Below are 57,671 nucleotides of genomic sequence, written 5' to 3'. Positions count from 1 at the left end.
GACTGATCAATAAGCAGAAAATTATGATGCCGGACAATAAACACATCCATTATCAAATTTTGGAAGCGGGATTCAGTCATAGAGCTACGGTCTTGATCATCTATGCTTTCAGTGCGGTTTTCGGCCTGCTTGCGTTGTTGTTCTCGCTGACATCGTTTGGAATCTCCTTGATTATTACCTTTGTCATTCTTTTCTTACTCCATCTGTTTGCGGAGATGACAGGAGTCGTATATCGAGGGAAACGCCCTGTGATCGGCCTGTTTTCTAAGACACAAAGAGAGAAAGATCGAGATAAATCATAAAAAGAGCTCACTGACTTTACGGGTCAGTGAGCTTTTTTTTAATAGGAGTCCACATCCCCCGGGGTGATGAACCATTGGTCGGCATCGTCCATCGAACTTAGAGAAGGATCGATTGCCTTTCCTACGAGCGGCATAGGACTATCTTTATGAATGAATCCGTCTTGTTTTAAAGTGCTGGCGGCAAGCGTGTGTGTCAACGCCCAGGATTGAATCACATCTGTATCTTTTAATTCGGTCCGGACCGCAGCTAAAAGGACAGGCCATAACTTTTCATCTTCAGCGAGCCAATCCACCAGCATACCATTTTCAAAGGAACCGGAAATTTGATGCGTAACCACATAACCGATCAATCGGCGGTCCTCATAGATTCCAATCATTTTGTACTGGTGCTCGGGATGGTCAAAGTAACGGTAATTTAAATATGTGGCATCCCTGACGACCAACCCTTGTTCCGCGTGCTTTGACCTCTCAGCTAACTGATCAAATTCTATCTCGCAACGCTTCACTTCTCTCACTTCATACCCACCTGTGTGAAATTTCGATTTTTTAAACGATTGAAAGATCCGGTCCAAAGGTTTAAAGATGGCAAGAGGTGAGAACTTGGAAGCCAGCAAATGGATCGGCTTCTGAATCAACATCCAGCGTGGCATGTCTGTCAGATGACTTGCCCCTGTGTATCGTAAAAATAACTCTTTTGCTTTGGGGGCAGGGAATCCATATAAATAGTCGATTCCGTCTTGTTTCGCTTCTACTAAAAGCGCATCATTAAGCTTCTTATAAATCCCTTTCCCGCGTGCATCCGGATCCACCATTGTATCCACACGAAGGCCAACCTTTTTCTTTTCACCGTTCAAGTAGGCATCTGTCACCCACAAGCTGATATGACCGAGGATTTGATTGTCTTCCTCGAATACAAGAATAAAGGGGCGCTCCTGTTTAGGGTTCTCTATGAATTTCCATTTCCAAACAGCCAATGGACGTGTATGGTTGAATGTTTTCTTGAAAAGGGTTTGGATTTGGTCTTCGTCTCCCTTATGATAGCGTCGAACTGTCATCATGTGTCGTCCTTTCTTTGTTAAAGCATACTTCATAAGAGTATATCAAAAAAATGATCACCCGCGCATGACCACTTCATTACAAGTTTTTGACTTTTCATTTAAGATTGGACGCAGGAATAGCGCACTTGAAATGAATCAGATATAATGAATGTTGGAGAGTATTGGCTTTCTTTGTCGACCATGTCATTAAAAATTCCGTTCTATCAATCAATGGTCCACGATGACAATACCCGCCCAATGCCTCCAGATATTCCTACATGAAGGGGAAATGAATGCCTTCTCCTGTTTGAGTTATGGTTGATTGTTTTGCTTGAAATGACGTTTAAAGGAACAAGCAGGACGGGAAGAGGGAAAGGGATGAAAATTGTCGTGGTCTATCATAAATGGAACAAAACGTCATAAAGCATCAAATTTAACGAATGATATAAAGAAAAGTACGAACGGAAAGATGTATAAATAAAACTTTTATGAAAATAGATGTCTACGAAGTTGTAGGTGGAAGAGAAAGGGAGTTATGTTGTATGAAAAAGTCACTTTGTGTGGTTGGATTAGGCTATATCGGTCTTCCGACTTCCGTCATGTTTGCCATCCACGGTCATAAAGTCCATGGAGTGGATGTCAATCAAAGAGCTGTGGAAATGATCAATGCGAAACAGCTTCATATAGAAGAGAACGGACTGCAGGAGCGCTTGGAGGAAGCGGTGGATGCCGGGAATTTCAAAGCATCTATGGAACCAACGGAAGCGGATGTTTTCGTCATTGCTGTTCCATCCCCGATCAAGGAAGATAAAACAGCCAACCTTGATTATGTCCGAAAAGCAACTGAAGCCATTGTTCCTTTCGTGAAAGAAGGGAACTTAGTTATTCTTGAATCCACGGTGCCTCCACGTACAGTTGAAGACGTAATGCTGCCTGTACTTGAGAAAACCGGTCTTGAAATTGGAAAGCAATTGTTCGTTTCACATTCACCGGAGCGTGTCATTCCAGGGAAGGTCTTTCAGGAGCTCGTAGATAACGACCGGATCGTCGGCGGTATTAATGAAGAGTCTTCTCAAATGACCAAAGAGTTGTACGAGTCCTTTGTAAAAGGAAACATCCATTTGACGGATGCTACAACCGCTGAAATGGCGAAGGTGATTGAAAACACGTACCGCGATGTGAATATTGCTTTTGCTAATGAACTTGCGATGATCAGTGACCGCATCGGAGTGAACTCATGGGAAGCGATCAAGCTTGCCAATTATCACCCGCGTGTCAACATTCATACCCCAGGGCCTGGTGTAGGGGGACACTGCATCGCAGTCGATCCGTGGTTCCTTGCAGAGCTTCAACCAGATCTTTCACAGATTATACAACTGTCCCGTAACACGAACGATAACATGCCTGTATACACAGCAGATCAAGTGGAGAAATTGATGAAAGATCAATTCATACAGGATCCGAAGGTGGCCCTTTTCGGACTGTCTTTCAAAGCGAACATTGACGACCACCGCGAGAGTCCTTCCTTGAAGGTGATTCTGGAGCTGGTGGAGCGGGGAATCAGCTTTACAACGTATGATCCTCACATTAAAGAGAACATCGCATCCAATCAGACGCAGGATATGGAAGAAGCGTTGGACGGAGCCGACATTCTTGTAGTGTTGACGGATCATGATGAATTCAAAGCTCTTACCCCTGCCTCGATCAAGGAGAAAATGAGTAATCGCGTTGTGCTCGATACAAAAAATTGCCTGAATCTTGACCACTGGAAAGAAGCCGGGTTTGTGACCAAGCGCCTCGGCGATTCCAAGAATGTGTAAAAAGGTGACGATATGAAGGAACAGTTTTTAGGTGTGGATGTCAGTAGTCATTCATACGAACAGTTAAAGAAAAATGTCATAGACGACATCAATCATAAAAGACAGTCATTTATCGTAGCCATCAATCCGGAGAAGATTTTGAAAGCTCAGGAGGATGAGAGTTTAAAGAACCTCTTAAACAAAGCGACATATCAAATTCCTGATGGTGTTGGTGTGCTTGTTGCCTCCCGCTTGAAAAAAGGGAACATTAAAGAACGCGTGACGGGGATTGATATGCTGTTGACGCTTTGTGAACAGGCAAAAGAGCATGATAAATCAGTCTTCCTTTACGGGGCGAAGCCTGGGATCGCAGAAGAGGCGAAAGACGAACTGGTTCGCAAATACCCAGGGTTGAAAATCGCCGGCGTTTTGGACGGCTATGAGAAAGATGAACAAAAAGTCATACAGACGATCAATGAATCACAGGCGGATATTCTTTTCGTAGCCCTCGGCAGTCCAAAGCAGGAATATTGGATTGTGGATCATATGAATGAGTTGAATGTAAGCATCTTTCAGGGTGTGGGTGGATCATTTGATGTCATTTCAGGAAGAATCAAGAGAGCACCGGATTTCTTCCTACGCTTCGGTTTGGAGTGGTTGTACAGGCTCATTGCTGAACCGTGGAGGATTAAAAGGCAGATTAAACTTCCTGCCTTCCTATTGAAAGTATGGCGAGATAAATAGAGAAGAGCAGCTGCTAAAAGCAGCTGTTTTTTTGTGTCCATAAATATAAGGTTCAGTACTCTGCCTTCGCTTGAATGGTTTCCCCTTGCCATTCAAAAAGCTCGTTTTTGTTTGAAGTTTAAAAGCGAAAGGTGTGTAGAAAGTCGCGCATAGGAGATTGAGAGGAATGAAAATGAGGAAGTGGATGTAGTCTTAAAATCTAGTATTACATATTTTGTAGTTTGTGATATTATGGTGTAGGATTTTGAATTATTTTCAATAGGAGTGGGTTTTTTGCATCAATTAAATAATCCTAGACGAATCCGATTCGAGCTGGAAGGTTTACGGGCAGTAGCTGCTATTCTAGTTGCGATTTATCATATTTGGTTTAATCGGGTCTCTGGTGGTGTGGATGTATTTTTTGTTGTGTCAGGCTTTTTGATTACCACCTCATTATTATCGATGTATCGAAAAAATGGCCGCATTTTCTATTTCTCCTACATCATAAAGCTGTTGAAGCGTTTGCTGCCTACAGCCTGGTTGATAGGAATAGCTACCTTCGCATTTAGTTTTTTAGTTTTACCTGTTTTTACAAGGTATCAAGTGTTGAGCGAATTTATTGCTTCTTCCTTTTACTTTCAGAATTGGCGGCTTGCTACGGATGCTGTCGATTACTTAGCTCAAAATAATGGTGCTTCACCTTTTCAACACTTTTGGGCATTAAGTATTCAATTTCAGTTCTATATCATATGGTTGGTGTTGTTTTTCATAACCCTCACCTTTTATCGTTTGTTTAGAAAAGCTGAGTTTAATCACATTCTCCTTTTAACTATAGGGGTTATTATTGTTGCTTCGTTTAGTTATTCTGTTTACTTAACGAATGTGAACCAACCGGTTGCTTACTACCATACCTTCACTCGTGTGTGGGAATTCGGAATTGGTGGTATTCTGGCCTTGACGATCCATAAAATTACGGTTTCTAAACCTTTGGCATGGGTATTTGGCTGGAGTGGTCTCTTTGGCTTGTTAAGCGGTGGAATCATTTTTCAGGTATCCAGTATCTTTCCCGGATATGCAGCGCTATGGCCTGTGTTTTCTGCAGTATTAATCATTGTGGCCGGGAATCAAGTGGAGCGTCTTAGTGCCTACAGGGTTCTAAGTTGGAAGCCACTGGTTAAGTTCGGGGGCATTTCGTATGCGTTTTACTTATGGCATTGGCCTCTGCTTATTTTCTATTATGCCTATTTCGACCTGGAAAGTGTTTCTTTCTTTGACGGTCTAGGTATTATTGGGTTAGCCTCAATTTTCGCTTATCTGACCATCCATTTCGTTGAAAAGCCGATTCGAAGTATGCAGGTTTCGGTTAGAAAAACAGCTTCCGTCATTACGGTTGTAGCTGCAATTATCATTATTCCCACCGTCTATTATGGACAGACCTCCTTTAGTAAGGAGGGGCCGGAAGTAAATATCGGAACCGAAATGGAGGAACATCCGGGGGCGAAGGTTATGGCTATGGACGGGCTATCTCCAAAGGACCTTGATTTTGATGAGCCGTTTAAGCCTGGTTTGGACGTTGCTTACCAGGACCGTGCTGATATCTACCCCGATGGTTGTCTTGTGAGCGAAGGGGATACAGAAGTGAAGGTGTGTGAGTACGGCAGCATGGAAAACTTCACGCATACGATTGCCCTGGTGGGTGGTTCTCACTCTGCCCATTGGCTTCCGATGTTGCAAGAGATTGCTGAAGATTACCCGATTAAGATCACGACTTATTTAAAGGGAAACTGTAGGTTCACGACAGAGAGTAGAGACGGTTTTTCTGAATGTGATGACTGGTTTGAATCTGTAATGGATGAATTAAGTACCTCAGACCCCGATCTGATTTTTTCAGTAGGGGATGTAGGAAGTCCTAAGGAGGATTTTGATCTAGTATCTGAAGGGTTTGTAGAAGCCTGGGAATACTTCAATGAAGAGAATATCCCCTTACTATTAGTGAGAGATACTCCGTGGTATAAAGAGAGCACACTTGATTGTATTAATGAAAATACAGAAAACCCGGGAGAATGTAAGGTTGCGCGTGATGAAGTCATAAGAGACCCGAGTCCATTGAGTATGGAAAATCCGCCGCCGAATGTAACAACCGTTGACGTGACAGACTCTTTCTGTGATGACGATTATTGTTATTACATTGTTGGAAATGTCGTTACTCATTTCGATAGTAACCACATGACAGCCACATTCTCAAGGACTTTAGCTCCTATTATGGAGGAGGAAATATTAGAACCTTTGAATATAACGGATAAATACTGAAAGGTATTACTTAGAGCTCCTGCTATCGTGCAGGTGCTCTTTTTTTCTTCCGAAACAAATAAAATCCCCATTTCTAGTTCAAATCTTCCAGAGGGGATATGATACTTTTGTATGGAATAAAGGAAAAAGTGCAAAAGTTCGAAAAGGAACGGTTGTTAGTTACATTTGTGTTATATATAATTACATATTGTAATTTGATTGACTAATTTCGACATATTCATTCCATTTCATTTATAAATTGATAAAAATTTCCGGGTGTGTTCAACAATCTTCTTGAATCGTCCGATATTACATATAGGAAGAGATTCTTCTAATCTTTGAGATCGTTTGATAAGAATCTATGATGTTTCCATTGGGTGCTCGTTCCATTTTAAACATTTCTTATACCTGCACATACCTACCCTATAATTCTACTACCCGATTTAAAGTAAACCAAAACTTACATAAACAACCCGAGAAGAACATCGATCGCATTTTTAAAAAGATGAGGTGATACCCAAAAGAAAAATCTATGGAAATTAATTTCCAGATTAATCGTTTTCAAGGAAAACTATGAAAATATAACCCTATTAGGAGGCTATTATGAAAAGACTGTATATGTTGCTGTTTTTTGCGCTTTTTACTCTTTTTGTTCTTTACCCAGCGGCGGAAGCGAGTGCAGAGAAGACTGTTGTTATCGACCCGGGTCACGGTGGAAGATTCTCAGGTACCACGGGTTATTCTGGAGGATCTACGGGATATTATGAAAAGCACTTCAACTTGGAAGTCGGAAAAAAGCTATATGATGCTTTAGAAGCGAAAGGTTACAACGTACATATAACACGCACAAGTGACAGCCATTTCGCCTATGGTTTACATGATGACCTGCAGGCAAGAGTGGATTTCGCGGATCAATCGGCAAAGGATGATCATGATAATGCGATATTTCTCTCTCTTCATTCAAATGCCCTACCATCAAACCCTTACATGAGAGGGTATGAAACCTATTATTTTGATATGAACAATATAAGCTCGACCTACCCACCATCTCCAGAACAAATTGAATATGCACCAGAAAGTAAACGTCTGGCACAAACGATGCACCGTTATATTCTGGACGGTACACCACTTGGAGAAGGAAGAGGGATGGTTCCGAGTAACTTATATGTAACAAGAAATGCCGTTATGCCGGCAGCATTGTTAGAGTTTGGTTACATGTCGAACCCGACAGAAGAAAAGCTCATCAAAACGGAAAGCTTTCAGGAAAAAGCGGTCCAATCCGTGACCGAAGCGGTTGATAGCTATTTCAGTGTATATGAGGTCTTCAACTACGAAGGTGAAAAAGTAAAATTGACAAGTAAAAAAGAAGAAGCGATCAGCCATGCAGAAAACATGGAGTACGCCTATGTTTTTGACAAATACCAGCAGAAAGTCATCTATGAAAATACCAGTAAACGATATGGTGTTTATCACGAGAAGGATCAATCCAGTGACCGCTTGTTTGTGACTCGGGATAAAGCCTTAGAGTTTGCGAAGAAGTCAAGCAATGTAAGAGTTGTAGATAATGAACAAGGGGAAGTCATCTGGTCCGATTACTTAGCCAAAGCTTATGAAGTTGTCCACTCTTCCCATGGTGTACTGAAAGGGTTCCACAGCTTGGAGAAAGCGCTTGACTATGCTGGGGATTGGAAAAATACAGCGGTCATTGAGAAAGAAAAAGATGAAGTGATTTGGAGTAACTATTTAAGTGAAGAATTCGAAGTCGTTCATACAGATAAGGGTGTATTGAACACTTTCTACCGTGAGGAAAAAGCGATTGCCTATGCGGAAGAATGGAAGAATACGAAGGTCAGAAACCGAACAACAGAAGAAGTGGTATGGGACAACAGCTCTTCTGACTATCAGTATATGTTCAATTCATCAGAACTTGCCGGTAAAGATCGGATCAAGACGGCTGTTGAAGTATCGAAGAGCCTTTACCCTAATGGTTTCAATAAAGATGGAGAGCGTACCGTTGTTCTAGCGACCGCTTATGAATTCGCAGATGCTCTCTCTGCAGGGCCGCTGGCAGCAGACTTGGGCAATGCACCGATTCTATTAAATCGGGACGACCGCCTCGACCCAGCTGTAGTAGAAGAACTGAAAAGACTGAACGCTAATAAAGTCGTCATTCTTGGTGGAACCAACGCCATTTCAGAAAAAGTTCAAAATGAATTAAGCAGTCTTTATACCGTCGAGCGTATTTCCGGTAAAAACCGCATTCAGTCCAATTTAGAAATCAACAACCGTTTGTCTGATGTGGAGGGAGTATTTGTTGCCTCAAGTACAAGCTTCCCTGACGCGCTTGAAGCATCTTCTATCGCAGCAGCTAACGGATGGGCGATTGTATTGACAGATGAAAAGGAAATCACTGAAGAAAGTCTTCAGTTCCTTCATGGCAAGGAAGTAGCCATCCTTGGAGGAACGGCGGTCATTTCAGAAGAGGTGGAAGAAACATTGATTGAACGCAACGGTGGGGATCGCGTGGTCCGCCTGTCCGGTATAAACCGTTACGAAACAGTAGCTGCAACCCTAGACTATTTCAAAGATGATATGCGTTCTGGCACAATGCTTGTAGCCACTGGCCGTAATTATCCGGATGCATTAACGGCATCCGCCATTTCAGCCCGCACGAAAGCACCACTTATCTTAGTAGGAAATGACTTGAATCCAGAGCTTCAAAAAACATTGAGCTGGTATGGAACTGAAAATGTTGTTCAAAATCTCCGAGTTATAGGAGGAGTCGTTGGCAACACTCAACGTGATGAAATTGCTGGTTACCTCAAATAAGAATGCATCCTGGATACAGCAAAGGAGAGGTGTCGATGAAGAAACTGTTAACCATCATGCTGTCCGTCGCTTTTATTTTAAGCGCTTGTGCAGCAGATGCAGATCCGGAAAGCTTGGAAAGTGAACAGGCAGATCAGAGCACATCTGAAGAGCCTGCCGAGGCTGAGAAGACAGAGAAGACAGAGGACCCTGAAAGCGTAGAAGATGAAAGTAAGGAACAGGAAGAGAGCACGGATTCTACAGAGCCAGAGGAAGAAGAAAACTCAGATTCCGGCGAAGAAGCAGCGACCGAAGATTCAGACGTAGAAGCAGAAGAATCAGAGGAAGAAACGGTTGAAGCTTCAGGAAATGAAGGTGCATCTGAAGAAGAAACAAAAGAAGAACAAACATCCAACGTGGGTTTGAAAGCCTATATGCCTAAAGAGCCGATGACGAAGACATTTATGCAGAACGATGAATATGAAGCCGTTTATGAGATTGTAGATATCCAGGGTGATTATGTTCAGCAAGTCATCACATTCGGGGATATGGTCACACTTCAAGTGCTCCAGTGGACGGAAGGTACGGTATCGGTTGTGTATGAGGAGTTCAACCCAGAAGATACAGCAAGCATGCTGGGTGGGTTCAAGCCGGTAGAAACGGTCGATGTTCTTATCGATGTCACACAATCAAGCCAATCCGACAGTTCATTCAAGCTCATTGATGACAAACAGACAACGTCAACACCAGTCCGTGACTTTGAGAACGTATTAGTCGTACAGAAGATAGAAAAAGCGGACTCTTCTGGAGCCGAAGTCCGATCTACGTTCCACTACGCCCCGGATTACGGTCTGATTAAAGAAAAGATTGAGGACAAAGGAGAGAATGGTTATACCATGAACTCCAAATTGATTGATATCAAGTAAAATTGCAAAGGACGGTATGGATGTTAAGAAAATTTATTACTTCAACTTCAGTGTTGTTAGCCACGAGTCTTTTGCTTCCTGCTGCAATCAGTGCCGAACAATCGGAGACGTGGATTGTAGAGGAGAGCAATAAATCTATTCAGTTGAATGAAACGACGGAAGTAAATGTCGTAAGGGATGAACGGAACACAACGATTGAAATTGAACAAAATGGTCAACCAGTAATAGAAGAAACGGAACAAATGGCCGAAATTACAGACGTGCATTATGTCGGTGAAGAATCTCTCGTTGTTATCTATAGAGCCGGAGGATCGGCCAGCAGCTTGTATTTTGATGTCTATCAAGTCAAGCAGGATGGAATAGAAAAAGTCTATGAATCTCAAAGCTATGATCGAGCAACGATTGATTTTCAGGACGATCAACTAGAAATCTCCTATCCAGAATATGATCAGGATGATATCAGTACAGAACCCTCGTCCGTGTTAAATGATGTCTTTACCATTGGAACGGGTGAGGTCACAAAGCAAGAAGGGCAGGAGAAGTTGTCTGCGCAAAGTCTTGTCACTACTCAAAGCAGTACAGAAGTCAATGAAAAGTATGAGAACCCGAGTTATGCAGAGATCAATCGCATGCTCACGGAAGAAGCGAAGAACTTCGATATCCCTCCTGAAATCGTCAAAGCGATTGCCTTCCAGGAAAGCGGATGGCAGCAATATTGGGATACAGGACGTACACCTGTCGACCATTACGAAAGCCAGTGTACCGAAGAGAAAACACGAGGCATGGCCTGGGATGGAACCAACCTGAAACTTGGTTATGATTGCATCGGTATCGGGATCATGCAAGTGTCTGATTATCGTTTCATCACGGATGACCAAGAGCGTCAGGAAGAAATTACGAAATTAGCCACAGACATTCGTTACAATATCCGTGAAGGGTTGAAAATTCTTGAAACGAAGTGGAATTATGCCGATCATGATTTAATTCCAACCGTAAACAGTGGCGATCGAGAGGCCATTGAGAACTGGTACTTTGCCATCCTCGCTTATAATGGTTTATCACAAAGGAACGACCCGATAGCGAACGGTTATATCGCTTATCAAGAGAAGATTTTCAGTCGTATCAGGAGCTATGGATTGCTAAATCTGACTCCATTCCCGACACACAAACTGAACCCGGATTCAGATGGTCTCCTTTCCTTTGGCGTAGATAATGTAGACACAGATGGACCTGTTCACACGTCCAAGCACTATTTCCGTCCAGGAGAGAAGGTCTATGTAACTGCCGGAAGTTTAAACCTGCGTCAATCTCCGAATGGTCTTGTCCTTACCGGATTGTCCCAAGGTGATGCATTAACCATCACAGACGTTCCCGTAGGAGCAGACAGCAATACCCAACACTGGATGTGGTACCCGGTTGAAACAGCGGGTGGCGTGAAAGGGTATGTCGCATCGAGCTACTTGTCCAAAAAGCAGGAACCGAACGCGTACCGCCTTTCAGGAATCAATCGATATGAAACAAGTGCAGCCCTTTCAAACTTTGGGTGGCACTGGAACAACCCTGATGTAGCCGTCATCGGACGTGGGGATCTCCCGATTGATTCATTGACAGGAAGCGTGCTTGCTTCTTATCACGATGCACCACTTCTTTTGACTCAGACAGACGAACTGCCTGAGACGGTGAAGAAAGAATTGAAGCGGATGGATCCTTCGAAAGTTTATCTTCTTGGAAGTGAGGCGGCCGTCTCTTCTACTGTCCAAACACAGTTGGAGAATGAGTACGGTGCAGGGAATGTCGTGCGTCTTTCAGGCCAAACTCGATTCGAAACAGCGTATGAAGTCGCTGATGAGTTGAGCAGAAATATCAATGTGGATGAAATTTTCATCACGACATCTGAAGAGACATCTCCAGATGCTTTGTCCATCGCATCCTATGCAGGGCAGGAGCATACCCCGATCCTTTTGACACTTCCATATCGACTGGAGGACAACATTGTGAAGTTCATCCAGGAAAATGGAGTGGAGAAAGCAACGATTATCGGCGGTACAGGAGCTGTTCATCAGAAAGTGGAAGAACAGTTGAAATCCTTAGTGAGCCAAGTCGAACGTGTCTCCGGCGACGATCGTTACAGCACGAGTGTTCAAATTGCTGAACGTTACTTCAACAATCGCAGGATTGAAGATGTGTTCTTCGCAAGAGGTCAAGTAATCGTAGACGCCCTGGCCGCTTCTCCAATGGCAGCTTCCTATGAGTCCCCGATTATTCTGACAAGAACGGACAATGTACCATCAAGTGTCCGCAAGTATATGCAAGGACTGCCTATCAGTCCAAAACAATATTACCTAGGCGGAGATGCAGCTATTTCAGATGAAACAGCTTATGAGCTCCTAAAAATCCGCTAACGAACCAAGAACGGCCTTCCTCATGAAGGCCGTTCTTTTTCTACCTCCTTACATTTTCAGTTTTAATAGAAGGCTGGTAAGTGATAGAGGTGATTTCCATTATGAAAGTAAATGTAAAAATTCTTGTAGGGTTAGTTTCGAGGCTTTTGTTGGGTGTATGGGGGCTGCGGTGAATGAGTCGCTTTCCGCGGGAGCGCGTTGAGCCTCCTCAGGCTGTCGCCTTGCGGGGTCTCATCAAGCACTCTTTTCCCGCAGGAGTCTCCCCATTCCCCTCCGCCCCTTTTCCATATCAGTGTCTCGAAATCATTTACGGAAACCGCTTATTTCCAACTTGGCTGAAGCGAGTAATTCCAGCACGTCGGGGTTTGTATTTGTCATCCTAATGCTTGATTCAAAGTACTTCCTGCTTACAGCACGAGTGTAGTGAAAGGAAAACCTTCTAGGGGGAGGGGTTCGTTTCTCACATGTATCGAATGGGGTTGGGAAGCTGCGAGACTCCCGTGGGAGAAAGGAGGTAGGCGAGATCCCGCAGGGCTTAGCCCGAGGAAGCTCGCCACTCCCCTACAGGAAAGCGAGTAGCTTCCCAGCGCCACCTGACGCTCAACTAAGCAACGAACCCCGAAAAGTATAGAAACTGAGTCTTTCTCAATTGAGACCTTTAAGTAATTAAAGGTGAAAATAGTTAATAGAAGGTTAAAAAAAGATCGGGCTGGGAATAGGGAGTGGGTGCAAGGTTGTGGTGTTTTTGTATGATAATGGAAAAGATATGACCGAACGATTACGATTCTATTAAGGTTATGGTAAAATCGAAAAGTATGGACTATAGTTATACATAGCATTCTACTCCAGTTGCCATGCATTAAGAGAGGGTTAGAAATTGAAATCTAAATTAGGCTTAGCAAGCATACTATTTATCGGCGCGACCTTGATTCTGAAAGTGTCCGGACTGCTCCGCGACATGGTCATCGCCTATTACTTCGGTGACAGTTACATCGCCGATGCGTATTTGGCTGCCTTCATCATTCCCAATATGCTGATTTTGTTCATGCAGAACGGGATGAAGAATGCACTCGTGCCAAGTTACATCGATGCCAAGGACGAAAAGCGAGGCAAATCCCATTTGGGACAAGTGTTTAAGGGGACAGCTGGATTAGCATTGGTCTTTTCCATTCTCGGAATGCTCCTTGCTCCGCTGATGATCCGTCTGTTCTACCCTGATTTCAGCGAGCCGGCGACAGAAATCGCGACTTGGGTAACGGTGATTTTCTTCTCCTGTATTGCATTTGTCGGGATGAACTCCGTTCTAGAAGCTTTTTTCGATGCGGAAAACAGGTTTGCCTTGTCGATTGTCTCTCAGATTATCGTTATTTTAAGTTCCATTCTCGGAGCTTTCTTATTTGCCAATCAAATTGGAGCTTATTCGCTGGCCTTCGGGTACCTGGCCGGAACGATTTTTTCTTTGATCTTCAAGTCCTTCATTGTCATCCCGCAGAGGGCGCTGTCACTGAAACAAAAGATGGATTGGCCTGAGGTTAGGAAGTTTTACTGGGTTTTCCTTCCCGTCGGATTGACGGTCGCGGTTGGACAGGTGAACCTGATGGTGGGTTCGATCTTCGCCAGTTACCAGGGCGAAGGGGCGGTCACGTACATCAACTATGCGAAGAACCTTGTGCACATGCCTCAAGGGATCTTTGGCGTGACGATTGCGACGATCATCTTCCCTATGTTGTCCAAAGCGATTACGACGAACGATACAGGGCAGTTTAAAAAGGGGATTGAGAAAGGTCTCACGACGATGTACCTCGTTCTCCTGCCTGCCATTATCGGCATGATGCTTTTGATGCCGAATTTGATTGAGCTTTTCTATGAACGGGGAGCCTTTAACAATTCAGCGACAGCGGCTACTTCTCAGGTGGCATACTTTTACTTTGGTTCGGTGTTGTTCTTCAGCTTGAATAACATCATCAACAAAGGTTTTTATACGATGAAAAAAGGTCACCTGATTCTGATGATCAGCCTCGGTTCGATTCTTTTGAACATCGTGTTCAACTTTATTTTCGCTGAGTGGCTCGGGTACTTAGGTATTCCGCTTGCTGCTTCTCTGATGGCTCTTTTCTATACAGGGGCCTGCCTGATCGTGTTTGTAAAACTTGTGGGTGGACTCGACTTTAAGTACATCACCATCGATTATGCCAAAATTACAGCAGCAGCACTCGTTATGAGCGGTGCGGTTCTCGGACTGCAGCAAGGGATTGGCAACCTGCCGAACCTTGTTCAGATCATCCTCGTAGCTATTGTTGGTGCAGCCGCTTTTGCAGGAACGGCTTTCCTATTAAAAGCCGATGCCTTTCTGTTCTTATTAAATCAAGTCCGAAGACGCAAAAAGAAAGGAGGAGCTTCATGAATAAAAAAGAGCTTCTCATGAACGCCGTGCGCCCCGTCAATGCACCGGTCACGAACGTGATTCTCGGCCGGCATTACAGCGGGGACATGGAAGCAGTCAAGAATGAAAAAGTGAACAATGTGCTCGTCCTCGCTCCTCACATGGATGATGAAACCATCGGGCTTGGAGGGACGCTTAGACAACATGCGGAACAAGGCGCGAACATCCACTGCCTGTTCATCACTGATGGAGGGAGCAGTGTGTCCGACCATAGTTCCGAAGAGTTGATGGCGCTAAGACGCGATGAAATCGACAAAGTCAAAGAAATCCTTGGTCTAACGAGTGTCACCTATATGAACCAGCCGGACGGACAAGTGAAAAGTACAAGAGAAAGCATCGAAATGTTGAAGGGAAAAATCAACACGATCCAGCCAGAGTTGATCTATTGTACCCCATATATAGATGCGCACGTCGACCACACGGCAACAGCGAAACTGCTGAGCGATACGCTTCAAGAGATGGAAGACTTCCGTGGGAAGGTCCGCATGTACGAAATCAACTGTGCGTTCCCACCCAGTGCGATCAATGTACTTGTCGATACGTCGGCCCAACATGCGAAAAAAGTCGAAGCAACAGAGGTCTTTGATTCTCAAGCGATTGCTTTCGACGGTTTTCTCCGGTTGAATGAATATAAAGGGAAGCTGGCTGAACCGAAAGTTCGAACAGCGGAAGGTTTTGTCGAATGGGACCGCAATGGTTTCATAAACCATTGTGAAACATTGGAGAAAATGGAATACAATTTCCCGCGCAGCTTCAAGCAGGTCAACAGGACCGATACATTACTATGGGCGATTTTCAAAAATTACGCCATGAAGAAAGATTTGTACAGAAAATCATAAATTCCTTCAACATAGAAAAGAGGTGCACAGCATGCCAATTGATGTTAAAAAACTTTATTTCGTTCCATTGACGCTCTTGCTCCTTCTCGGAGGCGCGTATGTGGATGTGACGATTCTCGATCTAGTGATTATGCTGGCTTTTGCCGCCTACGCAATCTTTAAGCCGAAGAATTCATTGATCATTTTATTCATGTATTTCCCGATTCGTCCTTTCTTATTGGAATTCAACCCGACATTGAAAGGAATCGGCGACATCATTATTTTCGCTCTATTATTCCGGATTTTAATTATGTACCGGAAAGACTGGAAGAAGCTGTTCGACTTTTACTGGTTTGAATATGCCTTTTTCGCATTTTGCGGAGTTGGAGCCGTCTCTGCTTTGATCACAGGCGTATCCCCAATCGCAATCATTTTCCAAATTCGTGGAATTCTTTTATTCTATCTTGTTTTCTATATTGTAAGAAGACTGCACATCACAAGGGAAGATATTCGTAAGTTCATCTTCACGACCTTGATTGTCGCAGTTATGATCAGTATTCACGGAATCATTGAGAAGCTTTCCTTGAGAAGCTGGCTGCTGCCCGAGAGCTGGGAGAATATGCCGCTTTCTTCGAAAAATAGAATCCGTATCTACGGCATGATCGGAAACCCGAATGTTCTTTCTTATTACTTGAGTTTTGCCGTCGTACTTATTCTCTATTTCCGTAAGATCTTCACAGGCAAATGGCGCACCTTCCTTTATGTGTGTATTGCGCTCATGTTCGGTGTTTGGTCTCTCACCTATTCACGAGGCACGTGGATTGCTTTCGGTGTCGCTTTGCTCATCTATTTGCTGGCAACAAGGACATGGTACTTCCTGAAACCAATGATTCTCGCACTTGTAGCAGGGATCCTGCTGGTTGCCGTTCCCGTAAGTGTCGGCACAGCGATGGTCGAAGATACGAACTTTGGCCAGGAAAGCAAAGAACGTCAGTCACAGTATGATGATAGTGAAGGTAGTTTCCGTGATCGGATGGGATCGACGTTTGATAAAGAAACACGTGAACAAAGCAGCCAGTCCGGAAGGTTATGGATTGTAAGCAAAGGATTTGAAATCTTCCTTGATCACCCGATTATCGGAACCGGATTCGCCACGTTCGGTGATGGGGCGACGTTAAGCTTTGGCTCCCCGATCTATGATGACTACGGAATCGACAGAGAGTTTTATTCCGACAACCAATATATCCAGGTCATCACTCAAACGGGAATCGTAGGTGTCATTCTGTTCGCGATCTTCCTATTGAACATGCTGTATCTGATTTGGAAACGCAAAAATGATACGCTGCTTTCTCCATTCCTACTTGCCGTCCTCATCGGAGCGTATGCAGCCGGAATGGTGTACAACATCTGGGAAGGCGATTCCTTTACGATCTTCTACTTCGCTATGCTGGGTTATCTTTTGAACATGAGATCCGAGCATGAACACGACATGTAAGGGGGAGGAAGATGAGTAAACGCGTGCTGGTCATCAGTAACATGTATCCAAGCCGGAGAACACCGACCTACGGCATTTTCGTGAAGAACCAGGTCGAGGCTCTAAGACAGAAAGGCCTTCACATCGATACCGCTGTGAATAAAGACAACCGTTCAGGCAAGCTGAACCTTTTAAGAAAATACGGTTTATGGTTTGTGAAGATCCTGTTCGCTCTCCTTACGAAAGGAAAGCAATATGACGTCGTTCATGCGCATTATATTTTTCCTAGTGGTCTTCCAGCTCTCTTGTTCAAAAAGTTGTTCGGAACCAAGCTGATCGTCACTTCCCACGGTGGCGACTTGGACCAAATGGCGAAAAAGGGCGGGCTGATCCGGAAAGCGACAGAAAAAATCCTTCATGAAGCAGACGCTGTGATTGTGGTCGGAGAAGCATTGAAATCTGAAGTCACGGGTGAATTCGGTATTCCGGAAGAAAAAGTGTCGGTCATCAATATGGGAGTCGACCGTAGTGTCTTCCAACCGCGAAATGCCGATGAAGCGAAAAAAGAGTTGCAGCTCTCCACAGAAAAGAAGCACATTCTTTTCGTTGGCAACCATATTAAAGCCAAAGGTCTTCAGGAACTCTTACAAGCATTCCAGGACTTGAATGTAGAGAATGCCGAGCTTCATTTCATTGGCAGTGTGAAAGACGAAAGCTTCCTACATGAGTTGAAGCAGTCCATTCAGCCCGAGTATAAGGAAGCTGTGCATTTCCACGGGACGAAAGATCAAGAACAGCTGGCTAAATGGGTAGCAGCGGCTGACGTTTTCGTCCTTCCTTCTCATATTGAAGGCTTCGGACTCGTCGCTCTTGAGGCGATGTCCTGCCATACACCCGTCGTGGGATCAGACGTTGGTGGTTTGTCCTATCTGCTTAGTGACGGAAGAGGCGTCCTTGTTCAACCAAAGGACACCGATTCATTAAGAGATGGAATTCAGCGTGTTCTCACGGAACCGGGTTTACGAGAGGCATTGATTGAAAAAGGGGAAGCGGCAGCGAAAGAGAATGATAGCAATGTTCTTCTTGAGCGCATTGTTACCCTTTATGAAAAGTAAATGTAAGATAGCTCGTGTAATGACATCAGACAATAATAGTCAAGGGAACACCTTTACAGTTGTACTGACAATTGTGAAGGTGTTTTCTTATGAGAAAAATCTTCTACATTTAGCATCCTTCCATTTATGACAATGAGGATATCTTTATTTATGGATGGGGAAAGGGGGCGGAGCGAAGGGGCCAGTAATTAAAAAAGAGTCCGAAGCGAGGAATATTCGCTGAGGACTCTTTTTGTTATTTTTGATGCTGATAGCAATATACTTTTCCATTGAACTTTTTATTAGATAAGCAAAACGTTTTTACTTTTTCTGACACTTCCTGATTACAGACAACGCATGAGGCTCCGGGTTTTGTTTGTTCTTTTAAAACATCGACATGGTGCTTAAGAGCATCAGAATCAGCAATATGCTGGTTTTTTATGTCTGTATAGATACGGCTGACTTCCTCGACTGACAGGAGAGGTTGATGATGTAAAAGCTTTTGTACGTGGACTTTACGATTAATGAATTCACTTAATTCGATATCATAAACGATGAGCTGGTTACTTTTAATATCACGTAAATCAGTACCAATCTTAAACGTGCACCTTTTCGTGAAGGATACGACTGATATCATACAATGCTCATAATCTTTTCCAATGATTCTGGTAAGCGCTTGTAGATGTCCATAGTTCTGGATGAAGGGATTCAACATTTTGAATTTACCATTCACAGACCATGTCTTTCTATCTTTACCTCCATAAACGGTACCTTGATAGTTTTTTGTTTCAATGACGAAAATGCCATACTCCGTAATAAGTACATGATCAATTTGAGAGTAGCCAGATTTTGATTTCGGATTTTTAATAAGTAAATCATTTAGATGTTTGTACTCTTTAGGCATTTGGTCCAATTGAATACTGATCTTGTATTCTCCAATCTCCCCTTTTCTCATACTCTTAGCATCCCTATCTTTAGAAGATCCGGTACTGGAAGTGTGAGGTTTAGAAGAGGTCTTTTTCTTATCGACTTTTTTTCTCGAAAATAGTTTAGAAAACATGGACTCATCCTTTTTTGCTTTACCTCATATATCGTCATTAATTATGTTCTGTTTAAATAGAGAAGATGAAGGGATGTCCCATTGTGAGTGGATTTTTCACTAAGATTAAAAACATACCCAGGCACCTGGATGTCGTTTCTACATCGGCAAAAGTCATATCATGCCATTTATATAAAATTCAGACTTCGATCATCCGAAGTGTATTCTCCTATGTTACGATAAATAGAGATAACGTTTTCATAGGTGGAGATGATGGTGAAAGTTTCCCTGCGTACAAAAATCATGGTGCTGATTTTATCATTGCTCGTTCTGGTCATCGGGCTATTGGCTGGCGTTTTTGCTTATATGGAAAAGAAGGATGTGGAAGACCAAATGGGGCAGCTCGCCCTTCAAGTCGCGAGTACGGTCTCATTTATGCCTTCCATCAAGGAAGCGTTTGACACAGAGAACCCGTCTGAAGTCATTCAGCCGATTGCTTTGAGTGTGCAGGAAGAGTCCGGGGCTGAATTTGTCGTGATCGGAAATAAGGACAGCATCCGGTATGCCCATCCCGATGAGTGGAAAATAGGCCGGCGGATGGTCGGTGGTGACAATGAGCAGGCCCTGAAGAACGGCGAATATTACATATCGAAAGCAGAGGGGACACTTGGTCCTTCGTTAAGAGGAAAAGCGCCGATCATTGGGGAGAACGGGGATATTATCGGCATCGTTTCGGTAGGTTTCTTGTTAGAGGACGTCCGCTCAATCGTATGGAATAAGCTTGAGAACGTTTTTGGTGTTGCCGTTCTTGTATTAGTGGTCGGGGCTGTCGGAAGCCTTTTATTGGCGCGGAGTATAAGGAAAGATACACTTGGGCTGGAACCTTATGAAATTACCTCCTTTTATCAAACGCGTGAAGCCATTCTTTCTTCTATTAAAGAAGGGATCATATCTATTGATGCCGAAGGCCGGGTGACGATGATCAACCAGTCCGCTATTGAGTTGTTAAACTTATCCGGCGGAGCTGAGGGGCAGTTCATTACGGATGTCTTTCCTAACACAGAAATGCTTAAGGTGTTAGAGACAGGAAAAGCCATCAGAGATGAAGAGATGATTCTGCTGGATAAGGTCGTAATCGTTAATCGAACGCCGATTATCCATGAAGGAGAGGTCGCCGGGGTCGTTTCCAGTTTTCGTGATAAGACAGAAGTGAGGAACATGGTCCAGACGTTATCCGAAGTAAAAAGTCATTCGGAAAGTCTGCGCTCCCAGACCCATGAGCACGCCAACAAAATGTATGTGCTGCTCGGGCTTTTGCAGTTAGGGAAACAGGAAGAAGCAATGGGAATGATTGAAGAAGATTTCCAGATGTCCCAAAAGCATCAAGTTTTGATTTTCGACCGGATTCAAGATGAAACGGTCCAGGCCATTTTGACAGGGAAAATGAGTACGGCTTCTGAGCAGAAAGTGGACTTCATCATTCAGGAAGATTCAGAACTGCAAAGGGTTCCCGGACATATCACAAGGACGGAATTAATCACGATGTTAGGCAACATGATTGATAATGCTTTCGAAGCGGTGAGTGGCCAAAAGGAAAAAAGAGTCGAGTTTTTTGTGACGGATGTGGGACATGACATCGTTTTCGAAGTATCAGATAACGGACCGGGCATTCCTGAAGACGTGTACAAATCTTTATTCGTGCGAGGTTTCTCTACGAAAGAAGGAGATCACCGGGGATACGGTCTTCACAATGTGAGGGAGATTGTCGAGGGTCTCTCTGGAACGATGGAAGTGGACAATAGCGACGAAGATGGGGCTGTGTTCTCGATCTTTTTACCGAAATACACAGGAGGTGGACCGGATGAAAATCATGGTCAGTGAAGATGATTTCAGGGTGGCAGAACTGCATGCACAATTTCTACGAGTGGTGGATGGGGTCGAAGTTGTCGGGAAGGCTTTGAATGGCGAAGAAACTTTAAGGATGCTTGAGGAACAACAGCCGGACCTTCTTCTGTTGGATGTCTATATGCCAGATCAACTCGGTGTCGATCTTCTGCATGACATTCGTTCGATTGCGCCACAAACGGATGTCATCATGATTACGGCGGCGAGAGAAAAAGAAGTCGTGGAAAAGGCGCTGAAGTATGGCGTGTTCGACTATATCATCAAACCGATTACGATGGAGCGTTTCCAGGAAACGATTGAAAACTATCAGGAACGAAAAAAACAGATGGCCCAGATTGAAACCTTTGACCAAGCAGCTGTCGATCAGTTGATCAAACCCTCCAATGAAGCGGCTCCCACTGCTTCTCTATCGGTACCTAAAGGAATCGATCCACTGACGCTTGAGAAGGTAGAACAGATGCTTTCGGGTGCAGGGGAGCATGGATTGACGGCAGAACAGGCAAGCGGGCAGATGGGAGCTTCAAAAACGACTGCTCGCAGGTACTTGGAGTACTTGATCAGCATAGGAAAAGGCAAGGCAGAGATGAACTACGGAAAAGTCGGCCGCCCTCAGAGAAAATACTATAAAGGATAGACCACTGAGAAGACTCGTCGGTATGACGAGTCTTTTTTTGGTTTGAACAGAGGAAAGAAACAGAAGAATGAAAGTCAGAGGATTGTTAGAAACTGTAAGACCTGGTCACCCAAGAATTGGGTGACCAGGTCTTACAGTTTCTTACTTTTTCATCCATAGTAACTCTCGTGAATTTTATTTGGTTAATTGATTTTATGCTTTTAATTTTGATTATTTTGAAAACGGTTACATTTCAGGTTTTATCTTATAAACTATCATCAAATAGCAAGAAGAGAGGGGATTCATACTTATGAAAAAGCATTTATGGATGATAGGTAGTTTATTGATTGTTTTGTTCTTAGCTGCTTGTGGCGGCGACTCTTCAGAAACGAGCGGGGATGGCGGCGATGGAGAATGGACGCCAGATAAAAATATTGAGATTGTCGCTCCAGCTGGTGCCGGCGGTGGCTGGGATACGACCGCTCGCTCAGTCGGAAAAATCCTTGAGGAAGAAGAGATCACGGAACAGAACGTCGGTGTCGTCAACAAAGAAGGGGGCGGTGGAGCTGTCGGTTGGTCCTACATCAACAGTACGAACAACCCGCACAACATTTTCGTTTCTTCACCACCATTGATTTTCGTACCATTGAACGGACAGTCGGATCTGTCTCACGAAGACTTTACTCCACTTTCCAACATGATTGCGGACTATGCAGCCTTCGCTGTCGCAGATGATGCGAAGTGGCAGGATTTGAACGAATTATTTGAAGATATGAAAAAAGATCCTTCCAGCGTTACGGTCGTTGGAACGTCTTCTCCTGGTTCCATGGATCACATGCAGTTCGTGACCATCGCTAAAGAAGCGGGTGTCGATATTCAGAAAATCAAATACGTTTCTGCCCAGGATGGCGGAGGGATGACCCAGATCCTGAACGGAAGTGCAGATGTCTATTCTACGGGAATCGCTGAAACTGTCGAACAAGTGAAAGCAGGTAAGGTCCGTGTCCTCGGAATTACAGCAGAAGAACGCTTGGAAGGTGAGGTCCTGGGAGACTTCCCGACAGCGAAAGAGCAGGGCATTGATGCGACATTCGTGAACTGGAGAGGATTCTTCGGACCTGGAGATATGACCGAAGGACAAGTCGCTTATTATGAGGAAAAACTGAAAGAAGTCAGTGATTCAGAAGCCTTTGCTGAGATTCGGACCAATTATGGCTGGGATGAAATGTATATGGATAGTGAAGAGTACAGTCAGTTCCTTGATGAACAAAGGGACCAACTGGGAAGCTTGATGGAAGAGCTTGGGTTGAATCAATAATAGATAGAGAGGGTCTGTATGCAGGCCCTTTTCTATTAGATCGAAGGTGATGATTTTGCTGAAAACGTTGAACCAAAAAGTGAGTATCTTTTTGATTTTGTTCGCTGCTGGTTATCTCTATTTGACCTATAACTTAAAGGAATATCCATACGTCCCGGTCGATTCAGATTTTGTTCCAAAGATCCTTGGCTATTTATTAATCATTTTAGCCGTCTTTTTATTTTTCGATAAATCTTCGGAAACCGAAGAAGAAAAGGAAAAACGTCAGGTACCGAAAAAAGAAATGCTGGTTCTACTCGCGGTCGGTGGGATGATTTTTCTTTACATCTTCTTACTGGAACTCCTCGGTTTTGTTTTGAGTTCCATGCTGTTTATTTTTGCCTGTTCCTGGTTCCTGGGGTATAGAAAACTCGTCACAACCATCCTCGTTGCGGTTCTATTTCCACTGATTATGTACCTTTCGTTCAATTACTTATTACAAATCCGTCTCCCACAAGGAGTTTTACCATTTTAAAAGGAGGTGAGTCACCATGGGTGCAATGGAAGGATTAATGCAGGGAGTTCAGGTCGCGTTCAGCTGGCAGGGGATTTTGTTCGTTCTGATCGGTGTCGTTGCAGGTACGCTCATTGGAATGATGCCGGGTCTTGGTCCGATTAGTGCAATTGCGATCATGATCCCGATCACATATGGGATGGATCCCTCTGTCGCTTTAGTGATGATGGCGGGTGTCTATTACGGAGCGGTATTCGGTGGATCGACGTCTTCGATTCTCTTAAACGCACCAGGGATATCCGGAACAGTTGCCACTTCCTTTGACGGCTATCCGATGGCTCAGCGGGGAGAAGCCGGTAAAGCATTGGCGATAGCGGCTATATCATCCTTTGTCGGAGGAACGGTTTCCGTCGTCTTGCTCATGTTATTCGCTCCCGCCTTATCTGCCGTCGCCGTTTCATTCGGTCCACCTCAATACTTTGCTCTCATGTTCCTGGGTTTGACGGCCATTGCGAGTCTATCGGATGGCTCAACGATTAAAGCATTGATTACAGCTACCGTCGGTTTTATAGTGGCTACCATAGGGATCGACGGGCAGACGGGAACGAGCCGTTTTACGTTCAACAATCCGAACTTATTGGAAGGTATAGATTTTCTAGTCATCGCTCTCGGCCTCTTTGCTCTTGCTGAAATTTGTTTTCTCGTTAAAAAAAGAAAAGATCAATCGCTCCAAAACCAGGGTGACATCGGAAGCTTGAAGCTCAGTAAAGAGGATTTTAAAGAAATGCGTGGCCCGATGAGCAGACAGTCATTCCTCGGTTTCATTCTTGGTGTTCTACCAGGTGCTGGGGCGACAATTGCTTCATTCATCGGTTATATTTCAGAAAAGAAAATCGCCAAGAATCCAAAAGAATTCGGAAAAGGATCCATCAAAGGATTATCGGCTCCAGAAACGGCCAACAATGCAGCGACTAGTGGTGCCTTCGTTCCATTACTCAGCCTTGGTATACCAGGTTCCGGAACGACAGCCGTCATGTTAGGGGCTTTCCTTGTTCTCGGAATTCAACCCGGGCCACTCCTGATGGCCGATCGTCCGGAAGTCTTCTGGGGGATCATCGCGAGTATGTATATCGGAAATATCTTTTTATTGATTCTGAATTTACCACTTATTCCATACATCGCAAAAATATTGAAGATCGCACGCCCGATGCTGATCTCGCTAGTTGCCATCTTCAGTTTGATCGGCGTTTATGCCATCAGCTTCAGTACGTTCGATTTATACTTATTGCTGATCTTTGGTTTTGTTGGTTATCTAATGAGACTATTCAGCTTTCCGGCAGCTCCGTTCATCTTAGCTTTCATTCTCGGTGGCATGATGGAGCAGTCACTAAGACAGTCATTGACAGCTGCCGGTGGAGATATGATGATTCTCATCTCCGATCCGGTATCCATCGGACTTTACATCGTAAGTATTCTATCGTTCGTTGTTCCAATCATTCGTAATCGAAAAAATTCGCAAGCGGACCAAACAGAAGAAGAGTCGAATGCTTCCTGAAAAGGAGTGTTCGGCTTTTTTCTTTTTATCGTAAAGCACAAGACGATAGCCTCTCATAGTAGAGGAAAAACACTCCCTCATTCAGAGTGAAACCGGACTTATAAATCAAATATTTTATGAAATTTTTTTTCAATCTATTGCAAATAAGAGTGAAAACGCTCACACTAAGAGTATAGCCGACATACAAAGCGTCACGTTTCTCACATCACTGAAATTAAGCCTGATGCGGACTATGTGCCTCCTGTTGCCTCTTTAAAAACAGCCGAATTTTCAGTAAAATAATTTTCATGGCGAACCATACATATTAGACATGTTTCATAAATGTCATGGATGAGGTAAACAATAAAATAGTGTTCCTGGCGTAAGCCTGTTCACTTACATATTTGGTACTCATGCTTTATACTAATAAAAGCGCAAAAGTACAGGAGGTAACACGAATCATGGACCAACTCAACACGAAAAGTCATGGAATCGATACCGCAGAAATGATGGACGACATGACCTTTGTTTTATTCGGAGCAAGCGGCGATTTGGCGAAACGTAAAATCTATCCCGCTCTCTATAATTTATATATCGAAGGGAAAATGCCGAATTCCCTTTCCGTTGTAGGCCTTGGACGCAGACAGTATACGCAGGAAGATTTCCACAACATCATTAAAGAGTCTCTGGAATCTTTCTCACGAAGAGATGTAGACGAATCGAACCTGGAAGAGTTCCTTGCTTCTTTCCGTTACTTCATTTTTGATGCGATGAAGGATGAATCGTATCAAGGATTGAAAGCCTTTATTGAAGAAAGAGAAAGCGAGCTTTCCATTCCGGAAAATCGTCTGTTCTATCTTTCGGTTGCACCGAAGTTGATTGAGCCGATCGCGGCCTCTCTTCACGAAAATGGAATCACGGACACGAGCGGCTGGAAGCGTCTGATCGTTGAAAAGCCATTCGGAAGTGACTTGCACTCAGCGCGTCATTTGAATGCAGAGCTGACGAAAGTGTTCCAGGAAGATGAGATTTTCCGTATCGACCACTACCTTGGAAAACCGATGGTGCAGAACCTTGAATCGTTGATTCGCCCGAACCCTATTTTGAAGGCCCTGTGGAATCACGAACAGATTGCGAACGTTCAAATTACAGCGAGTGAGACCGTCGGGGTTGGAACGAGAGCGGGTTATTATGATAAAGCTGGAGCCATTCGTGATATGGTACAGAATCACTTGCTGCAGCTCGTAATGATGACCGCCCTTCACCACCCGGAAAAACTGACGCCGAAACAGATTGAAGAAAAGAAAAAAGCGATCATGGAATCGCTGCGCCCTGTGGAGGAAGATGAAATTTCCAAACATGTCGTGCGTGGGCAGTATGAAGCGGGTGAAATGGACGCGGAACCGATTCCGGGTTACTTAGAAGAAGACGGTGTAGCGGAAAACTCGAACAACGACACGTACTTCGCTGCTCGTTTGTACATCGACAATGATTACTGGAAAGGCATTCCTTTTTACATCCGTACAGGGAAGCGTCTTGAGAAAAAATCGACACGCATCATCATCGAGTTTAAGAACGATGTCGCAACGGATGAAGATGCAGCAGGGGCAGTTTCCAACCTGTTGATGATCGAAATCAATCCGAACGAAAGTGTCGGACTGCGTATCAACTTGAAAGACGATTCGAATGAGAAGTTCGAACCGGCGTACATCAACTTTTCTAAAAACCTGGATGCCCAGCCAGAGGCTTATGAGAACCTCTTGGAAGATGCCATGCAGGGGCACTCCACGTATTTCGCTCACTGGAGCGAGGTGGAGCTATCCTGGAAGTGGGTTCAGCCGATTTTGGAAGCATTCGAAAACGACGCTCTTCCTCTTCACGGCTATCAAGCAGGATCTGAAGGACCGGAAGCAGCTGAGAAGCTCTTGAACGAAGACGGCTATACATGGTGGTAAGAACTTTTTACAGATAGAATGGAAAGGATTTGATCGGAACATGGATAAGCAGAATATTGGAGTCATCGGTTTAGGAGTCATGGGGGCGAATCTTGCCCTGAACATTCAGGATAACGGGTATACCGTGTCTGTTTATGATTACTGGACAGACCGTGTAGACGAACTGGTCGGAAATGATGAGAATACAGGAAATATTTCAGGTGCTTACAGCGCTGTAGAATTCGTCGCTTCTCTTGAAAAACCACGCAAAATTCTGATGATGGTCAAAGCAGGAGACACAACAGATAAAGTCATCGAAAGCCTTGTCCCTCACTTGGAAGAAGGCGACATGCTGATCGACGGTGGTAACACGTACTATGAAGATACAGAACGCCGTGCAGCTTACTTAGAAGAAAAAGGTGTTCACTTCATCGGTACAGGATTCTCCGGTGGTGAAGAAGGTGCCCGTAAAGGACCTTCCATCATGCCAGGTGGACCTAGTGAAGCTTATGAAGAAGTGAAGCCGATCTTTGATGCGATCGCAGCGAACGTTGAAGGTACACCATGTGCCGCCTACATGGGCCGCGGCGGTGCCGGTCACTACGTGAAAATGGTACACAACGGCATCGAGTATGGTGACATGCAGTTGATCTGTGAAGCCTACTTCATCATGAAAAATGTTCTTGGCCTATCTGCACAAGAGCTTCACGAAGTCTTCAAAGAGTGGAACGAAGGCGAACTCGACAGCTACCTGATTGAGATCACTGCCGACATCTTCACAAAAGTAGACGAAGAAACAGGCAAGCCGCTTGTTGAAGTCATCCTTGATACAGCCGGTCAAAAAGGAACAGGAAAATGGACAAGTAAGAGTGCGCTTGATCTTGGTGTTCCCCTTCCAATCATCACAGAATCTGTATTCTCACGCTTCATCTCTGCGATGAAAGAAGAACGCGAGAAAGCGAGCCAATACCTGACTGGTCCGGAAGTTACTTTTGACGGAAACAAAGAAGAAGTGATCGAGTCTCTTCGCAAAGCGTTGTACATGAGTAAAATCTGTTCTTATGCGCAAGGCTTCGCGCAGATGCGTGCACAGTCTGAAGAAAAAGGCTGGGACCTTCAGTACGGCGACATCGCCATGAACTTCCGTGGCGGCTGCATCATCCGTGCCCAGTTCCTGCAGAAGATCAAAGACGCTTACGATAAAGACGAGAACCTGACGAACCTGCTTCTCGATCCTTATTTCCAGGATATCGCGGTTTCTTATCAAAAAGAGCTTCGTGAAACACTCGCTCTTGCGATTCAAAACGGCGTACCGGTACCTGCGTTTTCAAGCGCCCTTGCTTATTACGACAGCTACCGTACTGCGAAGCTTCCAGCAAACCTGCTGCAAGCACAGCGTGACTACTTTGGTGCGCACACGTATCAGCGTGTTGATAAAGAAGGTACGTTCCATACAGATTGGATTAATGGTTAAAAATGATAAGAATGAGCGCAAGCCTATAAAATGGCTTGCGCTCTTTTTAGTAGCACGCATAAGGAGAGTGACGATATAAGAGATTGAAGATCGTGCGCAAGAATATGTGTCTTGGGAAAGAACGGGAGCCAACAGTGACTCGAAGGTCTGGCTTGGACGGTAAAAAACATTCATACATATGGGGCATTATAAAGTGACCGCATCCAAAGGACTACAAATTCCAAAATGTGGTATATAGTACATAACAACGAAAGGAGATGGAAGTATGGACATCAAACAACCTGCAGGATTTTGGGCGCGCTTCGCTGCCCGGTTACTGGATGGCGTTATTTTAGGTGTGATTTTTACTCTGATTACTTACGTCATTTACGGAGAATTCTTAAGACAATCCAATCCTTTGGATACTCTGAGTACGGTATATTTTATTGTTCTTCCCATTGCATGGTACGGGTATACGGTAGGGAAGAAAGCGGCCGGAGTTCGTATCGTGAAGAAGGATGGTTCAGAGGTAGGGATCAAGCAGATGCTGTTGCGGGAGCTCATCGGAGCACTTGTTTATGCTATTACCTTAGGAATTGCGCTTATCGTCAGTGCGTTTATGGTCGGTTTACGTGAGGATAAACGGGCAATTCACGATTTTATTGCGGGTACTTATGTGACACATCAAGCTCCTGAAACATCTTCAAAACAGGTCATGGAAGGTGAGCACGCCTAAATTGAAAAATCGCAAACCCAAAAGGGCTTGCGATTTTTTACGTATTTAAAACATCTTTATTCTTCAGATGCTTTTACAAAAATGGCTGTCACAGACTTATTGCGGTTCATAGTGACGGACATACTGGGGCTCGTTCCGGAAGCATCTCCCGCCCAACGTGCAAATGTCCAACCTTCCGCTGGAACTGCGGTCACCGTGATCGTTTGACCTGCTTGAACCGTCTTGTTCGATACTTGTAAACTTCCTTCTCCCGTTTTTCCTACCGTTATAGAATATGTTTCCGGATCTGGCTCGGGTTCAGGCTCGGGATCTGGTTCAGGAGTCGGCTCAGGTTCTGGTTCAGGATCTGGAGACGATTCTTTTTCGAAGACCGCCCGTACCGAATAGTTGCTATTCATCCTTAAGGTAATGTGCTTGGAAGAGCCACTCACATCACCCTTCCATCCTGCAAAAGTATAACCATCCGCAGGCGTGGCAGATAAGTTGACGAGGGTTCCATCGTCGAAGCGGCTTCCGGATTTATTTTTTTGAACAGAGCCTTGTCCGCTTTTCTGGACGCTCAATAGATAGGTGGCAGCTTCAGAAGGAGATTCCTCTTCCGTTTCCTCTTCTGTTGGTTCTTCATCCTCTTCGTCTTTAACAAAAATCGCACGTAACGACTTTTCCTCATCCATCATCAGTTCAATATCGTGTTGTGAACTCGTAACATCGCCTTCCCAGCCTTCAAACGTCCAGCCTGATTCTGGTCGTGCTCGTAGAGAAATCGTTTCGTTATGAGCAAAAGAGGTAGCAAGGGAATCTCGATAGACTTCTCCTTCTCCAGAAATACTCAGGCGGAGGTCGTGACTACCGGACTCGAAGACAGCAGTTACGTTCAAGTGCCCGTCCATCGTATGCTGAACTGGGTTCTCGCTTCCTTGAAGATCGCCTTCCCATCGGACGAACTCCCAGCCTTCTTCGCCAATCGCTTCTAATTGGATGTCCTCGCCTTCCTCATATTCTTCTTTATCAGGAGATACATCGATACGGCCTTCTCCTTCGACATGGGTCTGAACGTAAGACTCTCCATCACCTTCGACTATGATTTCCCATTCTTGAGTGAAGTCCTCAAAGGAAAGTGTCAAGATATCTTTGCCGGATTCAGCTGCTTCGAGAGTTACTTTTTGATCATCGGTGAATTGTACGGAGACATTCCCTTCTTTCGAATACCATTCGGGATCAAAACTCATGTCCTCTCCTGAAGCATCCTTACCCGTCACCTCAAGGTTCAATGTTTCTCCAATGACGAGCGGTTCCAGATCGCCGGGGGTGAGTTCCACTTCAGAAAGAAGCTGGTCGACGACCTCCATCGTCATGTTCTCTTCAATGGCTTTCCACTCCACTTCGACCGAAGTTTCTCCCAGCTGTTCTCCAGTAAATAACACGGCAGGAGAATCCTCTAACTTTGAGAGTGTTCCTACTGACTCATCTTCTATAACATAATCAGCTTGAAGAGGGACACGGTCACCTTCTTCGTTTTCCCACACCATTGACAATTCCTGATCGAATCCCTTTTGTACCCGGCTTCTTTCCATATGTAAGTAAATCTTGTCCGTCAGCTGCTGGAAAGCATCATTGATTCCTTCTGACCTCGCATAGGACTTTCCTTTTTCCAGCGTTTCGTAGGAATTTTCTACATTTTCAATTTCTAAGAAAAGATCAGATAAGAACAGGTAGAGAGAAGATTCCTCTGGATTTTGATAGATTCCCTGCTGCAAGGTTTTGATCGCTTGTTCTGTCTGCTCAAGCGCTGCATGGGATTGCGCCAATTCTGTTATGGCTGCTGTGTGACCAGCGTCTTTACGGAGCACTTGTTCATAGAGGGGTATGCTTTTTTCGTAGTCTTTCGCTTCATAGGCTTCTTTCGCCTCCGAGTATAAGCTGTTCAGTGTTTTCGCTCCAACGGCTTTCATTGTAAAAAACGTCCCTGCTCCTATAATGGCTAAAGCAAGTACAAATATAGCGATCGCTTTTTTATTCATGGACCACATCCCTTTCTCCTCTTGATTATCATTCATCATTATACAACGTCCCGAGAATGATTTGGGTCGTAATCCATAATTTTCTGTTGAATCTTGTTGGTTAATCCTATTTTTGTAGTTCATTAGAATCAAAAATTCTTAATCCTATTCATAGATTCCAAGATTATCCGATGTTTGTAAAAGGGGAGTATGGAACTGTTTTTTGTAAAGCAATTGAAAAAAATGTCATGTTTCCCCTTAACGAAAGAGAGCATTATGCTATAATGTGCTTATTGTGTAAATTTCGACAAAAATGGAGGTACACCTATGGAAGAAACGATTTCCTTGAAAGAAATTTTTGAGGTCCTTAAGAAACGAATCTGGATGATTATCAGTCTAGCTGTCGGGGCAGCTGCACTTAGTGCACTTATTACATTCTTTGTTCTTACCCCGTCCTATGAAGCATCCTCTCAGTTTATTGTTAATCAGTCCCAGGATCAGTCGCAGAATGCCGCTTATGATATCAACGATATCCGCACAAACGTGGAATTGATCAATACATATAACGTGATCATCAAGAGCCCGCGCATTTTGACCGAAGTCTCTGATGAATTAGGGTTGAATATGACAGCCGGACAGCTGGCTAACAAAATTCAAGTAGGCAATGAGCAGGAATCGCAAGTAGTAAATGTGACAGCTACCGATACGAATCCACAGCGCGCTGTAGACATTGCTAATACCGTTGTCAATGTATTCAAAGGGGAAGTTCCCCAACTGATGAATGGTGTCGACAACATTAATATCTTAACAGAAGCTGAGTTAGGTCCTGATCCAGCACCTGTAAGTCCGAACACTGCACTTAATATTGCAATCGCACTTGTTGTCGGTACAATGATCGGTGTTGGTCTTGCCTTCCTATTGGAATACTTGGACAATACGATCAAGCAAGAAGAAGACATTGAAGAAACCCTTGGCCTTCCAGTTCTGGGCGTTGTCTCTACCATTTCTGAGAAAGATCTCCCGAATAAGAGTCCGGCACGAGGAAGAGCGAAAGTGTCAGAAATCAGAGGTGAATCCGTTGGTACGTAAGAAAAAGAACACCATGAATACAAAAGCCAGAAACTTGATTGCTGAAGACAATCCCAAATCACCAATTGCCGAACAGTATCGAACAATCCGTACAAACTTACAATTCACATCGGTAGACAACGAGTTAGAAACCATGCTCGTGACTTCCGCCGGACCTTCCGAGGGTAAGTCCATGACAACGGCGAATACAGCTGCCGTATTTGCTCAACAACAGAAAAGAACGCTGCTGGTCGATGCAGACATGCGGAAACCGACAGTTCAGTACACGTTCCGTATTCAAAATATGCTGGGTCTGAGTAATTACCTAGCCGGCACACAGCGGGTGAAAGACCTCGTCAACACGACCCACGTGGATTACCTGGATGTCATTACGAGTGGTCCGGTGCCACCGAACCCTTCCGAATTACTGGGCTCTCATAAAATGGAGCAATTCATTAACGAAGCGAAACAACATTACGACATGATCATTTTTGATACCCCGCCGGTTCTAGCTGTGACAGATTCACAGGTGCTATCCAACTACGTCGATGGTGTCCTACTTGTGGTGCGAAGCAAGCAGACGGAAAAAGAAGCTGCTGCGAAAGCGAAAGAGAAGCTGGACCAAGCGAAAGCCAATGTGCTGGGCGTCGTGCTGAACGACCAGGAAGTCACATCTTCAAGCAACTACTATTATTATTACGGTCAATAAGAGAAAGAAGAGTCTACGGACTCTTCTTTTTGACATTTAAAATAATTATCAAATTTGTTACAAATATGAAAATAAACTGTAAAATTTTAAAAAACTAGTAAGCTAGTGTTTAAAAATGTGTCAGATATTGCTATAATCTAGCTTAGTATTTAAAGTTTGTCTGTAAAATAATAGAAAGGGGATGGGTCTTTTGATAGACATTCATAGTCATATCTTGCCTGGTGTCGATGATGGGGCACAAACCATAGAAGAAAGCGTCCAGATGGCTGAAGCCGCGGTCGCTGACGGCATTCGAGCCATCATTGCTACCCCTCATCATAAAAATGGGGCTTACGATAACTATAGGAACGACATCCTCATCCAAGTCAATGAATTGAATCGAACGTTTCAGGAGCGGGGCATTGAACTTGAAGTTCTGCCTGGCCAGGAAACGAGAATCTATGGCGAGATGATTGAAGGCTTGCAACAGGAAGAAGTCTTACCATTGAATCAGGATAGTAATTACGTATTTGTTGAATTTCCATCAGGCAGCGTTCCCCGTTATGCGAATCAACTATTCTTTGATTTGCAGGTAGCCGGGTACTCGCCGATCATTGTTCATCCAGAGCGGAACAAAGCCATCATGGAGAACCCGGACCTTTTATATTCGTTTGTTAAGCATGGAGCCTATGTCCAGCTTACAGCGGCTAGTGTCTGCGGAAAGTTCGGGAAGAAAATCAAAAAGTTTTCGGAACAACTGCTGGAAGCGAACTTGGCGCATCTGATTGCTAGTGATGCTCACAATACGGGTTCAAGAGGTTTCTGTATGACAGAAGCTTACAGTGAAATCAGAGGTACATTCGGTCTCGATTTTGTTTACCTCTTATCAGAGAATGCGGAAGATGTACTGGTTGGAAGAGCCTTGCAGGCAGACCCCCCGCAGCACGTGAAAAAGAAGAAAATATTCGGATTGTTTTAAAAGCAATAAAGAGGTAGTCAAAAGCAAATGTGATTACCTCTTTATATAAATTAATAAGCACCACCATAAGAAAGCGCTTTACTATAATTTATTTACAAAAAATATAAAAAATCTGCAAAATTCTATTACTATTCCCTTTTAAGCATTCATAGATATTGGTACAATGTGGATTGTTACAAAAAAGTTACAAAACGTAAGTAGTATTTAAGGAGATGTATGAATGGAGGAAGAAAAACAATTACCGAAGTCAGCAATTAAAACCATTCGATACATAAAGTATCAGGCACCAGAATGGAAAATTCATTTATTGGAAAAAGAAATACATAAGGCGATTGATCAAAGAAAGAGGAGGGATCTAAGTGACCCACGCATATAAAAAAAGGTTGTTTCTATTGGTTTTCGTTGATTCTATCATCGTTTTCTTTTCTGTTTATATGTCCCACTTTTTTTTGAATCCTTACGTTGCTGTCTTTGACAATGTAATGATCGTACTTTCGGCTACATTACTCATAAGCCACCATCTATTTTCCAGTCTGACGGGTATGTATAAGAAGAAGTGGCGCTACGCAAGTACAGAAGAACTGATCGGCATTTTCGGTGTGGTGACCTTATCGATTATTACTGCTGTACTGATTCAATCCATCGTATTCGGAAACGTTTATGAAAGGGCTTTGACGATCACGTGGATGTTACATATTTTACTTATCGGTGGCGTGCGTTTTGCCTGGCAGTATTATAGAAATTATGGCATGACACTGAAGCCCAAACTGAAAAAAGCAAAAATTAAAGTCAATGACCCTAGCCGACAGCGCACACTCATTGTAGGTGCAGGAGCTGCCGGGCGTATGCTTGCACGACAAATGAAGGACTCCAAGGAATTTAAAGGTGACCTTATCGGATTTGTAGATGACGATTTTACGTTGCACCATTTAACCATCTCGGGACTTCCCGTCCTGGGCAGTACAAAAAATATTGAACAATTAACAGTTAAACACAAAGTGAATCATATCGTCATGGCGATGCCATCTGTTAAGCAAGAGGTTATAAAAGATTTGATTCAAATGTCAAAAAAAACTGTTAAAAATGTCCAAACTTTGCCGATGATTGAAGATATTGCACTAGGTAATGTATCAGTCAATCAAATCCGTGACGTACAGATTGAAGATCTGCTCGGACGTGAGCCTGTAGAACTCGACATCGATTCTATAGAATCCGAAGTTAAAGGACGAACCGTCATGGTCACAGGTGCCGGTGGAAGTATTGGTTCAGAAATCTGCCGCCAACTCGTTAAATTCAGTCCGAAGAGACTTGTTTTACTCGGGCATGGTGAAAACAGTATTTATACCATCCATATGGAACTAAAACAATTCGACATTGAAACAGAACTTGTGACCGTCATTGCGGACGTTCAGGATCGTGAGCGTATATTCCAAGTCGTACAAGATCACACACCGTCTTACATATACCACGCAGCCGCTCATAAACACGTCCCATTAATGGAAGCAAACCCTAAAGAAGCGGTGAAGAACAACATTATCGGAACGAAAAACGTTGCTGAAGCTGCACACCATGCAGGAGTCAAAGCTTTCGTGCTCGTTTCTACAGACAAAGCAGTCAACCCGCCTAACGTAATGGGTTCCACCAAACGGATTGCAGAAATGGTTGTGCAGAACCTTGGCCGACAAAGCCAGACAAAATTTGTAGCGGTCAGGTTTGGTAATGTCCTTGGTAGTCGTGGTAGTGTCATTCCACTATTCAAAAAACAGATTGCTGCAGGGGGACCTGTAACCGTTACTCATCCAGATATGACGAGATACTTTATGACGATTCCAGAAGCCTCAAGGTTAGTTTTACAAGCAGGTGCGCTCGCCCGTGGTGGAGAGGTGTTTGTGCTTGATATGGGTGAGCCGGTCAAGATCGTTGATCTTGCGAAGAATTTGATTCATCTTTCCGGGTTTACGGAAGAGCAGATTCCGATTCAGTTCAGTGGGATTCGCCCTGGGGAGAAGATGTATGAGGAGCTTCTGAGTGATAAGGAAGTGAATAAGAAGCCTGTGTTTCCTAAGATCTTTATAGGGAAGACGGTAGAGTTTGATTACCAGTTTGTAGAGTATTTGGTTGAGCATTATGGGGAGTCTAGTGATGAAGATTTGAAAAAATATACGATTGACTTGGCTAATAATAGACTTCCGTCTAGCGAAAAGGTTGTTGAACAAATTCTATAGTTGACTTGGAAGCGCAGCTTTAATCAAATAGACTAAGTATCTTATACATTAATTGGATATATATAGACATAATAGACAAGTCAGTAGGAAGGAAGTCGTAAACCGTGGGAGAACGTGTATTTCTATCATCCCCTCACATGAGTGATGAGGGTTATGAAAGACAGTACGTACAGGAAGCATTTGACACCAACTGGATTGCACCGTTAGGAAATAATGTAAACCAATTTGAAATAGAATTAGCTGAAAAAGTCGGATCCAAAGCTGCTGCAGCTTTGTCATCCGGAACAGCTGCCATTCATTTGGCATTGAAAGCAGCTAATGTTGAAAAAGGGGATATCGTTTTTTGCCCCACACTAACATTTTCAGCAACTGTCAATCCTATCATCTATCAAAACGCCAGCCCAGTCTTCATAGATAGTAATTATGAAACATGGAATATGTGTCCTGAAGCATTAGAAGAAGCTTTTGAGAAGTACCCTGAAGTGAAAGCTGTAATTGTTGTCCATCTATATGGGTTGTCAGCTGATATGGACAAGATAATGAACGTGTGTAAGAAACATGATGTAATTGTTATTGAAGATGCAGCTGAATCGTTGGGTGGTTATTACAAAGGGCAGCACACAGGAACATTTGGAGACTATGGGATTTTTTCTTTCAATGGAAACAAGATTATTACAACTTCTGGTGGCGGGATGCTTGTATCAAATAATGAGGAGAAGATAGAAAAATCCAGGTTTTGGGCCACGCAATCCCGTGATCAAGCCAGACATTACCAGCATAGTGAATTAGGGTTTAACTATCGTATGAGTAATGTGGTTGCTGGTATTGGAAGAGGGCAGCTAAAGGTGCTGCATGAGAGAGTGGAAAAGAAAAAATATATTTTTGAATTTTATAAGAAGGAACTTGGTGACCTTGAGGGAGTTGAGTTCATGCCTATAAATGAGTGGGATGAACCGAATTACTGGTTGAGTTCTTTGACCCTAAAAAGTAAAGTTAGGCCGCTAGATGTAATGAATGCCCTTGAAAAGGAAAATATTGAATCCAGACCTGTATGGAAACCTATGCACATGCAACCCTATTTTAAGGACTATGACTATATAGGAACGGGAGTATCTGAGGACTTATTCCATAACGGTATTTGCTTACCATCCGACACGAAAATATCTGATGAAGATTTGAATAGAGTTGTAAAAACAGTTAAAGGTTTGTGGGTGAAATAATGGTGTACAAGAAAAAGGGTGTTTATGAAGGTTTTATCAAAAGGGTAGTTGATTTCTCTCTTTCCTCAATTGCTATTATTCTTCTAAGCATCCCTATCATAATTGTGTCGTTTATGGTTAGAAAGAAACTAGGTTCTCCAATTTTGTTTAAACAAGAACGTCCAGGTCTTGATGGAAAGGCTTTTTTTATGTACAAGTTTAGAACAATGACCGATGAAAAAGATGAAAAAGGTGAGCTCCTACCAGATGATGTACGCCTCACTAAATTTGGTGCCTTTTTGCGCTCAACTTCACTGGATGAATTGCCAGAACTTTTTAATATAATAAAAGGCGATATGTCTATAGTTGGTCCGAGGCCTTTATTAATGAAGTACCTCCCATTGTACAATGACCATCAAAAAAGAAGGCATGAGGTTAAACCAGGTCTTACTGGTTTAGCTCAAGTGAGTGGTAGAAATGCGATTAGCTGGCAAGAGAAATTTGATTTGGATGTGCATTATGTAGATAATGTTACATTATTAAAAGATTTTAATATAGTTCTTTCTACGATTAAGAAAGTAGTTGTACGAGAGGGTATAAATTCAGATGCCTCGGCTACTGTTGTGCCGTTTAAAGGAAATGAAGAGGGAAAAAAATCGAATGAGTAATAAATTGATTATTATTGGCGCTAGTGGGCATGGGAAAGTGGTAGCGGATATCGCATTAAAAATGGATAACTGGAATGAAATTGTTTTTCTAGATGATAAAAGCATTAATCAATCACCTTTAGAATTAGATGTTATGGGGAAAGTAGATGACTCACTACATTATATAGATGAATACGAATTTATTGTTGGGATAGGAGATAACAAGTTACGTGAATCAATACAAAGTGACCTGGAAAGTAAAGGAGCGCGCTTGGCTACTTTGGTACATCCTAATGCTATTATTGGATTCGATGTCTATATTGGAAATGGTAGTGTGATCATGGCAGGGGCGATAATTAATCCTAGCTCCAATATCGGTAAGGGGTGTATTGTTAACACGAGTGCTTCAATAGATCATGATAATACACTCTCGAACTATGTCCATATTTCACCAGGTGTACACTTGGCAGGAAATGTAAAAGTAGGAAAGAGTACATGGATAGGGATTGGAAGCGTAGTAAGTAACAACTTATACATAACCACTGATTGTAAGATTGGCGCTGGTGCGGCAGTGATTAAAGAAATTAATACACCTGGTACCTATGTGGGAGTTCCAGCAAGGAAGGTTTAAAAGGATAGTGTGTCTAATTTAAAAGTTTTAATTGAGGTGGGAAATTTGGGGAAGAAGATTTGGATGTGGAACCATTATGCAACGGATATGTATAAGAACCGTGGTGGACGTCACTATTGGTTTGCAAAAAATTTAATTGAACAAGGTTATGAACCTACCATTTTCTGTGCTAACACTTTTCATAATAAAGCAGGTTTTATTGATACAAATAAAAAAAAATTCACTACAGATACCAGAGATAACATTCCATTTGTATTTGTGAAAACCAAAGCTGCGTTAGAGAACGGCCTAGATAGAATAAAAAATATGAGTCTTTTTTTCATTAATTTATTTTCTGCGGCAAAAGAATATGCCAAAGTATATGGGAAACCCGATGTAATAATAGCGTCAAGTGTTCATCCCTTAACTATGATTGCAGGTATACAAATAGCTAAGAAACTAGAAGTACCTTGCATTTGTGAAGTACGTGATCTATGGCCAGAAGCTATTTTTTCGTTTAATAAAGCTAAAGAAAAAAGCTTATTTGGTCGTGTCCTCATTAGAGGTGAACATTGGATATATAAGAATGCTGATGCTCTAATTTTTACAAAAGAAGGGGACACCGATTATATAAAAGAAAAAAAATGGGATACGACCCAAGGAGGGGATATCGAACTCTCTAAATGTCATTATATTAATAATGGCGTAGATTTAAGAGCTTTTGAACAATTAGCTTCTAAAAATGAAGTAAAGGATGAAGATTTAGATTCTAACAAGTTTAATGTAGTGTACGTAGGAGCTATTCGTCCTGTAAATAATGTTGGGAATATTTTAGATGCTGCTAAATTAATCCAAGATAGAGAAGACATACAATTTCTAATATATGGTGATGGTAATCAAAAGCACATGTTGGAGAAAAGAGTACATGAAGAAAATATTTCAAATGTAAAAATAAAGGGTTTCGTAGATAAAAGTTCAATTCCGAACATATTAAGTAAATCTTCAGTAAACCTACTAAATTATTCAAACTCTCAATATAACTGGGCTAGAGGTAATAGCTCTAACAAACTTTTTGAATATATGGCTTCAGGAAAACCTATAATCTCTACAATTCAAATGGGTTATTCCATATTGGAAAAATATCAATGTGGGATAGAATTGGAAAAATGTACACCACAAGATCTAGCTGAATCAGTATTAACAATGAAAAAAATGCCGGAGAAACTCTATAACATTAAATCACAAAATGCGAAGAGTGCTGCAGAAGATTTTGACTTCCGAAAATTAACTAAAGATCTAATTGGTATTATTGAGGAAGTTCAAAAATGATGTGGGAGGTGTTGCTATGATCAAGTCACTTATAAGAGAATATGGTTTACCATGGATTTTTAACCGCTCACTTTATTCTGCAAAACTAAAGTTGTTAAGGGCAATACCTTCAAGTGAAAGTTTATTTGAAACAAAAGTGAAAATAAAAAGAATAAATATATTTGAATTAAACCATGAGTTATTAGAAGACTTTTTAAGTAAATTATCTCTAGAAAATAAAGAAGAGATAATCTCCATTGCAGACGATGCCTTAGAAGGAAAGATTTTAGGCTTTTCATCTATACAACTTGATTACGGTTATCCAATTCGCTGGCATTATAGTCCAATTACAAAAAAAGAAGTAGATAAAGATTTAAAATGGTATCAAATTTCAGATTTTGATTCAGAACGTGGTGACATCAAGGCAATATGGGAAGCTTCGAGACTTACTCATTTCTTCTATTTTGTTAGAGCGTATATGTTAACCAAGAACGAAAAATACTATAATGCTTTTTCTGATCAACTGAAAAATTGGTTACAAGAGAACAAGTATTCTTATGGGCCTAATTATAAGTGTGGCCAAGAAGCATCTCTGAGAATGATTAATGCTTTAATTACTTATTCTGCTTTTAAATTATATGGTTTAACTGACTCAAGTGATGAAGAAAACCTTGTTCAACTTATAGGTGATAGTTATAAAAAAATATTATCTAACTTCTTCTATGCACACAAATGTATAAGAAATAATCATACATTATCTGAAATTACAGGTCTTATTATAGGGGCGTGGGCATCTAAAGATAATAAAGGGTTAAAGAATGCATACATACTGCTTGATAAAGAAATTCAAAAACAGTTTCTACCAGACGGTGGATATTTGCAATACTCTTTTAATTATCAAAGGTTTGCACTTCAAATAGCTGAGTTTGTTATGAAAATTAGTGAAAAAACTAAACACCAAATTTCAGATCAAAGTAAAAAGCTTATAAAAAACAGTGCCCAATTACTATATCAATTACAAGATCAATCAGGAGATGTGCCAAACTATGGTTCGAATGATGGCGCATTAATATTTCCAGTCACTGCCTGTGGATATAGAGATTTCCGGCCCATAGTTAATACAATATTCGCAATAGTTGATGGTAAAAGAATTTTCAATTCAGGATCCTATGATGAAGAAATTATTTGGTTCGGCACAAAAGAACCAAGAGACTACCCTGTGTCATTGATAGAGAAGAAAACTGAGATGTTTGAAGCATCAGGTTTATATTCTTTGAGGCATTCTGGAGGGTTTTTAATGACGATTCTCCAAGGTTTTGAAAGTCGTCCAGCGCAAATGGATCAACTCCATATTGATTTGTGGCACAATGGTGTAAATGTTTTTTGTGATAGTGGAAGTTACTCTTATGCCTCTGGTATTGGTAAGGAGATGTCGTTAACTTCAGCACACAATACGGTAAAAGTTGATGGAAAAGAGCAGATGAAAAAGAGAGAGCCTTTTTTGGTTTATGATTGGTCTAGACGTAATAATGTAACACTAGGAAGTGACTGCTTCAAGGGAACAATGATTTCCAAAAATGGTTATGAACATACAAGAAGTATAAAAAAAACAAAACAAGGATATTCCATTATTGATGAAGTTATCGGAGGCGGAGAGTACTGTGATTTTTATTTTCACACACCTTGTAAAGTGAAAAATACCGAGAAAAGTATTTTATTATACAATGATGACCAAGTAATTGCTAATGTTAAAACTGATGGAGAAATTGAAGTGAAAAAAGCTTTTAGAAGCTTGTATTACTTGAAGAAAGAGGAAGTTAACCTCGTTTTTATTAGAGTTAAAATGAAGGAAAAAAAATGTAATAATAAAATTGAGATAATATTAACTGAAAGGTAGAGGATTAGAATGATTAACATAATTGGTTTGGGATATATTGGGTTACCCACAGCATTAATGTTTGCCAAAAGTGGTCAAAAAGTAGTAGGGACTGATTACAACACGGATCTTGTAAACTCTTTATCAAAAGGAGACCTTCCTTTTGAAGAAGATGGGCTTGAAGTACTACATCAAGAAGCACTTACTAATGGGATCACGTTCTCAAATGAATATCAAAAGACTCACACTTATATTCTTGCAGTTCCAACCCCTTATATAAAAGAGAGTAAAAAACTAGATCCGAAATACGTAATTTCTGCATTAAATAGTGTTCTTGATGTTTGTGATAAAGGTGCCTCGGTAATTATAGAATCAACAGTTTCACCTGGGACAGTAGATAAGTATGTTCGTCCTGTGATAGAAAGTCGGGGATATGTAATTGGAGAAGATATACATTTATTACATGCCCCAGAAAGAATTATTCCTGGAAATATGGTTCATGAACTTGAATATAATTCCAGAACGATAGGCGCGGATAACATAGAGATTGGCGAGAAAATTAAGGGTTTATACTCAAGTTTCTGTAAGGCTGATATCGTAGTAACCGATATAAGATCCGCAGAAATGTCAAAAGTAGTTGAAAATACTTATCGAGATATTAATATTGCATTTGCAAATGAGTTAGCTAAAATTTGTCATACTGATAATATGGATGTTTACGAAATTATTAAAATTGCAAATATGCATCCTAGGGTTAATATTATGCAACCAGGACCGGGGGTTGGAGGTCATTGTATTTCTGTAGATCCATGGTTCTTGGTTGGAGATTATCCAGATTTGACTAACCTTATTCTTACGGCACGAAAGATCAATGACTCCATGCCAAGGCATGTTCTGGGTAGGATAAGAGACATTATGAGAGAACATAAGATTAAAGATATATCAAAGGTAGGTTTATACGGGTTGTCATATAAAGAGAATGTTGATGACACAAGAGAGAGCCCTTCTCTTCAATTATTAGAAAGAATGGATGAGCACTTAGCTTTTGGTGTGAAAGTATTTGATCCACACGTTAATAAGAAAATAGTAGACCATCAATACATGAACTTTGAAGATTTTTTGAATGAAATAGAAATTATTGTACTGATGGTTGGCCATAATCATCTTAAAGATAATATGGATTTGATTAAGGATAAATTAGTTCTCGATACGAAAAATGTTTATCCTTTTGAAGGTGTTTATAAATTATAAAGTAAAGTAGGTCGTTAAAGTTGGAAAAAATAATGGTTGTTTTTGGAACTAGACCGGAAGCCATAAAGATGTGCCCCCTAGTCAAAGAATTAAAAACTAGAAAGAATTTAGATACAAGTGTATGTGTTACCGGCCAACATAGAGAGATGCTTGATCAAGTTTTAACTGCTTTCAACATTGTACCTGATTTTGATTTATCTATAATGAAAGCAAATCAAACATTGTTTGATGTAACTGCTAGTATACTTGAAAGAATGCAAGGGATTTTAGAAGAGGTAAAACCAGATGTAGTGTTAGTTCATGGTGATACATCTACTACTTTTGTTACTGCTTTGGCTTGCTTCTACATGCAAATACCTATTGGTCATGTGGAGGCAGGTTTAAGAACCTATAATATTAAGTCTCCATATCCTGAAGAATTTAATCGTCAGGCAGTGGGTATAGTTGCACAATATAATTTTTCGCCTACTGATACATCTAGAAATAACCTAATAAATGAAGGAAAAGACCCATCGACAGTATTTGTAACTGGTAATACGGCAATTGATGCACTGAGAACTACTGTAAGAGATGATTATTTTCATGAACATTTAACCTGGGCTGAGGACAGTAAGCTTATTATGATTACTGCTCATAGGAGAGAAAATCTTGGAAATCCAATGAGAAACATGTTTAGAGCTATCAAACGTATTATAGATGAGAATCAAGATGTTAAAGCTATCTATCCAATACATATGAATCCTTTAGTAAGAGAAGCTGCTGAAGAAATACTAGGAGACTGTGAAAGGATAAGGATTATCGAGCCTTTGGAAGTCTTAGACTTTCATAACTTTCTTTCACAATCCCATATGATTCTAACTGATAGTGGAGGAATTCAAGAGGAAGCGCCTAGTCTTGGCAAGCCAGTTTTAGTAATGCGGGACACAACTGAACGACCTGAAGGTATCGAAGCTGGAACATTAAAATTGGTAGGTATAGCTGAAGAGACAATATACCAGTCTTTCAAAGCCTTACTCGAAAATGAAGAAGAGTATAAAAGAATGAGTTTAGCGAGTAATCCATATGGGGATGGCTATGCCAGTAAAAGGATAGCGGATGTCTTAGAAAGGTAGGATTGAAAAAGGGAGCGTGTAAAGGGTTGAGTATAGTTTTTCTAGTTCCATATGTTCCAATTCCTAGAATGGTCAAACGTATAAATACTGCAAATTCAGTTGAGAATACTTCAGTCATATTTTGGGATAGAGGTACAGATAAAACCAGTAATTTAAGTATGCCCACGGGGGTTAAGAAACATCAAATAATTGAAAATGCAAATGAAGGGGAACCTTTAAAGAGGGTTGGGGCAACTTTAAGATTTTGCAAAAAAGCCTTTTCTCTTTTAAAGAAGGAGGCCCCTTCTTGCATCCATGTAACTAAAACAGACATGTTACTTTTAGTATGGTTGTATAGTCTTACTAAAAAGAAACGTCCTTATATTATATATGAGGTTAGCGATATTCATAGTTTAGCATTAAACAAATCTAAATCTATTTCTGGGAATTTAATGAAAATGTTTATATATTTACTTGAACGAATTGGAATGAGTATAGTAGATAGGTTGATTGTAACTTCCGAATCTTTTTGGAAGGTTTATTATCAAAAGATGATTTCTAAAGACTCTACTGTGTTTTTACCTAATGCCCCGGAAGAAGCATCATTTAATGGTTATAAAGCAAAGGATAAAGGCCGATTTTGTATAGGATTTATTGGGAAGGTAAGATATAAAAAGCAACTTAAAATGTTAATAGATGCCGCTGATCGTGCAGATGTAGATGTATTGATTGCTGGTAATGGAATAGACCTTAATGAAATTAAAAATTATAGTGCTGGAATGGAAAATGTCACTATTCATGGGGCTTATAATTATAACAAAGAAATAGCTCAATTATATAGTAATATTGATTGTGTGTTTTCAGTGTACGATACTAATATACAAAATGTAAGAATTGCGTTACCGAATAGACTATATGAAGCAACTTTGTGTGAACTTCCATTGATTGTATCGAAAAATACTGAGCTAGCAGATATTGTTGAAGATAACGGACTAGGTATTGCAATAAAAGATGATAGTATTGACGAGTTAACGGAGGCACTTTTAAGTTTAAGAGACAATTCATATATGGCAACAATTAAGAGGAATTGCAAAGCATTTTATAATAAGAATAAATATGAAGCAACTAATGAAAGGCTTTATAATATTTATAAATACAAAGACTAATAGTATTTATGTTTAAGGAAGTAGGGAGAAGTTAGACTATTCCAAGCCTGAATATACCCATCACTTTCTAATGCACTGTGTATTAACATTTGAACAACAAATCTTGTAAGTCTCTTGCTATATGAGTGACGGAGTATCCGGTGAAAGGAAGTTAACTAATGAAAAGATTTGTAAATAAAGCTAAAAGATTGTTCTCAAAACCTTTAGGCGTAATTACATATAGAACTACTCAAGAGTTAATTTTGGAATCATATAGAATCATCAATAGATGGGATAGGGTAGAAAAGAATATTGATAAAAGCCTTACCTTGACGGATGCAAATAGACAAAAAAACATTATTTTATATGATAACTTATCTCTATTAAAACCTAATATATATAGGTATTACGATTATTATGATGGAGTAACTAGTAGGGTAAGAGATGGTAAATATGAGCTGTTAGGTCATTGTATTCCAAGCAACTTTTCCTACTATTGGAATGAAGATTGGAGGTTTAATTACTTTTGGGGGGAGAAATATTTTCGGAGGTATAATTATTATAGTACAGAAAAATCTAAGCCATACGATGTTAAATATCCCTGGGAATTATCAAGGTTGAACTTTTTAATACCTATGGCGCTATTAGTGGATGAAACAGGTTGTATAAATAAAAAAGACATATTTAGCATATTAGAGGATTGGGAGAAAAACAATCCATATTGTTATTCGATAAACTGGAATCCTATGGAATGCTCAATTAGGGTTATAAATTTAATTATATTACTAGAAATTCTTAATAGTTGGGATAATCTTAGTATAGAGGAAAACAGACTATTTTATCGTGTACTAGCTAAACATGGAGAATTTTTATATAAGACTATAGAGTACACTGATGTAAGAGGAAATCATTATACTGCTAATTTAGTGGCTTTATTGTTACTAGGTTATAAATTAGAAAAAATTTACAAACCGAGCAAACGATGGTTAAAGAATATTGTAGATAAATTAGATAATGAACTCCAACTTCAATTTTATGATGATGGAGTAAATTTCGAAAAGGCAATTGGCTATCATAGATTGGTTACAGAACTTTTTTTACTATCGACTATTACACTTAAGAAAAAAAACATCACTCTAAAAAATCAAAGTAAATTACAAAATGCTATTTCTTATGTTGAAGCATACTTAAAAGATGACTTAACAGCACCTGTTTTTGGGGATAATGATAATGCCTCAATACTTAATTTCATATTTGATATAGATATTAAAATGCATTCCCCTATTTTAGATATTGGTAAATTGTTCTTTGAGGGAACTTCATATTTTGGTGATCAAAATGATTATCCTTATTTTATATTCTTTGGGCCAATTAAAGAACATCAAAATGTGAAAAAAGGAGATAAGAAGTTAAGTAGATTTGAAGAGGGGGGATATATTGTATATAAAACCTCAGATATTTATTTCTTTACTGATATTGGAGAAGTAGGCATGAATGGAAGAGGCGGGCATGGACATAATGATCTCCTTTCATATGAGTTAGAATATAAAGGAGCAAAACTTGTTGTAGACCCAGGGAGCCCAACATACACAGGTGATTTAGCAAAGCTGAAAAAGTATAGGTCTACAAGTATGCATAATATTTTGCAGGTGGAAGGTAAAGAAATAGCAAATCTACTGGGTAATTGGCAAATTGATAACGCTGCAATACCTACAGTTAATGAAGTTAAACATACTAGAAATAATTTAGAGCTAGATGTATCTCATACGGGTTATAGTAATGACTTTATAGATTACAGTCGTAAATTTTTCGTTGAAGAGAACCGTGAAGAATTTTTTAGATGTATTGATCAATTCACAGCTATAAAGGATTGTAATGTTACAAGATATATCCATTTGGATAATAGCATTAATTTTAAAAGCAATAACAGTGATTATTTACTTATATGTGAAAATACTGGGAAGTGTTTCACTCTAATTTCCGACGAAAATTCCACAATTTCAACAGAAGAATTTTATCAAAGTTTTGGATATGGAATTGTAAAAAAAAGTAAAAAGTTAATTTTAAAGTCAAATTGCAAACAAGGTTATAATAAATTGTATTTCAGTATTAAAGAAATTTAAAGTACTACTTAATATTTGGGAGTAATAAGTATAATGAAAATGAAATTTGAATTACTTATAAACATTATATTTTCTATAATAAAAGCACTGTGTATGCTTTGGGTAATTAGTAAATCATCAGGGATCTTCACTTACTCATTTCTAGGAATATTTTTATTATCTAGAAGGTTTAGTAGCACTATCTCAAATTTTTTACAATTAGGGATGGCCCAAACAATCAGAAGATATGTTTCTATGAATCTAGAAAATAATAGCCGAAAAGATTATGTGTTTTTTGGCTTTCTTATTTGGATCATAATTTCAATATGTACACTGCCTATTGTTTTGTTTTATGATGATGCTTTAGCTGAGTTGATGTTCGGAGAGAAACAATACGAATCCCTTGGATTATTAACATGGATGGTTACATTATCTTTAATATTACACTATCTTGCAAATTCCACTTTATTTTCAGAGAGAAAGGTTTTTCTATCTAATATCTTTGATTTGATGAATTCAAGTGGTTTTGTATTAATAGCGTTATATATTGAAAAACTGAACAATTCGCCAGAAACAGTTTTGCATTTTCAAGTTATTGGTATAATTTCCATTTGTTTTATTTACTTGTTATCATACTTTTCTACGGATTTCTCGCTTACACTATTCATTAAAAATAAACAATTTTCTCGTTTGTTTAATACATTTGTGAAATATGGGAGTTATAGAGGGTTAATCACATTCTTTGATTCATTAGTTATTTTAATAGGCCCGTGGCTATTAAGAGATAATTTAGTAGCTTCTGGTAACTTAGTTATAGCATATACTTTCCTAAGACTTATACAAACAGCTATAAACCCTATATCACAAATTATTTCAGTGGGAGTAGCTCGAAACCTTAACAATAAAGATATTGATAGTCATATTTCTAAAGCTGTAAGGAATATAGTTGGTATTGTTATTTATTTGAGTGTGATAGCTTTATGTTTTTTGATCCCTTGGAGAGACGAAATATTATATCTATGGTTACGTGACTATTCTATTGTAAATGGAGTTTCCTTTTATTATAATGCTATACTTTTAGCTCTAGTGCCTATCAGTATTTTTCATGGCTTAAAGGGTATAATTGAAATGAAATGGTTTAAACCATATAACTTATATACTTTAATAGTTACTATTATAATCCAAGTCTTAAGTTTTTTAATACTAACTAATTTTGTTGGAGATATTGCTATTAATCTATCAATAATTATATCATTCTTCATTGCAGGATTAATGACTTTATTCTATCTTAAAGATTACCTCCCTAAAGTAAAATATTATTCGTTAGGTAAACTTCTCCTAGCATCAAGTATATTGTTGTTAGTTAATTATACCTTATTGATTTTAAATATAAATATAATGATATCTTTTGTAGTATATTTTGTTTCAATAATCATTGTCTTCAAATTCTTTTCTAGTTTATTTATTACTGAGATTTATACTATGTTGAAAATTGACAAGAATATAAAAAACATCTTAAAAAAATCATTTAAACTAAATTGAACTGGGGGCATTTTTTTGTCGGTTAAATTTATATCAATCTTAACAATACTAATTATATTAACTGTGCTTCTTTTTAGGAAAAAGTTGATTTTACCTTATACTGCTATAGGAACTTTTTTTATTTGTCATATACTATTTATTTTAATAGGCTTAATAATTATTCCATGGACAAAAGAGGTCATATTTAGGGAAGAAATTTTTTTTAGTGGGTTAAATCTTATTATTATTAGAGACGAAACAATAATTAAAACATTTTTAATTATTGTTTCTGGCTTAATATTGGTGCTTATATCTTATTCAATAGGAAACTTAGTTTTGAAAAAATCTCCATTATACATTCATAAAGGAATTTTCAATAATTCTAAAATTGAAAAACCTTCTATTTTTCAAATTAAGAAGCTCAGAATTTTATTAACTTTTTTCATTAGTGTTTCTATGATTCAACTGATACCACATATTAGTGTGATATTAGAAGCAATTTTTGGATCAAATCCTCATAACCAATTGAATGCTAGAAGAGTCGTAACAAGTAATTATTTATTAACTATATCAATATATAATATTATTCCATTTTTGACTTCAACCTATTTCGGTTATTACCTTTTATTAGAGAAAAAAAGTATATACGATAAAATGAGAATGTTAACTTACAACTCTTTTACTATTCTACTCTTATTATTAGTTTTTCAAAAAAGGCCATTGATTTTGTTTCTACTCTCTTTAATGGTGATTTATTCTATAATTAAACACCCCACCATTATGTATAGAGTAAAATCATCTGCTCTTTACCAAAAAATTAAAAAAAGATTGCGTTTAATTATTGCCTCAGGTGGGTTATTTGTTATCTTGTTTTTCTTATATATTACCAGTACAAATTATATCAATAGTACAGATAATCCATTCGAGCTTATAACAACAATAGTATTGGTAGTCGCTTCACGAATTATTGGCAGACTATCAATGCCAGCTATAATGTACGTGCACTATTTTCCTAGTATAGAAGATTTTTATTTATTTTCTAACATAGGCTTATTTTCTAAGGTTTTTCAAACAGATCTTTTCCCTGATTCAAAAGTTGTTTATGAGTATTTTGTTGGTGAAGACAATGGCTCTTTAGCTGCGTCAGCTATTATTGATTTTTATGGCGGATTTGGCATTTTAGGTGTAGCTATTGGTTGCTTAGTACTAGGGTTATTACTTAGATATGTAGATTATATATTTGAGAATATGAGACCTAATATAACTAATAAAGTATTACAGGTTTACCTTTTAATAAGCGTTTTTTATTTATCACAAGCAAGTCTCCCACGTACGATGATGGGGTATGGTGCAATATTTTTTATTATTTTTTGGTTTATATTATCTCGCAGATTTAAATGGTAGTTTATCTAATTTCTCTCTTAATGTCGGTGCCTGCCCCCAGTGCGTTAGAGCATTAAATGATGGCGTAGTATCAATGGTTTGTACGTGATACTACGCTGTATTTTATAGCTTTTATATGTGTATGTTTTCATATAAACACTTTTATTCAGGAGCTACAATGTTCCTATTATTTTATTATAGGATTTTTATGTAATAAGGATGGAGAACTGAAGGGTATAGGAAAGAAAGGATATATATGAAGAAGGGGGCATTTGTAATGAATTTATCCCTCGAATCTGCCAATGGAAATTGCACTGGACTCAAGCTTTCCTGGATTTTATAGATCAAGAGAACGTAACGGTGACGAAAAGGGATAGGCACCTGCAGCGGAAGCACTGCTGGGAGTTGAATTAACGGTTTGAAATACAGACAGAAAAAGTGACGGAGAAGAATGATCAGATTTACTATCCACGCGTTCATCTATTTTACCATCTAGCTATTCAAGGTAAATTAATGACGGTGAAAGGCAATCGATCTGTCCTCCAGAAACGGGTAGCGTACTATCAGGATTTCAAGGAACTTTTTGCAGGTGAGATTTGCAAAAGTCATTTCCAAGACCGTTTGAGAAGATTTTTGAAGGGATTTATACACGTCGTATAACGGCAGGTGACCGCACTGAAACCATTGAATGCTCGTCGGAACACACGATGGAAGATTTGTATCATCCCATTCTGGAAGTATCAAAGGGAAATAAAGTGAGTCCATGATGCTTTAGATTGCATAAGTGCGTAACACCAAAGAATTTGATCTTTGGTGTTAGCAACTTATGGTTTTGAAAAAATAGGATGGTAAAGTAATCCGGTGTTTGGTTAACTAGACTTCTCCAATACCAACTTCTCTTCCTTCGCTTTAGCAGTCAGTACACTCACAATGCCCATGATGACAAAGGCCGCAGCTGCACTAAAGAACATCGCTATAAAGATATTTCCGATTAAGCTAAGAGACGTAAAGGTGACATACAAGGAAGCCCCTGTAACGACAGCTGCGATAGCGCCATAATGATTCGCACGGTTCCAGAAATACCCGAGCGTAATCGGTGCGATGATTCCGGAAATGATCGCGGAAAAACTGAATTGGATCAGGAAGGCCAACGACTCTGGGCGTTCTAACGAGAAGTAGAGAGACAGAAGTCCGACGAAAATCAGTGATCCTTTCGCGACTTTCAACGATTTGTTATCCAACTCTTTTGCTGACATCTTTCTTGATGTCAGGAACGGTGCGACAACACGGTACAAGTCGTTTCCGATACTAGTCGTGATTCCTAAGTACAGGCTGTCTGTACTGGATAAAATCGCAGAGATGATTCCGACGATCATGATGGCTGCAATGACACTCGGGAAAGCCTCAATGACATAGGTCGGAATAGCTGCATCAGCACTTTGCAAGCTTGGGAAAAGGACGCGGGCGGCGAGTCCACCTAGGACCATCAGAGTTGAAATGACGCATAGCACGAGCCCTGCGGATAAGGTAAATGGAGCCAGGTCTTCCTCTTTTTCAATCGACAGCACCTTGTTCAACAGGTGTGGCATCAATACGAAACTAAATAGAAGGAACTGTACAGCCATGATGGCGAGTGCACTGTTATAAGGACCGCCGTCGGCAATGGCAGCGGTCAGGTTCGGATCGATGCTATGCAGACGGTCGGTCAGCACACCGAAGACGTTCCATCCTCCACCGATGGTCCAGAAAAAGGAAACGACGATGAAGATCGAAGTGATCGCCATAAGAATTCCCTGGATGCCGTCCGTGATGATTTGTGCGAAGGCTCCGCCAAGACCGATGTAAAGAATCGTGATGGCTACCCCGATGATGATGCCCCAGAAGTAGGGGATCCCGATCACGGTTTCAAAAATGGTTGCAAGTCCGACATTTTGTCCGACAATATAATAGACATTGAATAAGATCAGTAAAGAGACAATCGCTTGCAGTGCTTTAGAGTTATAACGTTTTCCAAGCCACTCTGGAAGTGTCGACACATGACCGAATTTCTTCCCGTAACGCCAGAACGTTTTGGCGAACAGAAGAAGTCCGACCCAGGAAACGCCAAAGCAGCCAAGGGTGTACCAGAGCACGGCGGTTCCGTGTTCGTAGGCGAGGCCTGGGACTCCGATGAACAGGTTGGCACTGGCGTAGGAGGTGGCGAAACTTGCTCCGACTAGCCAGGGGCTCACTTTTCCTCGGGCCGTAGCAAAGCCGGCCATCGACTGGCTGTGAGCCCGCCCTTTTTTACCCACCCACGTTACAGCGGCAAAGTATACAGCTAATAAAAGGATGACGGTCCATAGTAGTACACTGGAACTTGTAAGCATCGTTTATCGTTCTCCTTTCTTCGTCGTGTAAAAATTCTTCCATATCAATAGTCCGAGTAACCAGAACAAAGCAACAGCTATGAAATAAGTAAGGATCATATCGTTTCCTCCTGTTTTTTGAAGAATGGCAATGGGTGTGGCTCGATTTCACTGATTTCCATTTCGACTTTCAGGTTATGGGTTAAAGCGGTTTCTTCTACCAGTACATGCGTCAATAGAGAAGGTCCTTCTTCAAGAGCGACCAGGCCAACCACATAGGGTGTATGTTCCTGCCAGGCGGGATGTCCCGCACGATGAATCACGCTCCATGTTTTCAGCCTTCCTCGTCCGGACGCTTTTTTCCATGTTAACGAATCATTAAAACAGTGGGGACAGTGTTCACGAGGGTAGAAAATCCACTGCTCACATTTGTCACATTGCTGAAGGCTGAGGTGTCCGGATTGGATGCTTTCCCAAAAAGGCTGACTAATTGGTGTGATCGTCGGACCTGGTAAAGAAATGTTTGGTTGTTGGCTCATCGTTCTCCTCCTAACACAAGGGCTGTCGTTTCGCTTAATGTGGCTCCGTTCCCCGTCACAAGGGCTTTTCTCGCATCTGGTATTTGACGGTTTCCAGCTTCGCCTCTCAATTGATGGACGGCCTCAACGACATGTGACATGCCACCTGCCAAGTCTGCTTGGCCGAACCCTAACTGGCCACCATGCGTGTTCAATGGATAATCACCGTCATGACCGAAGTTATGGTTTTTGACAAATTCTCCGAACTCACCTGGCTTACAGAGGCCAGTACTTTCAATGGTGGTAGCCACGACACTTGTATAACAGTCATACAGGGAGAAAAGGTCGATGTCCTCCACGTTGGTCCGGGCTTGTTCAAGCGCCCTTGGGATCGAATAGCTAAATGGCAAGGCGTCTATGCCTGGTGCTTGGCTTACCGCCCGGTGGGTGATTTTTTCACCAGCTCCTTTCAGATAGACCGGTTTATGATTCCCTTGTGCTGCTTTTTCCGCAGATGTGACGACGACGGCTGAACCACCGGCGACAGGCATGACGATTTCAAGCAGGTGAAGCGGATCAGCGATCAAAGGAGAGGCGAGAATATCTTCGACTTCCACGGGTTTTCCATAGAAAATCGCATCCGGGTTTAACTGGGCATTTTTCCTGTGCCAGAAGGCGATCCTTGCAAAGTCTTCCTGGGTGGATCCGTGTTCTTCCATGTGCTGTCTTTTTAAGAGGGCATAGGAGGTATTCGCTCCCGAGGCACCGAAGGGCACATCAAACTCGCGGATTGGATTACGGTTCGGAGACCTTAGTGTTTCGCCTTTTTCATTTTTGTTAGCTAATACACAGACGACGGTTTCGCACATGCCGGCCTGGATGGCTGCGGCTGCTCTCCAGATCATCCCCGGGCCGGTCGCTCCGCCGAGATCAACCGTATTAGACATCGTGGGATCGATTCCTAGATACTCAGAAACCGTCGCCGGCACATGTTGCGGCGTTTCCCCGACTTGTGGACCGACGAGGAGGCCATCAATTTCTTCCTTTGAGATGCCGGCATCCTGAATGGCGAGGCGGACGGATTCTGCAATTAAACTTAAAGTGGTTTTTCCTTCTGAATAACGGACGGGCTTCAGCTCACCGATTCCGGTGATCGCTCCTTGAATTTGGCTGGCCATTACACGAACTCCCTTTCTGAAAGCTGACGAAATGCTTGTAAGCTTGATGGATTACGTAAGGACGCTTCGTTTTTCACTTCTTCTCCTAAAGCGGCTGTTTTCGCTGCTCCTTCGACTCTTTTTCCATTAATGGTATGAGGGATTTCCTCCACTTGATAAATCCGCTTCGGTACATGACGAGGAGAAGCTTTCGTGCGGATCTGACTCCGTATTTCTTTTGCTAAGTCTTCCGTCAGTTGTTCCGTGATGACACAGAGTACGATTTCTTCATCATGGTCTTTGGGTGCTCCGAATACGACGCTGTCTTTAATTTCTTTGATATGATCGACAACACCGTAAATTTCTGCCGTTCCGATGCGGATGCCCCCCGGATTCAAGGTCGTATCGGCACGTCCATAAATGATGAACGATTGGTCAATGGTCTGTTCCGCTAAGTCCCCGTGTGTCCAGATCCCTGGTCGTTTGGAAAAGTAGCTCTTCCGGTAACGTTCCTCTCCACCTTCACCGAAGAAAGTGAGCGGCATGCTTGGGAATGGCTTCGTACAAACAAGGTCGCCTTTTTCTTCATAGACTGATGCTCCTCGCTCATCCAATACATCGACCGCCATTCCTAACGCTTTGCAAGCAATTTCACCTTGCTTCAGAGGGTGAACGGGAGAGCCCATCACAAAGCAACCGATGATTTCTGTACCGCCTGAAATGGAGGCAAGGAACAAATCCTGTTTGATGGTTTGGTAGATCCAGTTGTATTGCTCAGACGCTAAGGGAGCCCCGCAGGATAGCAGACTTTTCAAAGAGTCGAGGGAATGACTGCTTTTCAGGTCGACCCCTGCTTTCATCAATGTATCGAGGTACTTAGGGCTTGTGCCGAAATGCGTGATGCCGACTTCATCCGCAATGTCCCACAAATGGGTTAGGGAATCCTGCCTTACGGGAGAGCCGTCATACAATAGAATGGCCGCTTCACTGGCCAACCCTGAAACGAGCCATGGATACATCATCCAAGCGGTATTGGTGTACCAGAACAACACGTCATTTTGCTGGACATCGCAATGGAGCTGATGCTCTTTCACATGTTGCAGAAGCGTCCCACCGACCGAATGGACGATCGCTTTCGGCAGTCCCGTTGTTCCAGATGTATATAAAATATATAAAGGGTGATTAAAAGGAACGGGTTCGAACGTCGGCTCTTGTGCTTCATTGTTGCATAGCTCGTTCCATGAAAGAGATTCAATCCCTTCAATATCCGTTTTCCCTTCGAAAGTGACGAGTGCGGATAGTCCTTCCAGATGTTCCGTCGTCTGCTTGATTTTGTCCTCGATTTGGAACGGCTTCTGTTTATATTGATAGGAGAGAGGAGCAATCAATACTTTCGGTTTAACCTGACCAATGCGGTCGACGATTCCTTTCGTCCCGAAGTCAGGGGAACAGGAGGTCCATGTCGCCCCGAGTGAGGTCGTCGCAAGCAATGCCACCAATCCCTGGATATCGTTCGTCGTGACCCCGGCGACACAATCGCCTTCCTGTACACCTAATCGCTTCAATCCTTCCTGTGCTTTGGCGACGGATTGCCTTAGCTCATGTAAAGTGATGCTTCGTTGAACACCTTCCTCATTCGCTTCATAGGCAACGGTTCGATCAAGAGAACCGCGCAGCAGATTTTCAGCGAAGTTCAATCGTGCTTCCGGAAACCATGTACTATCCGGCATCGAAGGGCCAGGGACAAAAACACGGTCGCCTTTATCTCCGATAATTCCTGCATAATCCCAAACGGCTGACCAAAATTCAGAAAGGTGGGAAACGGACCAGCGGTGGAACCGTTCATATGGAAAGAGCGGCTGGCCGGTAGATTCAGCAAAAGCTTTGATATGCGATTGTTCTATTCTTTCGCTCGATGGTTCCCAAAGATAAGGGGAGCGCTGAGCGGTAATTGATGTATTCATTGGATATGTCTCCTTTCGAATTATGTATGAGGAACTTCAATCAATAGGGCCATGCCCTGTCCGCCACCGCCACAAAGGGACGCGATGCCTTTTCCACCGCCGCGACGTTTCAGTTCATGGGCAAGGGTCAAAACGAGTCGAAACCCTGTGCCGCCTAATGGGTGACCAAGAGCGATCGCGCCACCGTTGACGTTGACGCGGTCATAATCGATGCCAAGATCCCGGCAGCTGGCAATCACCACACTGGCGAAAGCTTCATTGATTTCAAACAGATCGATATCGTCAGTTGTCAATTGGTGTCTGTCTAATAGTTCTTGAATCGCTTGCGATGGTTTCGTCTGTAAACTCGGATCTGGTCCGGCAATCTCGGACCAATCGATGATTTCTGCGAGCGTATCCTGTCCGAGTGATTCTGCTTTCTCTTTCGTGGTAACGATCCCAACGCTCGCCCCGTCCGTCATTTGAGACGCATTGCCTGCCGTAATCGTGCCTTCGTTGGAAAAGGCAGGGGAGAGGTTCGATAACTTTTCAACTGTCGTTCCTTTGCGGATACCTTCATCTTCTTCAAGCAATCCTGAGAAAGGAGTGATTTCTGGCTGCAGCCAGCCTTTTTCCTGAGCGTTTGATGCTCGTTGCTGGGAAAGGGCCGCATACTCATCTTGTTCCCCTCGACTAATTTCAAAGGAGCGGTTTTTCTCATCGGTAAGAGCTCCCATCGACACATCGCTTAAGGCGCACCACAAACCATCGTTCAGTAAGGTGTCTTTCAGTATGCTATGACCGAGTCCTGAAGAAGCACGTACAGGAGCGGTATGAGGAGCGTTAGTCATCGAATCGAAACCACCGACGATGTATAATTCTCCTTCGTTCAACTGCAGTCTACGGGAGGCATCCGCAATCGTAGCGATTCCTCCTAAGCAGACATTGTTCAATGTGATGGCAGGTGTATTGATCTCCACCCCCGCCTTATAAGCGACTTGCCTGGCAGGATTTTGGCCGCCCCCAGCCTGGATCACTTGGGCAAGTAGCGCACCATCTGCCTGTTTGGCTATCGGATTTCTCTCAATTAGAGCGTTTAGCGCATGTGATCCAAGTTCTGCTGCGGATTTCTTTTTCAAAGCCCCTTTCCATTTTCCGAACGGGGTACGAATGCCATCTAAAAGTACGGGTTTCATCTATGTAGACACTCCTTTTTGTAAAATAGAAAGAGCCCTCTTCACAAAAATAAGAAGAGGGCTCTTGGCTCTTCTTATCTTCCAGGATCATCTCCTGCAGGAATTAGCACCTTTTCAAGCGGCTGCTTGATGGTTGCCGGGCGTCAACGGGCCAGTCCCTCTGCCTCTCTGGATAAGAAATATGTATTCAGTTGGAAAATATAAAACCTCTCTATCATTGATAGAGAGGCTAGAGATTATGTAAATCTCTTATCTTCCTGAGCGTTCACTCAGTAG

At 41.6% G+C, this 57,671-nt stretch carries 43 protein-coding genes and 2 riboswitches (2 of these 45 running past the window's edge); of the genes, 35 read left to right on the top strand and 8 right to left on the bottom strand.

All coding sequences use genetic code 11. The features are described from left to right. Window positions 1-302, top strand: the end of a protein-coding gene (locus J0K78_RS12470; protein ID WP_160911081.1) for an MraY family glycosyltransferase. Its footprint begins 784 nt before the window's first position; 302 of the gene's 1,086 nt are visible here — the last part of the coding sequence; the start codon falls outside the window, past its left edge; the stop codon is at window positions 300-302. Window positions 303-340: 38 nt separating this feature from the next. On the opposite strand, the gene J0K78_RS12465 is transcribed toward J0K78_RS12470, so the two are convergent. Next, a complete protein-coding gene (locus J0K78_RS12465) occupies window positions 341-1,357 on the bottom strand; it encodes a GNAT family N-acetyltransferase (RefSeq protein ID WP_206947381.1) in 1,017 nt (338 codons plus the stop codon). A 524-nt stretch (window positions 1,358-1,881) separates the two neighbouring features. On the opposite strand from J0K78_RS12465, the gene J0K78_RS12460 reads away from it, so the two are divergent. The 10 genes from J0K78_RS12460 (at window position 1,882) to J0K78_RS12415 (ending at window position 18,136) form a co-directional block, all read left to right on the top strand. After that, on the top strand, window positions 1,882-3,159 hold the full coding sequence (locus J0K78_RS12460) for a nucleotide sugar dehydrogenase (protein ID WP_206947380.1): 1,278 nt from the start codon (window positions 1,882-1,884) through the stop codon (window positions 3,157-3,159). A 12-nt stretch (window positions 3,160-3,171) separates the two neighbouring features. Beyond that, on the top strand, window positions 3,172-3,882 hold the full coding sequence (locus J0K78_RS12455) for a WecB/TagA/CpsF family glycosyltransferase (protein WP_160911087.1): 711 nt from the start codon (window positions 3,172-3,174) through the stop codon (window positions 3,880-3,882). 273 nt (window positions 3,883-4,155) lie between these two features. Further along, window positions 4,156-6,171, top strand: coding sequence for an acyltransferase family protein (locus J0K78_RS12450; protein ID WP_206947379.1), 2,016 nt, complete (start codon window positions 4,156-4,158; stop codon window positions 6,169-6,171). Between the two features lie 582 nt (window positions 6,172-6,753). Further along, entirely contained in the window at window positions 6,754-8,979 is a 2,226-nt protein-coding gene (locus J0K78_RS12445; RefSeq protein WP_206947378.1) for a cell wall-binding repeat-containing protein, read from the top strand. Between the two features lie 35 nt (window positions 8,980-9,014). Beyond that, a complete protein-coding gene (locus J0K78_RS12440; RefSeq protein WP_206947377.1) occupies window positions 9,015-9,884 on the top strand; it encodes a hypothetical protein in 870 nt (289 codons plus the stop codon). A 20-nt stretch (window positions 9,885-9,904) separates the two neighbouring features. Further along, window positions 9,905-12,286: a cell wall-binding repeat-containing protein gene (locus tag J0K78_RS12435; RefSeq protein WP_206947376.1), complete on the top strand. Its 2,382-nt coding sequence runs from the start codon at window positions 9,905-9,907 to the stop codon at window positions 12,284-12,286. A gap of 877 nt (window positions 12,287-13,163) precedes the next feature. After that, window positions 13,164-14,690 carry a murein biosynthesis integral membrane protein MurJ gene (murJ, locus tag J0K78_RS12430; protein ID WP_206947375.1) on the top strand — a complete coding sequence of 509 codons (1,527 nt, stop codon included), beginning with the start codon at window positions 13,164-13,166 and terminating at the stop codon, window positions 14,688-14,690. Next, a complete protein-coding gene (locus tag J0K78_RS12425) occupies window positions 14,687-15,568 on the top strand; it encodes a PIG-L deacetylase family protein (protein ID WP_206947374.1) in 882 nt (293 codons plus the stop codon). The genes murJ and J0K78_RS12425 overlap by 4 nt, the downstream gene beginning before the upstream one ends. Before the next feature lie 31 nt (window positions 15,569-15,599). After that, window positions 15,600-17,042, top strand: a complete 1,443-nt coding sequence (locus J0K78_RS12420) for an O-antigen ligase family protein (RefSeq protein WP_206947373.1) — start codon at window positions 15,600-15,602, stop codon at window positions 17,040-17,042. 11 nt (window positions 17,043-17,053) lie between these two features. Further along, window positions 17,054-18,136: a glycosyltransferase gene (locus tag J0K78_RS12415; RefSeq protein ID WP_206947372.1), complete on the top strand. Its 1,083-nt coding sequence runs from the start codon at window positions 17,054-17,056 to the stop codon at window positions 18,134-18,136. A 235-nt stretch (window positions 18,137-18,371) separates the two neighbouring features. Here J0K78_RS12415 and J0K78_RS12410 read toward each other — a convergent pair whose 3' ends face one another. Beyond that, the gene (locus tag J0K78_RS12410) at window positions 18,372-19,070 is read right to left on the bottom strand and encodes a nuclease-related domain-containing protein (RefSeq protein ID WP_242517858.1); all 699 of its coding nucleotides are present in this window, start codon (window positions 19,068-19,070) and stop codon (window positions 18,372-18,374) included. Window positions 19,071-19,427: 357 nt separating this feature from the next. On the opposite strand from J0K78_RS12410, the gene J0K78_RS12405 reads away from it, so the two are divergent. The 8 genes from J0K78_RS12405 to J0K78_RS12370 all read left to right on the top strand — a co-directional run bounded on the left by J0K78_RS12405 (window position 19,428) and on the right by J0K78_RS12370 (window position 29,140). Beyond that, window positions 19,428-21,035, top strand: a complete 1,608-nt coding sequence (locus J0K78_RS12405) for an ATP-binding protein (protein WP_206947370.1) — start codon at window positions 19,428-19,430, stop codon at window positions 21,033-21,035. Continuing rightward, entirely contained in the window at window positions 21,016-21,693 is a 678-nt protein-coding gene (locus J0K78_RS12400) for a response regulator (protein ID WP_206947369.1), read from the top strand. Before J0K78_RS12405 ends, J0K78_RS12400 begins: the two co-directional genes overlap by 20 nt. 289 nt (window positions 21,694-21,982) lie before the next feature. After that, complete coding sequence (locus J0K78_RS12395) at window positions 21,983-22,990, top strand: tripartite tricarboxylate transporter substrate binding protein (RefSeq protein WP_206947368.1); 1,008 nt, start codon at window positions 21,983-21,985, stop codon at window positions 22,988-22,990. 49 nt (window positions 22,991-23,039) lie between these two features. Beyond that, window positions 23,040-23,504 carry a tripartite tricarboxylate transporter TctB family protein gene (locus J0K78_RS12390; protein ID WP_370551120.1) on the top strand — a complete coding sequence of 155 codons (465 nt, stop codon included), beginning with the start codon at window positions 23,040-23,042 and terminating at the stop codon, window positions 23,502-23,504. Window positions 23,505-23,520: 16 nt separating this feature from the next. Beyond that, the gene (locus J0K78_RS12385) at window positions 23,521-25,038 is read left to right on the top strand and encodes a tripartite tricarboxylate transporter permease (protein WP_206947366.1); all 1,518 of its coding nucleotides are present in this window, start codon (window positions 23,521-23,523) and stop codon (window positions 25,036-25,038) included. Window positions 25,039-25,526: 488 nt separating this feature from the next. Next, a complete protein-coding gene (gene zwf / locus J0K78_RS12380; RefSeq protein ID WP_206947447.1) occupies window positions 25,527-26,972 on the top strand; it encodes a glucose-6-phosphate dehydrogenase in 1,446 nt (481 codons plus the stop codon). A 40-nt stretch (window positions 26,973-27,012) separates the two neighbouring features. Beyond that, a complete protein-coding gene (gndA, locus tag J0K78_RS12375) occupies window positions 27,013-28,425 on the top strand; it encodes an NADP-dependent phosphogluconate dehydrogenase (RefSeq protein ID WP_206947365.1) in 1,413 nt (470 codons plus the stop codon). A gap of 265 nt (window positions 28,426-28,690) precedes the next feature. Beyond that, window positions 28,691-29,140, top strand: coding sequence for an RDD family protein (locus tag J0K78_RS12370; RefSeq protein ID WP_206947364.1), 450 nt, complete (start codon window positions 28,691-28,693; stop codon window positions 29,138-29,140). 56 nt (window positions 29,141-29,196) lie between these two features. On the opposite strand, the gene J0K78_RS12365 is transcribed toward J0K78_RS12370, so the two are convergent. Continuing rightward, a complete protein-coding gene (locus J0K78_RS12365; RefSeq protein ID WP_206947363.1) occupies window positions 29,197-31,200 on the bottom strand; it encodes an InlB B-repeat-containing protein in 2,004 nt (667 codons plus the stop codon). 267 nt (window positions 31,201-31,467) lie between these two features. Between J0K78_RS12365 and J0K78_RS12360 the strand changes: the two genes are divergently transcribed. From J0K78_RS12360 to J0K78_RS12285, 16 genes are all read left to right on the top strand, one after another. Continuing rightward, window positions 31,468-32,229: a YveK family protein gene (locus J0K78_RS12360; protein WP_206947362.1), complete on the top strand. Its 762-nt coding sequence runs from the start codon at window positions 31,468-31,470 to the stop codon at window positions 32,227-32,229. Next, window positions 32,219-32,917 (top strand): CpsD/CapB family tyrosine-protein kinase, encoded by a 699-nt coding sequence (locus J0K78_RS12355; protein ID WP_305037806.1) that lies wholly within the window; start codon window positions 32,219-32,221, stop codon window positions 32,915-32,917. Before J0K78_RS12360 ends, J0K78_RS12355 begins: the two co-directional genes overlap by 11 nt. Before the next feature lie 190 nt (window positions 32,918-33,107). Next, complete coding sequence (locus tag J0K78_RS12350) at window positions 33,108-33,875, top strand: tyrosine-protein phosphatase (protein ID WP_206947361.1); 768 nt, start codon at window positions 33,108-33,110, stop codon at window positions 33,873-33,875. A gap of 220 nt (window positions 33,876-34,095) precedes the next feature. After that, window positions 34,096-34,251, top strand: a complete 156-nt coding sequence (locus tag J0K78_RS12345; RefSeq protein WP_206947360.1) for a hypothetical protein — start codon at window positions 34,096-34,098, stop codon at window positions 34,249-34,251. Beyond that, window positions 34,235-36,100: a polysaccharide biosynthesis protein gene (locus tag J0K78_RS12340; protein WP_370551119.1), complete on the top strand. Its 1,866-nt coding sequence runs from the start codon at window positions 34,235-34,237 to the stop codon at window positions 36,098-36,100. Before J0K78_RS12345 ends, J0K78_RS12340 begins: the two co-directional genes overlap by 17 nt. A gap of 104 nt (window positions 36,101-36,204) precedes the next feature. Then, a complete protein-coding gene (locus J0K78_RS12335; protein WP_206947359.1) occupies window positions 36,205-37,320 on the top strand; it encodes a DegT/DnrJ/EryC1/StrS family aminotransferase in 1,116 nt (371 codons plus the stop codon). Beyond that, on the top strand, window positions 37,320-37,967 hold the full coding sequence (locus J0K78_RS12330; RefSeq protein WP_206947358.1) for a sugar transferase: 648 nt from the start codon (window positions 37,320-37,322) through the stop codon (window positions 37,965-37,967). The genes J0K78_RS12335 and J0K78_RS12330 overlap by 1 nt, the downstream gene beginning before the upstream one ends. After that, window positions 37,960-38,577: an acetyltransferase gene (locus J0K78_RS12325; protein WP_206947357.1), complete on the top strand. Its 618-nt coding sequence runs from the start codon at window positions 37,960-37,962 to the stop codon at window positions 38,575-38,577. The genes J0K78_RS12330 and J0K78_RS12325 overlap by 8 nt, the downstream gene beginning before the upstream one ends. A 45-nt stretch (window positions 38,578-38,622) precedes the next feature. After that, window positions 38,623-39,885, top strand: coding sequence for a glycosyltransferase family 4 protein (locus tag J0K78_RS12320; protein WP_206947356.1), 1,263 nt, complete (start codon window positions 38,623-38,625; stop codon window positions 39,883-39,885). Between the two features lie 16 nt (window positions 39,886-39,901). Next, window positions 39,902-41,761 (top strand): heparinase II/III domain-containing protein, encoded by a 1,860-nt coding sequence (locus tag J0K78_RS12315; RefSeq protein WP_206947355.1) that lies wholly within the window; start codon window positions 39,902-39,904, stop codon window positions 41,759-41,761. Between the two features lie 9 nt (window positions 41,762-41,770). Further along, window positions 41,771-42,991, top strand: coding sequence for a nucleotide sugar dehydrogenase (locus J0K78_RS12310; RefSeq protein WP_206947354.1), 1,221 nt, complete (start codon window positions 41,771-41,773; stop codon window positions 42,989-42,991). A gap of 32 nt (window positions 42,992-43,023) precedes the next feature. After that, window positions 43,024-44,103 (top strand): non-hydrolyzing UDP-N-acetylglucosamine 2-epimerase, encoded by a 1,080-nt coding sequence (gene wecB, locus J0K78_RS12305; RefSeq protein ID WP_305037808.1) that lies wholly within the window; start codon window positions 43,024-43,026, stop codon window positions 44,101-44,103. Between the two features lie 2 nt (window positions 44,104-44,105). After that, window positions 44,106-45,248 carry a glycosyltransferase gene (locus J0K78_RS12300; RefSeq protein WP_206947352.1) on the top strand — a complete coding sequence of 381 codons (1,143 nt, stop codon included), beginning with the start codon at window positions 44,106-44,108 and terminating at the stop codon, window positions 45,246-45,248. Between the two features lie 158 nt (window positions 45,249-45,406). After that, window positions 45,407-47,350, top strand: a complete 1,944-nt coding sequence (locus J0K78_RS12295; RefSeq protein ID WP_206947351.1) for an alginate lyase family protein — start codon at window positions 45,407-45,409, stop codon at window positions 47,348-47,350. 33 nt (window positions 47,351-47,383) lie between these two features. Further along, complete coding sequence (locus J0K78_RS12290; protein WP_206947350.1) at window positions 47,384-48,871, top strand: hypothetical protein; 1,488 nt, start codon at window positions 47,384-47,386, stop codon at window positions 48,869-48,871. 15 nt (window positions 48,872-48,886) lie between these two features. After that, on the top strand, window positions 48,887-50,254 hold the full coding sequence (locus J0K78_RS12285) for an O-antigen polymerase (protein WP_206947349.1): 1,368 nt from the start codon (window positions 48,887-48,889) through the stop codon (window positions 50,252-50,254). A gap of 848 nt (window positions 50,255-51,102) precedes the next feature. On the opposite strand, the gene J0K78_RS12280 is transcribed toward J0K78_RS12285, so the two are convergent. The 5 genes from J0K78_RS12280 to J0K78_RS12260 all read right to left on the bottom strand — a co-directional run bounded on the left by J0K78_RS12280 (window position 51,103) and on the right by J0K78_RS12260 (window position 57,395). Further along, window positions 51,103-52,602 (bottom strand): sodium:solute symporter family protein, encoded by a 1,500-nt coding sequence (locus tag J0K78_RS12280; RefSeq protein ID WP_206947348.1) that lies wholly within the window; start codon window positions 52,600-52,602, stop codon window positions 51,103-51,105. 95 nt (window positions 52,603-52,697) lie between these two features. Beyond that, window positions 52,698-53,120, bottom strand: a complete 423-nt coding sequence (locus J0K78_RS12275; protein WP_206947347.1) for a Zn-ribbon domain-containing OB-fold protein — start codon at window positions 53,118-53,120, stop codon at window positions 52,698-52,700. Then, window positions 53,117-54,277 carry a thiolase family protein gene (locus J0K78_RS12270; protein WP_206947346.1) on the bottom strand — a complete coding sequence of 387 codons (1,161 nt, stop codon included), beginning with the start codon at window positions 54,275-54,277 and terminating at the stop codon, window positions 53,117-53,119. Before J0K78_RS12270 ends, J0K78_RS12275 begins: the two co-directional genes overlap by 4 nt. After that, a complete protein-coding gene (locus J0K78_RS12265; protein WP_206947345.1) occupies window positions 54,277-56,220 on the bottom strand; it encodes an acetoacetate--CoA ligase in 1,944 nt (647 codons plus the stop codon). The genes J0K78_RS12270 and J0K78_RS12265 overlap by 1 nt, the downstream gene beginning before the upstream one ends. Before the next feature lie 20 nt (window positions 56,221-56,240). Next, on the bottom strand, window positions 56,241-57,395 hold the full coding sequence (locus tag J0K78_RS12260; protein WP_206947344.1) for a thiolase family protein: 1,155 nt from the start codon (window positions 57,393-57,395) through the stop codon (window positions 56,241-56,243). 71 nt (window positions 57,396-57,466) lie between these two features. Beyond that, window positions 57,467-57,574: riboswitch (SAM riboswitch) on the bottom strand. A 67-nt stretch (window positions 57,575-57,641) separates the two neighbouring features. Further along, window positions 57,642-57,671, bottom strand: a riboswitch (SAM riboswitch); it runs 75 nt beyond the window's last position.

The sequence above is a fragment of the Halobacillus sp. GSS1 genome, from assembly GCF_017307035.1.
GTDB lineage: Bacteria > Bacillota > Bacilli > Bacillales > Halobacillaceae > Halobacillus > Halobacillus litoralis.
Note: the sequence above shows the minus strand (reverse complement) of the source record. Positions and strands in the feature narration are given on the sequence as shown.

Bases quoted from the DNA above. Each gene is read 5' to 3' on its own strand.
- J0K78_RS12465 (WP_206947381.1), bottom strand. From the start codon at position 1,357: ATGACAGTTCGACGCTATCATAAGGGAGACGAAGACCAAATCCAAACC.
- J0K78_RS12460 (WP_206947380.1), top strand. From the start codon at position 1,882: ATGAAAAAGTCACTTTGTGTGGTTGGATTAGGCTATATCGGTCTTCCG.
- J0K78_RS12455 (WP_160911087.1), top strand. From the start codon at position 3,172: ATGAAGGAACAGTTTTTAGGTGTGGATGTCAGTAGTCATTCATACGAA.
- J0K78_RS12445 (WP_206947378.1), top strand. From the start codon at position 6,754: ATGAAAAGACTGTATATGTTGCTGTTTTTTGCGCTTTTTACTCTTTTT.
- J0K78_RS12440 (WP_206947377.1), top strand. From the start codon at position 9,015: ATGAAGAAACTGTTAACCATCATGCTGTCCGTCGCTTTTATTTTAAGC.
- J0K78_RS12435 (WP_206947376.1), top strand. From the start codon at position 9,905: ATGTTAAGAAAATTTATTACTTCAACTTCAGTGTTGTTAGCCACGAGT.
- J0K78_RS12425 (WP_206947374.1), top strand. From the start codon at position 14,687: ATGAATAAAAAAGAGCTTCTCATGAACGCCGTGCGCCCCGTCAATGCA.
- J0K78_RS12420 (WP_206947373.1), top strand. From the start codon at position 15,600: ATGCCAATTGATGTTAAAAAACTTTATTTCGTTCCATTGACGCTCTTG.
- J0K78_RS12415 (WP_206947372.1), top strand. From the start codon at position 17,054: ATGAGTAAACGCGTGCTGGTCATCAGTAACATGTATCCAAGCCGGAGA.
- J0K78_RS12410 (WP_242517858.1), bottom strand. From the start codon at position 19,070: ATGAGAAAAGGGGAGATTGGAGAATACAAGATCAGTATTCAATTGGAC.
- J0K78_RS12405 (WP_206947370.1), top strand. From the start codon at position 19,428: ATGGTGAAAGTTTCCCTGCGTACAAAAATCATGGTGCTGATTTTATCA.
- J0K78_RS12400 (WP_206947369.1), top strand. From the start codon at position 21,016: ATGAAAATCATGGTCAGTGAAGATGATTTCAGGGTGGCAGAACTGCAT.
- J0K78_RS12395 (WP_206947368.1), top strand. From the start codon at position 21,983: ATGAAAAAGCATTTATGGATGATAGGTAGTTTATTGATTGTTTTGTTC.
- J0K78_RS12390 (WP_370551120.1), top strand. From the start codon at position 23,040: ATGATTTTGCTGAAAACGTTGAACCAAAAAGTGAGTATCTTTTTGATT.
- J0K78_RS12385 (WP_206947366.1), top strand. From the start codon at position 23,521: ATGGGTGCAATGGAAGGATTAATGCAGGGAGTTCAGGTCGCGTTCAGC.
- zwf (WP_206947447.1), top strand. From the start codon at position 25,527: ATGGACGACATGACCTTTGTTTTATTCGGAGCAAGCGGCGATTTGGCG.
- gndA (WP_206947365.1), top strand. From the start codon at position 27,013: ATGGATAAGCAGAATATTGGAGTCATCGGTTTAGGAGTCATGGGGGCG.
- J0K78_RS12370 (WP_206947364.1), top strand. From the start codon at position 28,691: ATGGACATCAAACAACCTGCAGGATTTTGGGCGCGCTTCGCTGCCCGG.
- J0K78_RS12365 (WP_206947363.1), bottom strand. From the start codon at position 31,200: ATGATGAATGATAATCAAGAGGAGAAAGGGATGTGGTCCATGAATAAA.
- J0K78_RS12360 (WP_206947362.1), top strand. From the start codon at position 31,468: ATGGAAGAAACGATTTCCTTGAAAGAAATTTTTGAGGTCCTTAAGAAA.
- J0K78_RS12345 (WP_206947360.1), top strand. From the start codon at position 34,096: ATGGAGGAAGAAAAACAATTACCGAAGTCAGCAATTAAAACCATTCGA.
- J0K78_RS12330 (WP_206947358.1), top strand. From the start codon at position 37,320: ATGGTGTACAAGAAAAAGGGTGTTTATGAAGGTTTTATCAAAAGGGTA.
- J0K78_RS12325 (WP_206947357.1), top strand. From the start codon at position 37,960: ATGAGTAATAAATTGATTATTATTGGCGCTAGTGGGCATGGGAAAGTG.
- J0K78_RS12315 (WP_206947355.1), top strand. From the start codon at position 39,902: ATGATCAAGTCACTTATAAGAGAATATGGTTTACCATGGATTTTTAAC.
- J0K78_RS12310 (WP_206947354.1), top strand. From the start codon at position 41,771: ATGATTAACATAATTGGTTTGGGATATATTGGGTTACCCACAGCATTA.
- wecB (WP_305037808.1), top strand. From the start codon at position 43,024: ATGGTTGTTTTTGGAACTAGACCGGAAGCCATAAAGATGTGCCCCCTA.
- J0K78_RS12295 (WP_206947351.1), top strand. From the start codon at position 45,407: ATGAAAAGATTTGTAAATAAAGCTAAAAGATTGTTCTCAAAACCTTTA.
- J0K78_RS12290 (WP_206947350.1), top strand. From the start codon at position 47,384: ATGAAAATGAAATTTGAATTACTTATAAACATTATATTTTCTATAATA.
- J0K78_RS12280 (WP_206947348.1), bottom strand. From the start codon at position 52,602: ATGCTTACAAGTTCCAGTGTACTACTATGGACCGTCATCCTTTTATTA.
- J0K78_RS12275 (WP_206947347.1), bottom strand. From the start codon at position 53,120: ATGAGCCAACAACCAAACATTTCTTTACCAGGTCCGACGATCACACCA.
- J0K78_RS12270 (WP_206947346.1), bottom strand. From the start codon at position 54,277: ATGGCCAGCCAAATTCAAGGAGCGATCACCGGAATCGGTGAGCTGAAG.
- J0K78_RS12265 (WP_206947345.1), bottom strand. From the start codon at position 56,220: ATGAATACATCAATTACCGCTCAGCGCTCCCCTTATCTTTGGGAACCA.
- J0K78_RS12260 (WP_206947344.1), bottom strand. From the start codon at position 57,395: ATGAAACCCGTACTTTTAGATGGCATTCGTACCCCGTTCGGAAAATGG.